At 70.2% G+C, this 55,087-nt stretch carries 52 protein-coding genes and 4 tRNA genes (2 of these 56 running past the window's edge); 23 read left to right on the forward strand and 33 right to left on the reverse strand.

All coding sequences use genetic code 11. The annotated features are described in order from the left end of the window. From J8J14_RS04085 to J8J14_RS04110, 6 genes are all read left to right on the forward strand, one after another. Positions 1–443: the final stretch of an FAD-binding and (Fe-S)-binding domain-containing protein gene (locus J8J14_RS04085; protein ID WP_209378180.1), read on the forward strand. It extends 2,479 nt beyond the left edge of the window; only the last 443 of its 2,922 coding nucleotides appear in the window; the start codon falls outside the window, past its left edge; the stop codon is at positions 441–443. After that, positions 440–1,006, forward strand: a complete 567-nt coding sequence (locus J8J14_RS04090) for a DUF924 family protein (RefSeq protein ID WP_209378181.1) — start codon at positions 440–442, stop codon at positions 1,004–1,006. Before J8J14_RS04085 ends, J8J14_RS04090 begins: the two co-directional genes overlap by 4 nt. Positions 1,007–1,154: 148 nt before the next feature. Beyond that, positions 1,155–2,288, forward strand: a complete 1,134-nt coding sequence (locus J8J14_RS04095) for an OmpA family protein (RefSeq protein WP_209378182.1) — start codon at positions 1,155–1,157, stop codon at positions 2,286–2,288. A 214-nt stretch (positions 2,289–2,502) separates the two neighbouring features. Continuing rightward, positions 2,503–3,651, forward strand: a complete 1,149-nt coding sequence (locus tag J8J14_RS04100; protein WP_209378183.1) for an OmpA family protein — start codon at positions 2,503–2,505, stop codon at positions 3,649–3,651. Positions 3,652–3,769: 118 nt separating this feature from the next. Further along, complete coding sequence (locus tag J8J14_RS04105; RefSeq protein WP_209378184.1) at positions 3,770–4,042, forward strand: DUF3253 domain-containing protein; 273 nt, start codon at positions 3,770–3,772, stop codon at positions 4,040–4,042. A gap of 59 nt (positions 4,043–4,101) precedes the next feature. Further along, entirely contained in the window at positions 4,102–5,832 is a 1,731-nt protein-coding gene (locus tag J8J14_RS04110) for an ABC transporter ATP-binding protein/permease (RefSeq protein WP_209378185.1), read from the forward strand. Positions 5,833–5,904: 72 nt separating this feature from the next. Here J8J14_RS04110 and bfr read toward each other — a convergent pair whose 3' ends face one another. Then, positions 5,905–6,393 (reverse strand): bacterioferritin, encoded by a 489-nt coding sequence (gene bfr, locus J8J14_RS04115; protein WP_209378186.1) that lies wholly within the window; start codon positions 6,391–6,393, stop codon positions 5,905–5,907. 85 nt (positions 6,394–6,478) lie between these two features. Then, positions 6,479–6,682: a (2Fe-2S)-binding protein gene (locus tag J8J14_RS04120; protein ID WP_209378187.1), complete on the reverse strand. Its 204-nt coding sequence runs from the start codon at positions 6,680–6,682 to the stop codon at positions 6,479–6,481. A gap of 285 nt (positions 6,683–6,967) precedes the next feature. Between J8J14_RS04120 and J8J14_RS04125 the strand changes: the two genes are divergently transcribed. Then, positions 6,968–8,275 carry a cytochrome P450 gene (locus J8J14_RS04125; protein ID WP_209378188.1) on the forward strand — a complete coding sequence of 436 codons (1,308 nt, stop codon included), beginning with the start codon at positions 6,968–6,970 and terminating at the stop codon, positions 8,273–8,275. A gap of 9 nt (positions 8,276–8,284) precedes the next feature. Here J8J14_RS04125 and J8J14_RS25365 read toward each other — a convergent pair whose 3' ends face one another. Next, the gene (locus J8J14_RS25365; protein WP_209378189.1) at positions 8,285–8,698 is read right to left on the reverse strand and encodes a PaaI family thioesterase; all 414 of its coding nucleotides are present in this window, start codon (positions 8,696–8,698) and stop codon (positions 8,285–8,287) included. Positions 8,699–8,773: 75 nt separating this feature from the next. Between J8J14_RS25365 and J8J14_RS04135 the strand changes: the two genes are divergently transcribed. Next, positions 8,774–9,892 (forward strand): S-(hydroxymethyl)glutathione dehydrogenase/class III alcohol dehydrogenase, encoded by a 1,119-nt coding sequence (locus tag J8J14_RS04135; protein ID WP_209378190.1) that lies wholly within the window; start codon positions 8,774–8,776, stop codon positions 9,890–9,892. Between the two features lie 35 nt (positions 9,893–9,927). Here J8J14_RS04135 and J8J14_RS04140 read toward each other — a convergent pair whose 3' ends face one another. After that, on the reverse strand, positions 9,928–10,821 hold the full coding sequence (locus J8J14_RS04140) for a polysaccharide deacetylase family protein (RefSeq protein WP_209378191.1): 894 nt from the start codon (positions 10,819–10,821) through the stop codon (positions 9,928–9,930). A gap of 90 nt (positions 10,822–10,911) precedes the next feature. Here J8J14_RS04140 and cydD point away from each other — a divergent pair, with 90 nt between their 5' ends. The 3 genes from cydD (at position 10,912) to recQ (ending at position 16,231) form a co-directional block, all read left to right on the forward strand. Then, positions 10,912–12,594: a thiol reductant ABC exporter subunit CydD gene (cydD, locus tag J8J14_RS04145; protein ID WP_209378192.1), complete on the forward strand. Its 1,683-nt coding sequence runs from the start codon at positions 10,912–10,914 to the stop codon at positions 12,592–12,594. Beyond that, complete coding sequence (gene cydC / locus J8J14_RS04150) at positions 12,591–14,258, forward strand: thiol reductant ABC exporter subunit CydC (RefSeq protein ID WP_209378193.1); 1,668 nt, start codon at positions 12,591–12,593, stop codon at positions 14,256–14,258. Before cydD ends, cydC begins: the two co-directional genes overlap by 4 nt. 131 nt (positions 14,259–14,389) lie before the next feature. Beyond that, positions 14,390–16,231: a DNA helicase RecQ gene (gene recQ, locus J8J14_RS04155; RefSeq protein WP_209378194.1), complete on the forward strand. Its 1,842-nt coding sequence runs from the start codon at positions 14,390–14,392 to the stop codon at positions 16,229–16,231. A gap of 24 nt (positions 16,232–16,255) precedes the next feature. Here recQ and J8J14_RS04160 read toward each other — a convergent pair. From J8J14_RS04160 to J8J14_RS04220, 13 genes are all read right to left on the reverse strand, one after another. Next, positions 16,256–16,332, reverse strand: a tRNA-Arg gene (locus J8J14_RS04160). A gap of 16 nt (positions 16,333–16,348) precedes the next feature. Continuing rightward, positions 16,349–16,660, reverse strand: coding sequence for an NADH dehydrogenase ubiquinone Fe-S protein 4 (locus J8J14_RS04165; RefSeq protein WP_209378195.1), 312 nt, complete (start codon positions 16,658–16,660; stop codon positions 16,349–16,351). 33 nt (positions 16,661–16,693) lie between these two features. Further along, positions 16,694–16,767: transfer RNA gene (locus J8J14_RS04170), tRNA-Pro, on the reverse strand. Between the two features lie 64 nt (positions 16,768–16,831). Further along, a complete protein-coding gene (serS, locus tag J8J14_RS04175) occupies positions 16,832–18,106 on the reverse strand; it encodes a serine--tRNA ligase (RefSeq protein ID WP_209378196.1) in 1,275 nt (424 codons plus the stop codon). Between the two features lie 10 nt (positions 18,107–18,116). Then, positions 18,117–18,905, reverse strand: coding sequence for a twin-arginine translocase subunit TatC (gene tatC, locus J8J14_RS04180; RefSeq protein WP_209378197.1), 789 nt, complete (start codon positions 18,903–18,905; stop codon positions 18,117–18,119). A 20-nt stretch (positions 18,906–18,925) separates the two neighbouring features. After that, on the reverse strand, positions 18,926–19,498 hold the full coding sequence (gene tatB / locus J8J14_RS04185; RefSeq protein WP_209378198.1) for a Sec-independent protein translocase protein TatB: 573 nt from the start codon (positions 19,496–19,498) through the stop codon (positions 18,926–18,928). 170 nt (positions 19,499–19,668) lie between these two features. After that, positions 19,669–20,436: an SMC-Scp complex subunit ScpB gene (gene scpB, locus J8J14_RS04190; RefSeq protein WP_209378199.1), complete on the reverse strand. Its 768-nt coding sequence runs from the start codon at positions 20,434–20,436 to the stop codon at positions 19,669–19,671. Then, positions 20,426–21,217, reverse strand: a complete 792-nt coding sequence (locus J8J14_RS04195; protein WP_209378200.1) for a segregation and condensation protein A — start codon at positions 21,215–21,217, stop codon at positions 20,426–20,428. Before J8J14_RS04195 ends, scpB begins: the two co-directional genes overlap by 11 nt. Next, positions 21,214–21,903, reverse strand: a complete 690-nt coding sequence (locus tag J8J14_RS04200; RefSeq protein WP_209378201.1) for a site-2 protease family protein — start codon at positions 21,901–21,903, stop codon at positions 21,214–21,216. Before J8J14_RS04200 ends, J8J14_RS04195 begins: the two co-directional genes overlap by 4 nt. A gap of 5 nt (positions 21,904–21,908) precedes the next feature. Continuing rightward, positions 21,909–22,922, reverse strand: coding sequence for a beta-N-acetylhexosaminidase (gene nagZ, locus J8J14_RS04205; protein ID WP_209378202.1), 1,014 nt, complete (start codon positions 22,920–22,922; stop codon positions 21,909–21,911). Continuing rightward, entirely contained in the window at positions 22,919–23,809 is an 891-nt protein-coding gene (locus J8J14_RS04210; RefSeq protein WP_209378203.1) for an SPOR domain-containing protein, read from the reverse strand. Before J8J14_RS04210 ends, nagZ begins: the two co-directional genes overlap by 4 nt. Continuing rightward, the gene (gene argS / locus J8J14_RS04215) at positions 23,806–25,575 is read right to left on the reverse strand and encodes an arginine--tRNA ligase (RefSeq protein WP_209378204.1); all 1,770 of its coding nucleotides are present in this window, start codon (positions 25,573–25,575) and stop codon (positions 23,806–23,808) included. Before argS ends, J8J14_RS04210 begins: the two co-directional genes overlap by 4 nt. A gap of 7 nt (positions 25,576–25,582) precedes the next feature. Beyond that, on the reverse strand, positions 25,583–26,788 hold the full coding sequence (locus tag J8J14_RS04220; protein WP_209378205.1) for a deoxyguanosinetriphosphate triphosphohydrolase: 1,206 nt from the start codon (positions 26,786–26,788) through the stop codon (positions 25,583–25,585). 117 nt (positions 26,789–26,905) lie between these two features. Between J8J14_RS04220 and J8J14_RS04225 the strand changes: the two genes are divergently transcribed. Beyond that, positions 26,906–27,247, forward strand: a complete 342-nt coding sequence (locus tag J8J14_RS04225) for a HesB/IscA family protein (RefSeq protein ID WP_209378206.1) — start codon at positions 26,906–26,908, stop codon at positions 27,245–27,247. A gap of 7 nt (positions 27,248–27,254) precedes the next feature. Then, on the forward strand, positions 27,255–28,025 hold the full coding sequence (locus tag J8J14_RS04230) for an exodeoxyribonuclease III (protein ID WP_209378207.1): 771 nt from the start codon (positions 27,255–27,257) through the stop codon (positions 28,023–28,025). Positions 28,026–28,029: 4 nt separating this feature from the next. On the opposite strand, the gene J8J14_RS04235 is transcribed toward J8J14_RS04230, so the two are convergent. From J8J14_RS04235 to J8J14_RS04280, 10 genes are all read right to left on the reverse strand, one after another. Beyond that, the gene (locus J8J14_RS04235; protein ID WP_209378208.1) at positions 28,030–28,740 is read right to left on the reverse strand and encodes a 2OG-Fe dioxygenase family protein; all 711 of its coding nucleotides are present in this window, start codon (positions 28,738–28,740) and stop codon (positions 28,030–28,032) included. After that, entirely contained in the window at positions 28,737–29,468 is a 732-nt protein-coding gene (locus J8J14_RS04240) for a pyridoxine 5'-phosphate synthase (protein WP_209378209.1), read from the reverse strand. The genes J8J14_RS04235 and J8J14_RS04240 overlap by 4 nt, the downstream gene beginning before the upstream one ends. Beyond that, positions 29,465–30,481 (reverse strand): 4-hydroxythreonine-4-phosphate dehydrogenase PdxA, encoded by a 1,017-nt coding sequence (gene pdxA, locus J8J14_RS04245; protein ID WP_209378210.1) that lies wholly within the window; start codon positions 30,479–30,481, stop codon positions 29,465–29,467. Before pdxA ends, J8J14_RS04240 begins: the two co-directional genes overlap by 4 nt. Before the next feature lie 83 nt (positions 30,482–30,564). After that, on the reverse strand, positions 30,565–32,289 hold the full coding sequence (gene ilvD / locus J8J14_RS04250) for a dihydroxy-acid dehydratase (protein WP_209378211.1): 1,725 nt from the start codon (positions 32,287–32,289) through the stop codon (positions 30,565–30,567). 97 nt (positions 32,290–32,386) lie between these two features. After that, positions 32,387–32,944, reverse strand: coding sequence for a 3'-5' exonuclease (locus J8J14_RS04255; RefSeq protein WP_209378212.1), 558 nt, complete (start codon positions 32,942–32,944; stop codon positions 32,387–32,389). A gap of 58 nt (positions 32,945–33,002) precedes the next feature. Next, positions 33,003–33,188 (reverse strand): hypothetical protein, encoded by a 186-nt coding sequence (locus J8J14_RS04260; RefSeq protein WP_209378213.1) that lies wholly within the window; start codon positions 33,186–33,188, stop codon positions 33,003–33,005. Next, positions 33,185–35,881 (reverse strand): valine--tRNA ligase, encoded by a 2,697-nt coding sequence (locus J8J14_RS04265; RefSeq protein ID WP_209378332.1) that lies wholly within the window; start codon positions 35,879–35,881, stop codon positions 33,185–33,187. The genes J8J14_RS04260 and J8J14_RS04265 overlap by 4 nt, the downstream gene beginning before the upstream one ends. A 72-nt stretch (positions 35,882–35,953) precedes the next feature. Then, positions 35,954–36,511, reverse strand: a complete 558-nt coding sequence (locus tag J8J14_RS04270; RefSeq protein ID WP_245215363.1) for a DUF2497 domain-containing protein — start codon at positions 36,509–36,511, stop codon at positions 35,954–35,956. Between the two features lie 16 nt (positions 36,512–36,527). Then, positions 36,528–37,985 (reverse strand): TolC family outer membrane protein, encoded by a 1,458-nt coding sequence (locus J8J14_RS04275; RefSeq protein ID WP_209378214.1) that lies wholly within the window; start codon positions 37,983–37,985, stop codon positions 36,528–36,530. A 225-nt stretch (positions 37,986–38,210) separates the two neighbouring features. Then, complete coding sequence (locus tag J8J14_RS04280; protein ID WP_209378215.1) at positions 38,211–38,882, reverse strand: protein-L-isoaspartate O-methyltransferase family protein; 672 nt, start codon at positions 38,880–38,882, stop codon at positions 38,211–38,213. A gap of 137 nt (positions 38,883–39,019) precedes the next feature. On the opposite strand from J8J14_RS04280, the gene J8J14_RS04285 reads away from it, so the two are divergent. Continuing rightward, positions 39,020–39,093, forward strand: a tRNA-Cys gene (locus tag J8J14_RS04285). A 315-nt stretch (positions 39,094–39,408) separates the two neighbouring features. Then, a tRNA-Asn gene (locus tag J8J14_RS04290) sits at positions 39,409–39,484 on the forward strand. A 2-nt stretch (positions 39,485–39,486) separates the two neighbouring features. Here J8J14_RS04290 and phnF read toward each other — a convergent pair. Next, positions 39,487–40,290 carry a phosphonate metabolism transcriptional regulator PhnF gene (phnF, locus tag J8J14_RS04295; protein ID WP_209378216.1) on the reverse strand — a complete coding sequence of 268 codons (804 nt, stop codon included), beginning with the start codon at positions 40,288–40,290 and terminating at the stop codon, positions 39,487–39,489. Between the two features lie 98 nt (positions 40,291–40,388). On the opposite strand from phnF, the gene J8J14_RS04300 reads away from it, so the two are divergent. The 5 genes from J8J14_RS04300 (at position 40,389) to J8J14_RS04320 (ending at position 45,924) form a co-directional block, all read left to right on the forward strand. Beyond that, on the forward strand, positions 40,389–41,528 hold the full coding sequence (locus J8J14_RS04300; RefSeq protein WP_209378217.1) for an alpha-D-ribose 1-methylphosphonate 5-triphosphate diphosphatase: 1,140 nt from the start codon (positions 40,389–40,391) through the stop codon (positions 41,526–41,528). Continuing rightward, positions 41,525–42,217, forward strand: coding sequence for a DUF1045 domain-containing protein (locus tag J8J14_RS04305; RefSeq protein ID WP_245215364.1), 693 nt, complete (start codon positions 41,525–41,527; stop codon positions 42,215–42,217). Before J8J14_RS04300 ends, J8J14_RS04305 begins: the two co-directional genes overlap by 4 nt. 82 nt (positions 42,218–42,299) lie before the next feature. Beyond that, complete coding sequence (locus J8J14_RS04310) at positions 42,300–43,460, forward strand: acyl-CoA dehydrogenase family protein (RefSeq protein WP_209378218.1); 1,161 nt, start codon at positions 42,300–42,302, stop codon at positions 43,458–43,460. 11 nt (positions 43,461–43,471) lie between these two features. Continuing rightward, positions 43,472–44,260, forward strand: a complete 789-nt coding sequence (locus J8J14_RS04315) for an HpcH/HpaI aldolase/citrate lyase family protein (protein WP_245215365.1) — start codon at positions 43,472–43,474, stop codon at positions 44,258–44,260. Positions 44,261–44,343: 83 nt separating this feature from the next. Then, positions 44,344–45,924 carry an ABC transporter substrate-binding protein gene (locus tag J8J14_RS04320; RefSeq protein WP_209378220.1) on the forward strand — a complete coding sequence of 527 codons (1,581 nt, stop codon included), beginning with the start codon at positions 44,344–44,346 and terminating at the stop codon, positions 45,922–45,924. A gap of 55 nt (positions 45,925–45,979) precedes the next feature. Here the strand turns inward: J8J14_RS04320 and J8J14_RS04325 are convergent, their stop codons facing one another. From J8J14_RS04325 to J8J14_RS04335, 3 genes are all read right to left on the reverse strand, one after another. Beyond that, complete coding sequence (locus J8J14_RS04325; RefSeq protein WP_209378221.1) at positions 45,980–47,677, reverse strand: thiamine pyrophosphate-dependent enzyme; 1,698 nt, start codon at positions 47,675–47,677, stop codon at positions 45,980–45,982. 132 nt (positions 47,678–47,809) lie between these two features. Beyond that, positions 47,810–50,932, reverse strand: coding sequence for an efflux RND transporter permease subunit (locus tag J8J14_RS04330; RefSeq protein ID WP_209378222.1), 3,123 nt, complete (start codon positions 50,930–50,932; stop codon positions 47,810–47,812). Between the two features lie 16 nt (positions 50,933–50,948). Next, complete coding sequence (locus J8J14_RS04335; RefSeq protein ID WP_209378223.1) at positions 50,949–52,055, reverse strand: efflux RND transporter periplasmic adaptor subunit; 1,107 nt, start codon at positions 52,053–52,055, stop codon at positions 50,949–50,951. A 151-nt stretch (positions 52,056–52,206) separates the two neighbouring features. Here J8J14_RS04335 and J8J14_RS04340 point away from each other — a divergent pair, with 151 nt between their 5' ends. From J8J14_RS04340 to J8J14_RS04350, 3 genes are all read left to right on the forward strand, one after another. After that, entirely contained in the window at positions 52,207–52,461 is a 255-nt protein-coding gene (locus J8J14_RS04340; protein WP_209378224.1) for an Lrp/AsnC ligand binding domain-containing protein, read from the forward strand. Between the two features lie 130 nt (positions 52,462–52,591). After that, on the forward strand, positions 52,592–52,855 hold the full coding sequence (locus tag J8J14_RS04345; protein WP_209378225.1) for a hypothetical protein: 264 nt from the start codon (positions 52,592–52,594) through the stop codon (positions 52,853–52,855). Continuing rightward, positions 52,852–53,112, forward strand: a complete 261-nt coding sequence (locus J8J14_RS04350; protein WP_209378226.1) for a hypothetical protein — start codon at positions 52,852–52,854, stop codon at positions 53,110–53,112. Before J8J14_RS04345 ends, J8J14_RS04350 begins: the two co-directional genes overlap by 4 nt. Before the next feature lie 9 nt (positions 53,113–53,121). On the opposite strand, the gene J8J14_RS04355 is transcribed toward J8J14_RS04350, so the two are convergent. Both J8J14_RS04355 and J8J14_RS04360 read right to left on the reverse strand, forming a co-directional pair. Beyond that, positions 53,122–54,132, reverse strand: a complete 1,011-nt coding sequence (locus J8J14_RS04355; RefSeq protein WP_245215366.1) for an alpha/beta hydrolase — start codon at positions 54,130–54,132, stop codon at positions 53,122–53,124. Further along, positions 54,129–55,087, reverse strand: the 3' portion of a protein-coding gene (locus J8J14_RS04360) for an ABC transporter substrate-binding protein (protein WP_209378227.1). 655 nt of this gene lie beyond the right edge of the window; only the last 959 of its 1,614 coding nucleotides appear in the window; the start codon falls outside the window, past its right edge — the gene reads right to left on this strand; its stop codon occupies positions 54,129–54,131. Before J8J14_RS04360 ends, J8J14_RS04355 begins: the two co-directional genes overlap by 4 nt.

Below are 55,087 nucleotides of genomic sequence, written 5' to 3' on the forward strand. Positions count from 1 at the left end.
AGTCGCTGCTGCCGGGCGAAGCGGCGGACCGGCTCTCGGACAGGGCTGTGCTGCTCTCGGAGTTCCTGGTGCGGGAGAAGGCAGAGCTTCCGCTGCAGCCGGTGGCACCGGCCGCGCATATCCACGGCCACTGCCACCAGAAGGCCTTCGGCGCTTTCCCGGCGGCGGTGAAGGCGCTGCGCGGCGTGCCCGGGCTGGAGGTGAAGCCGATCACCTCCTCCTGCTGCGGCATGGCGGGCGCTTTTGGCTATGATGCGCGCCGGATCGAGGCATCCAGGGCCATGGGAGAACTCTCCCTTGCCCCTGCCGTCCGCGCCGCTCCGGCCGATGATGTGATTGTGGCCGACGGCACTTCCTGCCGCCACCAGATCGAGGACCTGACCGGCCGGAAGGCGCTGCACAGCGTACGACTGCTCGACATGGCTCTCGGAGGCGAGCGGTGAGGAACGAGATCCTCGATGCCTGGTTCGGCGGTGAGCCGGACCTGTTCCGGCAGTCCTGGTTCCAGTCCGATCCCGCCTTCGATGCGATGCTTCGGAACCGCTTCGCCGAGGCGGCGGACAGGGCCGCGGCCGGTGCCTTCGCGGACTGGATGGATGAACCCGAAGGTGCGGTCGCCCTGTGCCTCCTGCTCGACCAGGTGCCGCGCAACATCCATCGCGGCACCCCGCGCGCCTTCGCTTCGGACCCCGCCGCCCGTGCCGCTGCGGCCGAGGCTGTCCTGGCGCGCCGGCACGATCTTCGGCTGCCCATCATGCAGCGCGTCTTTCTCTACCTGCCCTTCGAGCATTCCGAGGAGATGGCGGACCAGGACCTGTCGGTCGCGCTCTTCGAAGGGCTTCGGGATGACACGCGCACGACGAAGCCGGGCGGCGTGATCGATTATGCGTGGCAGCACCATGCGGTGATTCGCCGATTCGGGCGCTTCCCACACCGGAACGCTTCCCTCGGCCGGCCGACTACCCCGGCGGAACGCGCTTTTTTGGAGACGAATGGCGGCTTCTGACGCGTTGGTACGCGTGTATGTTGCAGGGCAGCAACACGCGACTTCCCGATGACAGCGCAGGGGTGAAGCAGCCCGGTCGCTGCGGCATATTCGCGGCGACAAGATGCCCTGCCCGCAGGGATGCACCCCAGAAGGAAGATCAGCCCCGATGCCCCGCCTACGCGCAGCGCTCCTCGCCACGACCCTGCTCACCCTGCCGCTCGCCGCGCAGGCCCAGCCGGTGACCGGCCTCTATATCGGCGTGGGTGGCGGCTATAACTACCTGCAGGGCACGGAGCGCTCCCTCTCGGGCGCCACGGCGGCCAATGCCCGCGCGGCCGGCCTGCCCACCACGGTCGAGGTGAACTGGGATGCCGGCTGGGTCGGCGCCGCCGCCCTTGGCTGGGGCTTCGGCAATGGCCTTCGCGCGGAGATCGAGGGCTTCTACCGCCAGAACGACTTCCACGGGTCCACCGCGGCCGGCCTTTCCAGCCGTACCAATGCCGGCCATGTCTGGCAGGCCGGCGCCATGGCGAACCTGCTGTTCGACGTGGATCTGCGCCGCTTCGGCTGGGCGCAGCCCATCCTCTACCCCTATATCGGCGGCGGCATCGGCTGGTCCCACATCGAGCTGGACGGCGTGCGGGCCGATTTCCGCCCGACCCGCTCGCAGGTTGGCTTCGGTGACGGCGCGGACGACGTCTTCGCCTTCCAGGGCATCGCCGGCGCCTCCTTCCCGCTTGGCGTTCCCGGCCTGAGCCTGACGGCCGAGTACCGCTTCTTCGGCACCACCGAGCCGACCTTCCCCGTGCGCCGCACGCAGACCCTGGCCGGCGCGACGAGCTCCACCGTTCCGGGGATGGAGAACTACAACCACAGCGCCATGATCGGCCTGCGCTACGCGTTCAACACGCCGCGCCCGGCTCCGGTCGCCGCCGTCGCCCCGGCTCCCGCCGCTGCTGCCCCGGCTCCGGCCCGCACCTACCTGGTGTTCTTCGACTTCGACCGCGCCGACCTGACGGACCGCGCCCGCCAGATCATCGGCGAGGCCGCCCAGGCCGTGCAGAGCACCGGCACGACGCGCATCGAGGTGGCCGGCCACGCTGACCGCTCGGGCACGCCGCAGTACAACCAGCGCCTGTCCATGCGCCGCGCCGAGGCGGTTGCCGCCGAGCTGTCGCGCCGTGGCATCGCCCGCAACCAGATGTCGATCCAGGCCTTCGGCGAGAGCCGTCCGCTGGTCCCGACCGCCGATGGCGTGCGTGAGCCGCAGAACCGCCGCGTCGAGATCGTGCTGCGCTGATCCGCAGCACCTCTCGCGAGGGAAAAGAGGGGGCGGGGCCGAAAGGCTCTGCCCCTTTTTCATGCCAGTGCCGGAACGGATGCGTGGCATTCTTGCCACAGGGCAATTCTATGACCGCGGTTGATGTCGGGACCGCAAACCCCGGGGCTCGTTGGGCTTTCTCACCATGCCGCAACTGATAGCGGCCCGCCCCCCAACGAAGGATGAGTTCCTAATGTCGTTCCGTAAGGCCCTCCTCGCGGCCACCGTCATCGCGGTGCCCGCCTCCGCCATGGCCCAGACCTCTCCGGCCCCGGTGACCGGCCTCTATATCGCTGGCGGCGCCGGCGTGAACTGGCTGATGGACCGCGACATCGAGGCGCGTGGCGGGAACCGCACCTACTTCACCGACCGCAACACCAATGCCTATGGCGAGACCCGCCAGGACACGGGCTGGGGCGGTGCGGTCGCGCTCGGCTGGGGCTTCGGCAACGGCGTGCGAGCCGAAGTCGAGGGCAACTACCGCCAGAACGAGGTCGACAAGATCGGCGGCTTCGGCGGCCCGACGACCTCTCGCGCCTTCCGTAACAATGGCGGCGATATCCGCCAGTACGGCGTGATGGCCAACGCCTATTACGACTTCAACATCCCGAACTTCCCGGTGGTGCCCTATATCGGCGCCGGCGCGGGCTATATCTGGACCGAGTATGACGGTGTGCGCGGCACCCGCCAGGCCGCCGGCTCCAACTCGGTCGTGATCGACGGCACGGATGGCAGCTTCGCCTGGCAGGGCATCGCCGGCGCCGCCTACCCGATCCGCTCCGTCCCCGGCCTCGCCCTGACCCTTGAGTATCGCTACATGGGCACGCTGGAGCCGAACCTGAACGGCCGGGTGGTGAACCCGCAGGGCCAGACGGTTTCCTCGGGCAAGTACCGCGCCGACAACGCCGAGAACCACTCGATCTTCCTTGGCGTGCGCTATGCCTTCAACCAGCCGCGTCCGGCGCCGGTCGCCGCCTTCGCCCCGGCTCCCGCCGCCCAGGCTCCGGCCCCGGCCCGCACCTACCTGGTGTTCTTCGACTTCGACCGCGCTGACCTGACGGACCGCGCCCGCCAGATCATCGCGGATGCCGCCCAGGCCGTGCAGAGCACGGGCACGACGCGCATCGAGGTGGCCGGCCACGCCGACCGCTCGGGCACGCCGCAGTACAACCAGCGCCTGTCCATGCGCCGCGCCGAGGCGGTTGCCGCCGAGCTGTCGCGCCGTGGCATCACCCGCGATCAGATGTCGATCCAGGCCTTCGGCGAGAGCCGTCCGCTGGTCCCGACCGCCGATGGCGTGCGTGAGCCGCAGAACCGCCGCGTCGAGATCGTGCTGCGCTGATCCGCAGCACCTCTCGCGAGGGAAAAGAGGGGGCGGGGCCGAAAGGCCCCGCCCCTTTCTCATGCCGGGCGGCCGGAAGGCGGTTCCCCCCGCGCCAGATCGGGCGTAACGGAACCCCATGACAGCCCGGCCCGACCGCCCCGCCCTGCAGGCCGAGATCCTGCGCCAGGCCGAGGCCTGCCCACCCGGACGCAGCCTCAGCCCCAGTGACATCGCAAAGGCCCTTTATCCAGAGAACTGGCAGTCCATCCTCACGCCCGTCCGGCAGGCCGCAGTCGCGCTCCAGCGGGAGGGCAGGCTGGAGGTGCTGCGCAAGGGCAAGCCCGTTCCCCCCGCCGAAGTGCGCGGCGTGATCCGCCTTCGCCTGCCCGCCACACCGCCGACGGATTGACCGGCGCGGCCGGCAGGAGACACTCACCGGCTCGAATATCAGCCGGACACCTTCAGGCGATGCGCTACACCTCCGCCGCCCTGCGCGATGCATGGGCTCTCTCGCGGCCCTTCTGGAAAGGCGAGCAGCGATGGGCGGCCCGCGGGCTGCTCACCGTGGTCGTGCTGCTCAACCTCGCCCTCGTCGGGATGAACGTGCTGCTTACCTACTGGCAGCGCGGCTTCTACAACGCGCTGGAGACGAAGGACTGGGATGCCTTCATCAGCCTGCTGATCCTGGGCGGGCCGACCGAGCAGTTCGGCTTCATCCCGGGCTTTTGCATCATCGCGGCGATCTACATCCTCGTTGCCGTCTACGCGCTCTATCTCAAGCAGGCGTTGCAGATCCGCTGGCGGCGCTCGCTCACCGGCTCCCTTGCCAATCGGTGGCTGGACCACCGCGCCTACTACCGGATGGCGGTGCAGGACCGGGCGACGGACAACCCGGACCAGCGCATCTCGGAGGATGCGCGCCTCTTCGTGGACAGCACCCTCACGCTCGGGCTGGGGCTGATGCGGGCGGTGGTGACGCTGCTCTCCTTCATCTTCGTTCTCTGGGGCATCTCCGGAGAGATCACGGTGTTCGGCGTCACCATCCCCGGCTATCTCGTCTGGGTGGCACTGGCCTACTCGGCCCTGGGCACCTGGCTCACCCATCTCATCGGGCGCAAGCTCATCACCCTCAACTTCGTGCAGGAAAGGGTGGAGGCGGATTTTCGCTATGCCCTGGTCCGCGTGCGCGACAATGTGGAAGGCATCGCCCTCCATCGCGGTGAGGCCGAGGAGAAGGCTGCGCTGGAGGGACGCTTCGGCGCGGTGATCGGCAATTGGTGGGCCATCATGACCGCCACCAAGCAGCTCACCTTCTTCACGGCGGGCTTCTCTCAGGTGGCGACGATCTTTCCCTTCGTCGTGGTCGCGCCGAACTACTTCGCCGGCCGCATCCCGCTGGGCGGGCTGATCCAGACCTCCACCGCCTTCGGATCGGTCCAGGAGGCGATGTCCTGGCTGGTGAACAACTATTCCGAGGTCGCGGCCTGGCGCGCGACCGTCCAGCGCCTTTCGGGCTTCCACGAGGCGATTGCCGCCGCCGAGGCCCATTCCGGCGAAGGGCCGAGCCTGCGGCCCGAGCCGCGCGACGGGCTGAAAGCGAGCGGCCTGACCGTCACCCTGCCGGACCGGCGGCCTTTGCTGGAGGATGCGGCGCTCTCCGTCGCCCCTGGCGAGGCGGTGCTGGTTACCGGCGCCTCGGGTAGCGGCAAGTCCACCCTGTTCCGGGCGCTCGCCGGCATCTGGCCATTCGGGCAGGGCGAGGTTTCGGTGCCGGAGGGCAAGCGCATGCTCTTCCTGCCGCAGCGCCCCTATCTTCCCCTCGGCAGCCTGCGGCGAAACCTGGCCTATCCCTCGCCCGAGCGCAGCTTCGGCGACGCGGCGCTGCTGGCCGCGCTGGAGGATGTGGGCCTGGCGCATCTCGCCCCGCGGCTGGACATGGTCGAAAGCTGGGATCGCGTGCTGTCCGGCGGTGAACAGCAGCGGCTGGCCATCGCCCGCGCCCTTCTGCAGCGCCCCGACATCCTGTTCCTCGATGAGGCGACGGCCAGCCTGGATCCGGTGGCGGAGGAGCGACTCTACCGCCTCCTGCGGGAGCGGCTGGCGGAGAGCGCGGTTATTTCCATCGCCCACCGCCCGGCCGTGGCTGCCTTCCACGATCGGGGCCTGCGGCTTCAGGACCGCAAACTCGTCCCGGCATGAAAAAGGCCGGGGATGGCCCCGGCCTCATCATCCGAAGGTCTGGCCGGAGGATCCGTCCTCCGGCCGCGCGCGTCAGTGATCCTGGTCCGGCGCTGCGTCGGAGTTCAGCAGCGTGTAGCGCTCCTCCCCGATCTTCTCGATCAGGGTGAACTGCGCGTGCAGGAAGTCCTCATGCTTCTCCTCATCCGCAAGGATGCGGATCAGCAGGTCGCGCGAGACATAGTCCCGCACGGCCTCGCAATGGGCGATGCCGTCCTTGAGGTCCTGGATCGCCTTCTGCTCCAGCCTGGAGTCGCACTCCAGGACCTCCTTCACGGACTGGCCGATCAGGATCTGGTTCAGGCGCTGGACGTTGGGCAGGCCGTCCAGGAAGAGGATGCGCTTGATGAGATCGTCGGCGTGACGCATCTCCTCGATCGATTCCTCGTATTCGTGCTTGCCCAGCTTCGTCACGCCCCAATGGTTCAGCGTCCGGGCATGCAGGAAGTACTGGTTGATCGCCGTCAGCTCATTGGTGAGCTGGATGTTCAGATATTCGATGACCTTCGGGTCGCCGGCCATGGCTCACGCCTCCGTGCTTCTCGGATCCCGAGATGGAGCGGTGCGCCTCTCCGGTCAAGTCTTTGTTTTAAAACGGCCTGTGCGACTAATTCGCGACTGCCGCCATGGCGGCCTCGCCTTCGGCCTGGGCCGGGCGGCTGCGGAGCATGCAAAGGATGCTGGCCGTGCAGGAACCGCACTGCGCCCGGCAGTTGCACGCGGCGTAGACGTCATGCGTGCGACCGGCGCCGGACGCGATGGCCGACTGGATCTGGGTGTCGGTCAGCGCATTGCAGATGCAGACATACATGCGGAGCGGAACCTCACTCGCGCCTCCCCGGGCGCCCCGGGGTTCTAGCAGTTGCGAAGGAGGATGCAAGGCATTCTCATCTAAATACACATCCGTGCCGGTGCGGCGTTGCTGCCCCCCCGCTCGCGCTGCCATGATGCGGCGATGCAGCACAGGGCCGCCCCCTGCCCCTGCCCCATGCCCCATACCGGCGCGGCCGGGCCCATGCGGGCCAGGAGTCCAGCCCTGAATTCCCCCTCCTCTCTCCCACCCCGGCCGGAACCGCCGGCCCGCACGCCCGGGCTGTTGAAGGCGCTTACCGTGCTTCGCGGCGATGTGCTGGCCGCCCTGCCCCGCGTGGCCTATCGCCGCCAAGTGATGGCGGTCCGCATGGGACGCCGGCAGATCATCGCGGTGAATGATCCGGAGGTGGTGCGGGAGGTCTTCATCGCCCGCGCCGCCAATTACGGCCGCAAGAGCCATTTCAAGGAACAGGCGTTGCGCCCCGTGATCGGGGAGAGCCTTTTCGCCAACCATGGCGAGATCTGGTCCTCGCGGCGTCCCCCCATCGGCCGCCTGCTGCATCCATCCGGCATCGGCAAGCTCCAGCCCCTGTTCCAGAGCGTGGGCGGCCAGCTGGCGACACGCTGGGCCCGGCTTGCCGGGCCGGCGGGCGGGTTGGTGGACGTGGCGCCGGACCTGGCGACGGCGACGCTGGACGTGATGCTCCTTGCCATCTTCGGCCCCGGCGTTCCCGAGGGCGAGGCGCGGGCCATCGCGGAAGCCTTCACGCGGTTCCAATCCGGGGTTCAGGTCATCGACCTCCCCTATCTCCTGGGCCTGCCCAACTGGTTGGCCGGGCGGCACCGCCGCGCCACGCTGCGGGCCGCGACGGATATCCGGCACCGGGTTGCCGGCCTGATCGCCAGCATGCCCGGGGAGGAAGGCTATCTCGGCGGAATGCGCGCCCTTCGCGGGGAGGACGGCAAGCCCCTGCTGGACGAGATCGGCCTGCTGGAGGAAGTGGCCATGCTCCTCCTCGCCGGCAGCGAGACGGCGGCCAACGCCCTGGCCTGGACGCTCTATCTTCTGGCCACCCACCCCGAATGGCAGGACCGTGCGCGGGAGGAGACGACCACCCTGCTCGGCGACCGACCGCCGGAAGCGGCGGACCTGAACGCGCTGGTGGTGGCCAAGGCGGTGATCCAGGAGGCTATGCGCCTCTACCCGCCCGTCGCCGTGCTCGCGCGCCAGCCGGCTGCGACCGACCGCATCCGGCGCTGGACGATCCAGCCTGGCGACACGCTTCTCTGCATCCCCTGGCTGCTGCACCGTCATGAGTCGATCTGGGAACACCCGCACAGCTTCCGCCCCGAGCGCTTCCTGCCCGAGAACGCGAAGGCTATCCCCCGCTTCGCCTATCTTCCCTTCGGCCTCGGGCCGCGGGTCTGCGCTGGCGCGGCTTTCGGCATGGCCGAGATGACGACCTTCCTGGCCATTCTGCTGCAGCGCTTCGAGTTCGCGGCCGGCCCGGTGCCCGTCCCGCGCTTCCGCCTCACGCTGCGTCCGGAAGGCGGGATGCGGATCATGCTGCGGCCGCGTGCCAGCCGCTGAAGCGCTGCCTCAGCGCGGGCCAGCCGCGCGCAGCCATGTGGAGGTGGCATGCGCGCAGGGCTTCTCCTGGCCCTCGCCGCGCATCCACACCTCGGCATAGAGGCTCATCCGCCCCTGGCGGACGATGCGCACCTCGGCCAGCACGCCGGCATCGCCGGCGGGGCGGAGGAAGCTGATCTGCAGCTGGGCTGTGCGCGTCTCATCCGCCCCGCCCGTCGCGACCAGCAGCGGCACCCAGATCCCCACATCGGCAAGGGTCATGAGCGAAGGGCCGGAGGCCGTGCCGCCCGGGCGGAGCGAGAGGGTGGAGGGCGGCAGCCGCAGCAGCGCCGTGTCCTGCCCGGCGCGCAGCACCTCGATGCCCAGGGCGCCAGCGAGCGGAACCCCTTCCCTCACCCGCCTCGTCAACTCCTCCGGTGTCACGCGCATCCTCCCCTGGTCCGCCCCTCGCGCGACGGATAGAAACACCGCACCGACAACAAGGGGAGCCGCCTCGCCATGAAGACCCGTGCTGCTGTCGCCTGGGAGGCGAACAGGCCCCTCACCATCGAGATGGTCGATCTTGAAGGCCCGAAAGCTGGCGAGGTGCTGGTGGAGATCATGGCCACCGGCGTGTGCCACACGGATGCCTACACGCTCTCCGGCCTGGATTCCGAAGGCAAGTTCCCCTGCATCCTCGGGCATGAGGGCGCGGGCATCGTGCGCGAGGTAGGCGCGGGTGTCACCGCGGTGAAGCCGGGCGACCATGTGATCCCGCTCTACACGCCTGAATGCCGCCAGTGCAAAACCTGCCTCTCCCAGCGCAGCAACCTTTGCACAGCCATCCGCGGCACCCAGGGCCAGGGCCTGATGCCGGACGGAACCAGCCGCTTCTCCTGCGAGAATCCCAACAAGCCCGTCTGGCACTACATGGGCTGCAGCACCTTCTCGAACTTCACCGTGCTGCCGGAAATCGCCGTGGCGAAGGTCCGCGAGGACGCACCTTTCGACAAGATCTGCTACATCGGCTGCGGCGTCACCACCGGCCTGGGCGCGGTGATCTACACCGCCAAGGTGCGGGCTGGCTCGAATGTTGTTGTCTTCGGGCTGGGGGGAATCGGGCTGAACGTGATCCAGGGCGCTCGCATCGTGGGGGCGGACCGGATCATCGGCGTGGACCTCAACCCCGCGAAGGCCGAGATGGCGCGCAAATTCGGCATGACGCATTTCGTCAACCCGGACGAGGTCGGCCGCGACAAGGTGGTGCAGGCCATCCAGGACCTGACCGATGGCGGCGCCGACTACTCCTTCGAATGCGTCGGCAACGTGCATACCATGCGCCAGGCGCTGGAATGCTGCCATCGCGGCTGGGGTGAGAGCATCATCATCGGCGTCGCGCCCTCGGGGCAGGAAATCTCCACCCGTCCCTTCCAGCTCGTCACCGGGCGCGTGTGGAAGGGCTCCGCCTTTGGCGGCGCGCGCGGGCGCACGGACGTGCCGAAGATCGTGGAATGGTACATGGAGGGGAAGATCGACATCGACAGCCTGATCACCCACACCATGCCCCTCGATCAGATCAACACCGCCTTCGACCTGATGCATGAGGGCAAGTCGATCCGCAGCGTGGTCACCTTCTGATCCGCCGCGAGGGCGCCGGCGGCGCCCTCGCACGATCAGTCGCCGGGGATGCTTCCCTCCGGCAAGGTGCAGGCGTGCTCGAAGATCGCCCCGGCGGTCGTGATCCAGACATCCTCCCGCCGCACGGCGATATGGGACAGGGCGCGCCGCAGGGCCCGCATCCGGTAGGGCTGGCCGATGATGTAGGGATGGAGGGCAATGCCCATCACCTGCGCGACCCCGTCCCGCACCTGTCGCAGCCGCTCGTCGAAGTCCTCGATGATCATCGCCGCGAACTGCGCCGCCCCGTCCTTGCGCGCCACGATGGAGGGAATGTCGTTCACCTCCTGCGGGTAGGGAATGGCCATGAGCGGGCCGTGACCTGTCCGGTGCCAGACCGGCTGATCGTCGCTGCACCAGTTGAGGGTGTAGCGATAGCCCGCCTCCGCCAGCAGGTCGGGCGTGGCATGGCTTTCCGCGATCCAGGGCGAGAGCCATCCGCGGGGCGCCACCCCCTCCCGCGCGGCCATCTCGGCCGTCGCGGCGGCGATCAGGGCGCGCTCCTCCGGCTCGGGCAGGATGGATTGCCGCTCGGAATTCGTCCGGCCATGGCCGGCCATCTCGTCGCCCCGCGCGCGATGGGCGGCGGCGAGTTCCGGAGCGTGCGCGTAGATCGCGCTGTTCAGCAGCACCGTGCAGGGCAGCGCAAGCTCGTCCAGCGTCTCCAGCAGGCGCCAGGCGCCGACGCGGTTTCCATAGTCGCGCCAGGCGTGGTTCAGCACGTCCGGCTGTGGCCCGCCGGGCGCAAGCTCCGCGCCCAGCCCCTCGCCGAAGGCGAAATGCTCAAGGTTCACGCCCAGGTAGACGGCCAGCCGCGCTCCGCCGGGCCAGCGCCATTGCGGGCGGCCGCGCCAGGAGTGGTAGCCATGCCGGCCATGGGTCGGGAGCATCGGGCGCCTTCGGTGAAACAGGGACAGCATCGCATGCAGGCCGCGTGCCGCATTTCGCGCGGCGCCGCTTTGCCCTAGATACGGTGCGCAATGCCCCGACGCGCCGGACATGACCGCCCCCGTGACCCTGGCCGCGCCCTTCTCTCCGCCGCTGCGCGGGAGGGGCGCCCGGCCCTGATGCGGCCGATCCTGCTCGGTCTCGCGGCCACGGGCTGCGGGATCGCGCAGGCCTGGATCCTGGCCACGCTCCTCGCGGCCCTGCTCGGCCTGGGCGAGGCCGGCTGGACGGAGCTTGGAATGGCCGCGGCCCTGGCCCTGCTCCAGGTCGCGCTCGGCGTGGCGCAGGAAAGCGCCTCGGCCCAGGCCGGCGAAGCGGCGCGCTCGGGGCTGCGCCGGCGCATCTTCGCCCGCCTGCTCGCAGAGCCGCCGGCCTCCCGCCCCGCGGGCGAGGGCGCGACCCTCGCCGTCGATCGCGTGGAAGCCATGGACGGGTATTTCGCCCGCTGGATCCCTGCCGCCGCCCTGGCCGTGACCGCCCCGCTGGCCGTCGCGGCCTCGGCCGCCGCCGCGGACATGGTCAGCGGCATGATCCTGATGGCCGCCGGCCTGCTCGTGCCAGTCGGCATGGCGGTGTCCGGCATCGGCGCCGCCATGGCCAGCCGGCGGCAGTTCGACGCGCTGCAGCAGCTCTCGGGCCGATTCCTGGATCGCATGCGCGGGCTGCCCACGCTCGTGATCTTCCGCCGCCAGGAGGATGAGGCGCGGGCGCTGGACGCGGCCGCGCAGGAGCTGCGCAGCCGCACGATGCGCGTGCTACGGTTGGCCTTCCTCTCCACCGGCACGCTGGAACTGGTCGCGGCCGCTGTGCTGGGCTGCCTTGCCTGGCGCCATGGAAACCTCGCGGCCGAAGGGCACCCGGCACCGGTCGCCGCCCTCTTCTGCCTGCTGCTGGTGCCGGCCTTCTTCGCCCCCTTTCGTGCCTTCTCGGTGGCCTATCACGAACGTATGTCCGCCCAGGGCGCCGCCGCCGCCCTCGCTCCCGTCCTTGCAGCGTCAACCCCGGCCGGGTTGCTGCTGGAGGAGGTGCCGCCAAGCGTGACGCTGGTGGTGGACCACCTCACCCACCGCCCAGATCCAGGGCGCCCCCTGGCGCTGGAGGATGTCTCCTTCCGGGTGCTCCCGGGCGAGACGCTGGTGCTCTCCGGTCCCAGCGGCTCGGGTAAGTCCACCTTGCTGAAGCTGCTGATGGGGTTCTCCGCCCCGGATTCGGGTCGCATCGCCCTGAACGGGCGCGACGCGCTGGCCCTCGCCCCGGCAGAGCGCCGGCGGCTCATCGCCTATCTGCCCCAGCGGCCCGTGCTGCTGCGGGCCAGCATCCGCGAGAATATCCGCCTTTCCCGCCCCGAGGCCGATGACGCGGCGGTCGAGGCGGCGGCGCGCGCGGCCCAGGTCGCCGCCTTCACGGATGACCTGCCGGCCGGGCTGGACACGATCGTCGGAGAAGGTGGACACGGGCTGTCCGGCGGCCAGCGCCTGCGGGTCGCCCTTGCCCGTGCTTTCCTGCGGGATGCGCCGCTTGTGCTGCTGGACGAGCCAACGGCCCATCTGGACCCCGGGACGGAGGCGCTGGTGATCGAAAGCCTCCGCCGCCTCTGCACCGGGCGTACGGCGATCATCGCCAGCCATTCCGCCGCGCTTCGGGCCCGCTTCTCCCGCGTGCTGGAGCTGCGTGACGGCCGCGTTGTGGCCCCGCGGCGGGTGGCCACGCCATGACCGCCGCGCGGGACCTTGCCCGTATCCTCGGCCTCTGGCGCTCGCGCCGGGGCTGGCTGCTGCTGGGCGCCCTGGTGGCGTGCGGCTCCGCCCTGGCGGGCCTGGCGCTGCTGGCCCTGGCGGGCAGCGGGGTGGCCCGCGGCCTGGCAACCGGCACCCTGGCGGCCGGCGCGGCCACCCTTGTCCTGATGCGCCCCCTCATCCTGCTGCGTCCCCTGCTGCGCTGGGGGGAGCGGATGGCCACGCACGAGGCCACCTTCCGCGCACTCGCGGATACACGCGTCTGGTTCTTCCGCCGGCTGGCGGAGCGGCTTTCCGCCGGCCCGGGCCTAAACCGCTCCGGGGACCTGCTCGGGCGCATGGTCGGGGATGTCGAGGCGCTGGACGGGTTCTATCTCCGCGCCCTCGTGCCCGTGGCCGCAGCGGCCGCCGTGGTGGTGGCGATCGCCGCCATCCTCGGTGCCTTGTCGCTGGCCCTGGCCGCGATCGTGACCCTGCCCATCGCGCTGGCGCTGCTCCTTCCGCTGCTCGTCGCACCCTTCGCGGCCCGCGCCGCCGCCCGCAACGCCGCCGCCACAGGCGCCCTGCGCGCCGAGGCCGTGGAGCCGCTGGTCGCGATGGAGGACATCCTGGCCGCCAATGCGGAACCCCGCGCCCTGGCACGGGTCGAGGCCGCGGCCCAGCGGATGGACCGGGAGCGGCGGCGCCTTTCCCGTGCCGGTTCCCTCGGCGCGGCCAGCGGGGCGCTGCTGATCCAGGCGGCGCTGCTCGGCGCCCTCGCCTGGGGCATTTCCGGGGGTGCTGGCGGGGGCAGCACCGGGGCCGGGGCGGTCGTTGTGGCGCTTTTCCTCGTGCTGGCGGCCGCGGATGCGCTGGGCGCGCTTCCGCGTGCTGGCGCGGCGCTTGCCCTTGCCTCGGCCGGAGCCCGCCGCCTGTTGGAGGCAGCGGACCAGCCTGTTCCCGTGCCGGACCCGCCCGCCTCTGCCACGCCGGCGGGCCACGCGATTTCCATGCGCGGGGTGCGCTTCGCCTGGGCACCGGACCGCGCGCCAGTTTTCGAGGGGCTGGATCTCGACCTTCCGGAGGGTGCCCGCATCGCCCTGCTCGGCCCCTCTGGCGCGGGGAAATCCACACTGGCGGCCCTGCTGCTGAAGCTTGCCGCGCCGCAGGAGGGCAGCATCGCCGTGGGCGGCGTGGATTACGCCTCGCTCTCGGCCGATGCGGTGCGGACGCGGATCGCCTGCCTCACCCAGGAAGCCGTGCTGTTCGACGACAGCATCGCCGCCAATCTTCGCCTCGCGGCTCCGGACGCGCCCGACGCCGCGCTGTGGGACGCGCTGGAACGCGCCCGGATCGCGGAGCTGATCCGCGCCCTGCCGGAGGGGCTGGAGACACGCTGCGGCGAGGCGGGCGCCCGCTTCTCCGGCGGCCAGGCAAGGCGCATCGCCCTGGCGCGCGCCCTGCTCTCCCCCGCCTCCGTCCTGATCCTGGACGAGCCCACGGCCGGGCTGGACGCGGCGACGGAGCGCGCCTTCCTGGAAACCCTCGACTCCGCGCTGGGCGGGCGGAGCGCAATCCTGATCACGCATCGCCTCATCGGGGTGGAAAGGCCCACCCGCATCCTGCGCCTGGCCGGCGGCCAGGCCCTGCCCGCCATGTCCTGAGCCCTTGTTGCGCCACCGTGCCCTGTCGCCCGGCACCGCCCTGCCCTATCTGATCGCCACACCATGCCCGCTCCTGACCTGAACGCCCTGCCCCGCCCCGCGCGGGCCGCTAGGCCCTGGCCGCTCCCCCGATGAGCGGCAGCACCGATCCGCGCGCCGTCCTGCACGACGTCTTCGGCTTCACCGATTTCCGCGGCCGCCAGGCCGAGATCGTGGAGCATGTGACGGGGGGTGGTTCCGGCCTCGTCCTGATGCCTACCGGCGGCGGGAAGTCCCTCTGCTATCAGGTGCCGGCGCTGTGCCGCCCGGGGCTGGGCGTGGTCGTCTCCCCGTTGATCGCGCTGATGGAGGACCAGGTCGCCGCGCTGCGCCAGCAGGGCGTGGCAGCCGCCGCGCTGCATTCCGGCCTGGACGAGGAGGAGCGCCGCCGGATCTCGCTCGACCTGGCGAACGGCAAGCTGAAGCTCCTCTATGTCTCGCCCGAGCGCCTGGCGCTTGAAGGCACCGCGGAACGCTTAGCGCGGCGCGACATCGCGCTCTTCGCGGTGGACGAGGCGCATTGCATCTCGGCCTGGGGCCACAACTTCCGGCCGGAATACCGCATGCTCACCATGCTGGCGGAGCGCTTCCCCGATGTGCCGCGCGTGGCCCTCACGGCCACAGCCGATGCGCGTACGGTGGACGACATCCGCGAGCGCCTCTCCCTCACGGATGCGCCGGTGTTCCGCGGCAGCTTCGACCGCCCCAACATCCGGATCGAGGTCGCGGCGCGGGACAGCGCCATCGCCCAGCTCGCCGCCTTCATGGAGGAGGCCGATGACGGGCGCGGCGCCGGCATCATCTACTGCCCCAGCCGTGCGGAAACCGAGCGCACTGCCGCCCGGCTGCGCAAGGAAGGCTACGACGCCCTCCACTACCATGCCGGCATGGATGCGGCGGACCGCCGCGCCGCCGAGCGCCGCTTCTCCTCCGGCGACCCCGTGGTGATGGCCGCCACCATCGCCTTCGGCATGGGAATCGACCGCCCGGATGTGCGCTGGGTGGCCCATCTCGCCCTGCCCGGCGGGCCGGAGGCCTGGTACCAGGAGATCGGCCGCGCCGGGCGCGACGGCACCGCGGCCCGCGCATTGCTCCTCTACGGCGCCGAGGACATCGCCGTTGCCCGCCGCCGCATCGCCGAGAGTCCGGCCGCCGAGAACCAGAAGCGGCTCGACCATGAGCGCCTCGACCGTCTTGTCGCGATCGTGGAGAGCGCGACCTGCCGGCGCCGCCTGCTGCTGCGCTGCTTCGGGGACGACCTGCCCGGGGATTGCGGGAATTGCGACGCCTGCCTCAACCCGCCCCGGCTGGTGGACGCGACCGAGGCCGCCCGCAAGCTCTTATCCGCCGTGCATCGCACCGGTGGACGCTTCGGGCTGGGCCATGTGGTGGACGTGCTGCGGGGCAAGGAGACGGAGAAGGTCTCCTCCTTCGGGCATGACAAGCTGTCGGTCTTCGGCATCGGGCGTGACGTGGTGGAGGGTGCCTGGCGGAACATCGCCCGGCATCTCCTGGCGCGCGGCGCACTCGAGATGGCCAGCGACACCAGCCTCCCGATCTACCAGGCGACCGAGGCCGCCCGCCCCATCCTGCGGGGTGAGCAACCCGTGATGCTGCAGGAGGCCGCGCTGCGCGAGGCGGCCCGGGCGGCGCGACGCCCGCGCCAGGGCCGCGCGGCCTCGGTGCGGGCGGCGGGTTTCACGGACATGTCGCCCGAGGCGGGCGTCTTCGAAGCGCTCCGGAGCTGGCGCAAGGACGAGGCGACCCGGCAATCCGTGCCGGCCTATGTCATCTTCCCCGACCGCACCCTCGCCGATATCGCGGCGCAGCGGCCCCGCACGATCGACGACCTCGCCGATGTGCATGGAGTCGGCGCGTCCAAGCTGGACCGCTACGGGCTGGATGTTCTTCGCGTGCTCCGCGAGGCAGGCTGAGCCCGCACCGCGGCGGCTGGAGGATGGCGCACCCTGAGGGACTTGAACCCCCAACCAACCGGGTAGAAGCCGGTTGCTCTATCCAGTTGAGCTAAGGGTGCCCGGGATCGCCCGACTTCAGTGGGTCCAGTTGTCCAGGCGGTCCGTGCGGAAATTGTCGGCATAGGCCTTTGGGCGGATCGCGGGGCGCTGCCGCCGGGGCTCGACCTCATACGCGATGCCCTCGGCCTTGGCATAGGCCTCGGCCGCCTCCCGCGTCTCGAAATGGAGCCGCACCTGGCGATTCATGTCACCCGAGCCGTACCAGCCCGTCAGCGGGTCGATCCGCTTCGGCTCGCCCTGGGCGTATTCCAGAACCCAGCCTTCCGTACGGGCCAGCCCGGACTGCATGGCGCTCTTCGGCGGCGAATAGATGCGGGCGATGCTCATGCGCGGCACTCCGGTGGTCTGGTCTCGTTAGAATCGGGGCGGCGGGATTCGAACCCACGGCCTCCTGTACCCAAAACAGGCGCGCTACCAGGCTGCGCCACACCCCGCGAGACGGGCCGAACCTATGGGGGCCGCGCCTTCGGCGCAATGCCCCCTGCCATCATCACTGCGTCACGCCGCGGGGATAGCCTCAAGCCCGCCCATGAAGGGGCGCAGCACGGCCGGAATGGCGATGGATCCATCCGCCTGCTGGTGCGTCTCCATCACCGCGATCAGGGCGCGGCCGACGGCCACGCCGGAGCCGTTGAGGGTGTGGAGGAACTGGTTCCCCTTCCCCTCCTTCGGCTTGAACCGCGCATTCATCCGGCGGGCCTGGAAGTCCCGGCAATTGGAGCAGGAGGAGATTTCCCGCCAGGCGCCCTGGCCGGGCAGCCAGACCTCGAGGTCATAGGTCTTGGCCGCGCCGAAGCCGGTATCGCCGGAGCAGAGCAGGATGCGACGCCAGGTCAGGCCAAGTTCGGTCAGCACCCGCTCGGCGCAGCGGGTCATCCGCTCATGCTCCTCGGCGGATTGCTCGGGGGCGGTGATGGAAACCATCTCCACCTTGGTGAACTGGTGCTGGCGGATCATGCCCCGCGTGTCCCGTCCGGCCGAGCCTGCCTCGGAGCGGAAGCAGGGGGAGAGCGCGGCGAGGCGGAGCGGGAGGGCCGCCTCCGGCAGGATCTCGTCCCGAACCGTGTTGGTGAGGGGCACCTCCGCCGTGGGGATCAGCCAGCGGTCATCGGTGGTGCGGAACAGGTCCTCGGCGAATTTCGGAAGCTGCCCCGTGCCGTACATCGTGGCGTCGTTCACCAGCAGAGGCACCACTGTTTCCGTGTAGCCGTGCTCGTCCACATGCAGGTTGAGCATGTACTGGCCGATTGCCCGCTCCAGCCGGGCCAGATGGCCCCGGAGCACCGTGAAGCGGCTGCCGGCGAGCTTGGCGGCGGTGGCGAAGTCCATGCCCCCGAGCGCCTCGCCCAACTCGAAATGCTGCTTCGGGGTGAAGGCGACGCTCGGTATCTCGCCGTGCTGGTGGAGCACGACATTGCCGCTCTCGTCCGCGCCTTCCGGCACATCCGGGTCCAGCAGGTTCGGCAGAGCCTCGAGAATCCGGGTCTGCGCTTCCTCGGCCGCCTTCGCCTCGGCATCCAGCCCTTCCATCCGGGCGCGCAGCCCGGTCGCCTCGGCCTCCAGCGCCGTGGTGTCCGCGCCGTTTCTCTTGCCCTGGCCGATCTCCTTGGCCAGCGCGTTCCGGCGTGCCTGGGCTTCCTGCGCCGTGGTCTGGGCCGCGCGGCGGGAGGAATCGAGGGTCAGCAGCTCGGCGGAGACGGGCGGCAGGCCGCGGCGGGCAAGCGCCGCGTCGAACGCGGCCGGATCGGCGCGAACGGCCCGGATATCATGCATCGGATGCGCCTCAGGTGGTCGGGGGCTTGGGCTTCGGTGCCATCCAGGTCGCTGCCAGGATGGAGAGCTCGTAGAGAATGATCAGCGGCAGGGCGAGGCCCACCTGGCTGATGATGTCCGGCGGCGTGATGACCGCGGCCACGACGAACATGCCGACGATGGCATAGCGCCGGCCGCGCTTCAGCTGATCCACGCTGACGATCCCCACCCGCGCCATCAGGGTCAGCGCCACCGGCAGCTGGAAGGCGACGCCGAAGGCAAGGATCATGTGCATGACCAGGGAGAGATATTCGGACACCTTCGCCTCGAGCTGCACGGGCAGCCCGCCGGCGCCGGTCGGCGTTTCGAAGGAGATGAAGAAGCGCCAGGCCAGCGGGAAGATGAAGTAGTAGGCCAGGGCCGCGCCGAGCACGAAGAGCACGGGCGAGGCGACGAGGAAGGGGGTGATGACCTTCTTCTCGGATTTGTAGAGACCGGGGGCGATGAACAGCCAGAGCTGCGTCGCCCACATCGGGAAGCTGAAGAAGATGGCGCCGAACAGGGCGACCTTCAGATAGGTGAAGAAGGCCTCGTAGAGCGCGGTGAAGATCATCCGCCGCTCGCCGCCACCTTGTTCGACCAGGATCTCCGCCAGGGGGCGCGCCAGGAAGCCGTAGATCGAAGTGGAGAAGTAGTAGCAGAGCGCGAAGGCGATCCCGAAGGCGCCGATCGACCACAGGAGCCGCGTGCGCAGCTCCAGCAGGTGCTCGATCAACGGCATGGGCTTGTCGTCGATGATATCGTCCGGGTCGCGAGGCACGGGGCTTGCGGCTCTTTATGTCAGGCGGTGTGGGTCGCGGGGCGCGTGGGCGACTCCGCAGGGGTGTCCACGCCAGCAGGGGGCGAGGGATTCGCGACGGGGTCAGGGCCGCTGGCCACAGTCTCTGGCCCGGCGCCGGGGCCGAAGGCTTCCGGGGCCGTGGGGGCGGGATCCGGCGCGCCGGCGCTGGCCGTCACCTCGGCGCCGGGGGTGGTCGCATCCATCGGGGGCGGCGAGTCAGGCAGCGCGGCTTCCGTCCCGGCGGCCGGGGCAGCGTCGGATGTCGGCGGCGGCGGGGCGCGGAAGGGATCGTCGCGGAAGGTGCGGGTGATCGAGCCGTCCTCGTCCACTGCCTTCTCGATGGTGGATTTCAGGTCGAAGCTGCGGATGTCGCGGATCTGGTCGCGCACGTCCTCCAGCTTCGCCTCGCGCACCACCTCGTCCAGGTGTCCCTGGAACTCGCCGGCCATGCGGCGCAGCTTCTGGATGCCGCGGGCGACGCCGCGTACGGCGTCCGGAAGGTCCTTCGGGCCGATCACCACCACCGCCACCACGGCGATCAGCGCGATCTCGGTCCAGGCGAGGTCGAACATGTCTCTCCGATCACCCGGGACGGGTTGCCGGCCCCCTGGATGGGATGCGGCCGGTCCCTTGCGGGGTCGTCTCCGTTAGCAGAACTCGCCCGCACCACAAATGGGGCGGGCCTTTAAGATGGGCGCATGAAGCGCCGGATGGAAGCCGCGCGGCGGCGTCTTGCAGGAGGTTAACCAGGCGGCGCCGGCTGTTCGGGCAGGGGCAGGCCGGGTTCCGGCAACAATTCCTCACGCTTGGGCAGGTCGCGCAGCGATGCCAGGCCGAACTGTTCCAGGAAGCGGGGGGTGGTGGCCCAGAGGGTCGGGCGCCCCGGAGCCTCTTTCTTGCCGCGCGGGGCCACCAGCCCATTCTCCAGCAGCAGCTCAAGCGTGGTCTGGGACAGGGCCGTGCCGCGAATCTCCTCGATCTCGGCCCTGGTCACCGGCTGGTGCCAGGCGATGATCGCCAGTGCCTCCATCGCGACGCGCGGCAGCCGGCGTGGCATCTCGACCACCCTGGTCAGGGCTGGGGCAAGGTCCTCCGCCGTGCGGAACGCGTATCCCCCGGCGACATGCGACAGGGTGACGCCCCGTCCCGCATATTCGGCGCCCAGTGCGGCGAGCACGGCGGTGGCGCTGATGCCCTGGGGCAGCAGCGGCGCGAGGCGGGCGGCGGTGACCGGCGTGGCCGAGGCGAAGACCAGGGCTTCGGCGATGCGGATGGCTTCGCGTGAAGGCGGAAGTTCCGCCTCCGCCTCTCCGCGCTCGGCGGGGCCGGCCGAGTCGCCTTCCTCCGTTTCCGCGTCGCGGGGGTCCGGCGGGGTCTCCCCGGAGAGGGCGGCGCCTTCGGAGGAAGGCACTTCCGGCGCGGCCGGAGCCGCATCGCCGGGCAGGCCAGGCGTGCCGGTTTCGTCCCGGGCCTCGGCGGCGGCAGGTTGCTCTTCGGGCTCAGGCTGCATCGGCGCTCTGGCTCTCCTCAACCGGGGTCGAGGTCTGCGCGGCGCCGGGCTGGGGGCGCAGCAGGATGGGGGCGAAAGGCGCGTCCTGGCGGAGCTCAGCCAGGCCGGTCTTGGCCATTTCGAGCCCGGCGACGAGGGTGCTGGCCAGGGCCGCGCGACGCTCGGTGAGGTCCATCTCGGCTTCCGGCAGGAAACCCGAAAGCTCCGCCCAACCGGGGCTGTGCCCGACGAGGCGGCGCAGCCGGGCCAGCGCGTCCTGCACGGTCCAGATCTTCCGCGGCTTCGGGCGATAGGGCCGGCGCGCCGCGGCCCGCCGGAGCACGTCGGCATAGGCGCGGAGCAGGCCGGGAAGGTCCGCCGCCAGGGCGGAGCGGTCCTCCAGTACCAGGTTCTCCGGCGCACCGCGCGCGAGCATGTCCCGCCCGAGGAAGGGCCGCTGCCCGAGCCAGGCGGCGGCCTCCCGCATCCGCTCCAGTTCCCGCAGCCGGTCCGCGAGGGCCTCGGCCAGGGCCTCCGCGTCCTGCTCGGCCTCCAGGTCCTCCGGCAGGAGCAGGCGTGACTTCAGCCAGGCGAGCCATGCGGCCATCACCAGCCAGTCCGCCGCGATCTCCAGCCGCACGCGCCGCGCGCCCTCGATCACAGCCAGGTACTGGTCCACCAGGGAAAGGATGGAGATCCGGGCGATATCCACCTTCTGCGCCCGGGCGAGGTCGAGGAGCAGGTCCAGCGGCCCCTCGAACCCCTCCAGCGTGACGACCAGGGAGGGCTCGGCCGTGCTCATCCGCCATGCCCCGTCACGGCCAGGATGAAGCGCGCCCCGGGCAGCACCACCGCGCTCACCAGGGATCGCAGCGGGTCGAAGCCGGGCACGGCCATCGGCACCAGGAAGAGCACGCCCAGCACGATGAACAGCCCGGCCCGCTCCAGCCGCAGGAAGGGAATGCCGATGACCGGAGGAAGCAGCCCGCCGAGGATGCGCCCCCCGTCCAGGGGCGGAATGGGCAGGAGGTTGAAGGCCGCCAGGACGAGGTTGCCGATCAGCGAGAGGATCAGGAATCCCTCGATCCAGTCGAGGAAGTTGTCCCCGCCTGGCCCCTGGAGCGGGTGCAGCAGGATGGCGGCGGCAACGGCCAGGGCGACATTGATCGCCGGGCCGGCCGCGGCCACGAGCACCATGCCGAAGCGCGGGTTCCGCAGCGCCATGATGTTCACGGGCACCGGCTTCGCCCAGCCGAACATCACGTCCACCCGCCCGGAGACGAGAAGCTGCGAGATCAGCAGGAGCCCCGGAACCAGCAGGGTTCCCACAGGATCCACATGGCGAAGCGGGTTGAGGGAGAGGCGCCCCATGCGGGCGGCCGTGTCGTCGCCCAGGGCACGGGCGGCATAGCCATGCGCCGCCTCGTGCAGGGTGATCGCGAGAATGGCGGCGAGCGCCGCCGCCGCGAAGTCGGGAAGCCAGTCCATGCGCGTCAGGCGTCAGTCAGCGCGTGCGGCAGGGCGGGGCTGGGCGTGGTGGCTGCCGCGGCGCGGGCGGGCGGGCGGGCCGCCAGCGCGGCCTGCCGGGCGGCGGCCGTCCGCGCCTGCGCGGCCTCGGTCAGGACCGGGCAGTCCCGCAGCAGGGCCGCCGTTTCCTCCAGCACGCCGTTGCAGTGGAGGACGAGGTCGCAGCCCGCAGCGAGCGAGGCTTCCGCGAGGCGAGCGCCGAATCCGTTCAGAGCTCCCATCACCAGATCGTCGGATACCAGCACGCCGTCAAACCCGATCTCTCCCCGGATGATCTCCCCGATCAGGCTCGGGGAAAGGGTGGCGGGGCGGTCCGGATCGATAGCGGTATAGGTCACATGCGCCGTCATGGCCCAGAGATGCCGCCCGGCATCCCGGGCGCAGACCTCGCGGAAAGGCGCGATATCGGCCGCGAGCGTCGCCCGGTCGGCCTCCACGCGTGGCAGATCGATATGGCTGTCGGCATTCGCGCGGCCATGGCCGGGGATGTGCTTGATGACAGGCACGCAGCCCGCCGCCATCAGCCCCTCGATCCAGGCCTCGCCAAGCCGCGCCACTTCGGCCGGATCCGTGGAGAAGGCACGGTCCCCGATCACTTCATGGGCGCCGGGCACGCGCAGGTCCAGGCAGGGGGCGCAGACCACGTCGAGCCCCATGGCGGCGCAATGCGCGCCGAGCAGCGCAGCATTCGCACCTGCCCGGGCCGCCGGCTCGCCTTCGAACCGCGCCGGCGGGGGGAAGGAGGGCCAGTAGGGCGGGCGCAGCCGAGCGACGCGGCCGCCCTCCTGGTCCACCAGAACCGGTGCGTCCTGCCCCAGGATCTCCCGGATGTCAGAGGTAAGGTTCGAGAGCTGTGCCGGGTTGTCCACGTTGCGGCGGAACAGGATCACCCCGGCCGGCGGGGTGGCGCGCAACAGGGCGGCCTCCTCCCCGGTGAGGGAAAGCCCGGAAAGGCCGGTGATGGCCGCGCGGGGCCTCATCCGCCGATCACCGCGCAGGGCGCGCCCTTCGCCTTGGCTGCGGTGCAGAGCGCCTGCGCCGCGCGTGCGTCGGGGAGGCCGCCGGTGCGGATCCGCCACATCGGCGGCAGGTCGCCCCGGTCAACCCGGGTGATGACGGGCTGGCGCCCGGCGAGCTCGGGGATGCGGCCCTGCAAACGGTTCCATTCCCCCTGCGCCGCCTCTTCGGAGGTGACGGCGCCGAGCTGGACGACGAAGCGGCCGCCCCGCGCGGGAGCATTGGCCGGAAGCGGCGGCGGCGTGATGGCGGGTGGCTGGGCCGGCTGCGCCGTGGCCGCAGGGCTGGCCGGCGGGGGAGCATCCGGCTGCGCCGACGCGGCGGGAGCCGGAGGACGGGCCTGTCCCTGGGTCCCAAGGCTTGGGTTCACCAGGCCGGGCCGGGCCGGCACGGCGTCCGGCTGCGCAGCCGGAGGGGTTGCGGGCGGCGCCGGCGCGGCTGCCGCGGAAGCCTGAAGCTGGGCCTGGGCTTGCGCCTGCTGGGCGCGGGCCGCGGCCTGGCGGAGGGCGTTGATGTCAGGCCTCTCAGCCTCGGGCGTCAGCCGGGCCGTACCGTTCGGCTGGGCGGCCCCGTGGCGGCGCGCGCTTTCGAAAATGCGCTCATCCTGGTTGGCGACGCGCATCCCTCCGGGATCATCCGGCTTCACGCGGATCGGGCGGGAATCGGCCTCGATCGTCGGCACGCCCTGGTTCACGGCGCGTGACACGCCCCAGACCACGCCGCCGCCGATGGCCGCTGCCCCCAGAACGGCGCCCGCCACGGCGATCATGCGCCAGGGCACCTGGAAGCCCGCCCCCAAACCCCTCCGGGGCGGGCGGACCCGATAGCTTGGAACCGAGAAATCGCTCACCGCATCTCCTCGACGGGCGTCACCCCCATGACCGCCAGGCCCGAGCGGATAACCATGGCCGTGGCCGCGACGAGGGCAAGCCTCGCGCGGGTGGCCTCCGGTTCCCCCTCCCGGATGAAACGCAACGTCGCGTCGTCGCGCCCCCGGTTCCACAGTAGATGAAAATCGGCGGCCAAGTCATGGAGAAAGAACGCGATCCGGTGCGGCTCGCGCGCCAGGGCGGCGCCTTCCACGGTGCGCGGCCAGGCCGTGAGGCGGCGGATCAGCGCCATTTCCGCGGGATCGGAAAGCGCTTCCAGCGGCGCGGCAGCCAGTTCCGCCGCGGCGGGGTCGCCGGCCTGGCGCAGAACGCTGCGGCAGCGTGCATGGGCGTACTGGACATAGAAGACCGGATTGTCGCGCGACTGCTGGACAACCGCGTCCAGGTCGAACTCCATCTGCGCATCGGCCTTGCGCGTGAGCATGGTGAAGCGCACGGCGTCGCGGCCCACCTCGTCGATCAGGTCGCGCAGGGTGACGTAGGTGCCGGCGCGCTTGGACATGCGCACGGGCTGGCCGCCCTTCACCACCTTCACGATCTGCGCCAGCACCACGTCGAAGGCGACGGGCTTCTCCGAGGAGAGTGCCGCCACCGCCGCCTTCATGCGCGGGACATACCCGCCATGATCGGCGCCCCATACCTGCACCAGCTCGTCGAAGCCGCGCGCGATCTTGTCGGCATGGTTGCCGATATCATTGGCGAAGTAGGTGTTGGTGCCGTCGCTCTTGCGCAGCGGGCGGTCCACGTCGTCGCCGAACTCGGTGGAGCGGAACAGGGTCTGCTCGCGCGGCTCCCAGTCATCCGGCAGCTTGCCCTTCGGCGGCTCCAGCACGCCCTCATACACCAGCCCGCGCGCGGCGAGATCGGCGATGGCGCAATCCGCGGCGCCGCTTTGCACGAGCGCGGCCTCGCTGATGAAGATGTCGTGCTGCACGCCCAGCGCGGCGAGATCCTCGCGGATTTCGGCCATCATCGCATCCACGGTGAACCCGCGCACGGTGTCGAGCCAGAGCGCCGCATCGGCCGGGGCCGCCCCCGGGGCCAGGCTGTCGCCGAACTTCGCCTTCAGCGCCTCGCCCACCGGGATGAGGTATTCGCCGCGATATTGCAGCCCGCCGGGGATGCCGGCCGCGAACTCATCCTCGGTCAGCGCCGTGCCCAGCGCCTGGAGGTATCGCCAATAGGCCGCCCAGGCGAGCGCCTGCACCTGTGCCCCGGCATCGTTGATGTAGTATTCCTTGGTGACCTGCCAGCCCGCCTTGAAGAGCAGGTTGGAGAGCGCATCGCCCACCACGGCGCCGCGGCAATGGCCCACATGCATGGGGCCGGTCGGGTTCGCGGAGACATACTCCACATCCACCTTGCGGCCGCCCCCGGTGGTTCCGTCGCCATAGGCCTCGCCCGCCTTCAGCACGATGGGCAGCTGCGCGCGCAGCAGCGACTCCTCCAGCCGCAGGTTCACGAAGCCTGGGCCGGCCGGCGCCGCGCTGACGATGCCCTCCCGCGCGGAAAGCCGGGCCGAAAGGTCCTGCGCCACCTTCTGCGGCGGCATGCGCGCGGGCTTGGCGACCACCAGCGCGGCATTGGTCGCCATATCCCCATGGCTGGGGTCGCGCGGCGGCTCCACCAGCACGCGGGCGAGCAATTCCTCCGGCAGGTCGGGCAGCAGCGCGCGAAGCTCGGTCACGACCGCATCGCGGATCGTGCGGAAAATATCGTGGGTCATGTCGTGTTCAGCCGGGGATGTTGGGGTCCGTCAGGCGACGGTGTTCTTCGAGCGCGAATTTGTCGGTCATGCCGGCCAGCCAGTCGCAGACGGCGCGGGCAGCGCTGGGCGATCCCGCCTCCCCTGCCCGCTTGGCCCAGATGGGCGGCAGCATGTCGGGCTGCCCGTGCAGCAGGGAGAACATCACCTGCAGCACGCGCTTCGACTTCAGCGAGGTGCGGTTGACGCGCCAGTGGCGGTACATCCGGCCGAAGAGAAAGTCGCGCGTCTCCTGGTTCAGCGCGCGCATCCGGTCGGAAAAGAAGATTACGGGCTGCGAGGCCTTCCGGATGTCCTCCACGCTCCTGGGCCGCAGGGCGGCGATGCGGCGGCGCGACTCCTCCACCACGTCCATGATCATCGCGTTGATCACGCGCCGGATGATCTCGCTCGCCACCCGGTCGGGCGGCGCATCGGCGGGGATGGAGGCCATGGCCTGGTCCCGTGCCATGGCGATCAGGGGCAGGCTGCAGACCTCATCCAGCGTGAACAGGCCGGCACGGAGCCCGTCATCCAGGTCGTGGTTGTTGTAGGCGATGTCGTCCGCGATGGCGGCCGCCTGGGCCTCGGCGCTGGCATGGCAATGCAGCTCCAGATCGTGCCGGGCCGAGTATTCCGCGATATAGGGCGGCGGGCGGCGCAGCGGGCCATTGTGCTTGGCCAGCCCTTCCAGCGTCTCCCAGGTGAGGTTCAGCCCGTCGAAGCCGGCATAGCGATGCTCCAGCAGCGTCACGGCCTTCAGGGACTGGGCATTGTGGTCATAGCCACCCCAGGCGCGCATCACGCCGTTCAGCGCCTCCTCCCCGGCATGGCCGAAGGGCGGGTGGCCCAGGTCATGCGCCAGGGCCAGGGCCTCGGCCAGGTCCTCGTCCAGATGAAGCTGCCGCGCCAGGGACCGGGCGATCTGCGCCACCTCGATCGAATGGGTCAGCCGGGTCCGGAAGGCGTCGCCTTCGTGGAAGATGAAGACCTGGGTCTTGTACTGCAGGCGCCGGAAGGCGGTGGAGTGGATGATCCGGTCCCGGTCCCGCTGGTAAGGCGAGCGCCCGCCCCCGGAATCCTCCGGATAGAGGCGGCCGCGCGTCGCCCCGGGCTGCACGGCCCAGGGCGCCAGGTCATGCGGGCTGCGCGCGGGGCTGGCGGCCGGCGCGGCTTGGGGGTCGGGGGCATCCATGGCTCGCGGGGGCCGTAGCACCCGGTGCGCGCGGGCGGCAAGGCTGGCGCGCGTTGGAGATGCGGGGGGCAGCCCCTATGTTCACCTCAGATTCGCACGACAGCCGAGGTTCCCCCGATGCCGGATGGCAGCCCCGCCCCCGCCCCTTTCTCCGTCACGCCCTCCGCGCTCGCGCAGGTGTCCGAGATCGCGGCCTCCCAGGGCCGCCCGGATGCCGGGCTGCGCCTGGCCGTGGAAGCCGGCGGCTGCTCGGGGTTCCAGTACAAGTTCGACCTGGCCGATGCGCCGGAGCCGGACGACCTGGTGGTGGAGGGGAAGGTGTTCATCGACCCCGTCTCCCTCGACCTGCTCCGGGGCGCGACCCTGGACTGGGCGGATGAGCTGATCGGGGCGCATTTCACGGTGAAGAATCCGATCGCCGCCTCCGGCTGCGGCTGCGGCACCTCTTTCGCGATCTGATCCGCCCTTGCGCCTCTGCACCTTTAATGTGAACTCGGTTCGCAAGCGCGAACCGCATCTGCGGCGCCTGCTTGAGAGGCACGTGCCGGATCTCGTCTTCCTCCAGGAGCTGAAGTGCAAGACGGAGGAGTTCCCCGGCGGGGAACTGGCCGGGCTCGGGTACAGCTACCATGCCGTCGGGCAGCCGGGCGGGCGGAACGGCGTGGCCGTGATCGCCCGGATCCCCTTCGAGGTGGTGGACGAGGCCCTGCCCGGCGGGCTGGACGACAGCCATGCCCGTTTCATCGAGGTGCGGACGGCGGGGATCAACATCGCCGGCATCTACCTGCCCAATGGCAATTCGGGCGGCGAGGAAGGCTTCGCCTACAAGATTTCCTGGATGGAGCGGCTGCGCGCGCGGGTGGCGGAGCGCCTGGCCTCCTTCACGCCCTACGCGGTCCTCGGTGACTTCAATGTCTGCCCGACCGACGAGGATTTCGCCCCGGGCGCCCTGCCCCGCACGGATGCGCTGGTGCGGCCGGAGAGCCGCGCGGCCTTTCGCGCCATCACCCATCTCGGGATGACGGACGCGCTGCGGGCGCTTCACCCGAAGGACGCCCCCTGGACATACTGGGACTACGGGCCATCCTTCGAGGCGAACCGCGGGCTGCGGATCGACCACGCGCTGCTGAGCGCCGAGCTGGCGGAGCGGCTCACCGGGGCGAGCGTGGATCTCGCCGCCCGGTCCGAGGAAAGCCCTTCCGACCATGCGCCGGTCCTTTTCGACCTGGCGGAATGAACGCTCAGTTCCAGCGGAAGGTCAGCACCAGCACGTCCCGGTGGCCGGGCTGGTGAGGATCGATCGGCCGGATGGGGGTGACCCCATGCATCACGCGCCGGTCGTCCAGCAGCACGGCGTCGCAGGGCGCGGAGAGGGTGAAGCTGGCCTTCTCCTGCCCATCGATCTGGATGCCGGTCACGCCGCCCTCGACATTCTCCCGCCCGATCATCATGACCATCACGTAGTCCACGCCGTCCGAATGCATCCCCTCGGGGGTGGGCTTCCCGGCCTCGTCGGGCCGGGCCTCGATGCGGAACTGGTGCACCTCGACATGCCAGGCGGCGCCGGGGGCGAGCTGGTCGAACACGCCCCTTGCACCGGCGAGCAGCGCCTGAAGGGCGGGCCCCTCCCCGACTTCGGCTGCCACCGGTTCGAACCAGCGGTCGATCCCGCCATTCAGGTTGTTGTAGCGGGTGGCCTGGAAATGCGGTCCGTGCGGGGCCCGCATCAGCGGGGCACCCGGGGCAGCGCCATAGATGGCGTGGCGGCGCAGGCGATAGCGCCCGCCATCGGCCATGTAGGTGTCGGGCCGAAGATCATCCCAGCTCGCGGCGAAGCGGGCCCAGGCCTCGCCCGAAAGCGCCAGCCCTGGCGGGTCGAAACGGGAACGGACCTCGTCGGCGGAAAGGGGGACAAAGCCCGCCTCGGCGATCGGCCCAGCCAGATCGGTCATGTCCGCCTTGCCTCCTCCATCACGCGGCGCATCCGCGCCACGGCGGCGGGCAGCCCCTCGAAAAGGGCCTGCCCCATCAGGAAGTGGCCGATGTTCAGCTCCACCACTTCCGGGATAGCGGCGAGGAGCGGTGCCGTCTCGTAGTCCAGCCCATGGCCGGCATGGCATTCCATGCCGAGCGAGGCGACGAGGCGCGCCGCTTCCCTAAGCCGCGCCAACTCCGCCTCCCGCGCCGGGCCGGAAGCCTCGCAGAAGGTGCCGGTGTGCAGTTCCACGGCCTTCGCGCCGAGCCGCGCCGCCGCCTCCACCTGTCGCGCGTCCGGGTCGAGGAAGAGGGAAACGCGGATGCCGGCCCCGACCAGCGCGGCGATCACGGGCGCCAGCGCCGCCTGGTTGCCCTCCGCGTCCAGCCCGCCCTCGGTCGTCAGCTCCGCGCGCCGCTCGGGAACGATGCAGCAGGCATGGGGGCGCAGCCGGGTCGCGATGGCCTGCATCTCGGCGGTCGCGGCCATTTCGAGGTTGATCGGGGCCGACAGCGCGGCCCGCATTGCCTCGCAATCGGCATCCCGGATGTGGCGCCGGTCCTCGCGCAGATGAATGGTGATGCTGTCCGCCCCATGCTCCAGCACCAGCTTCGCGGCGGCCAGCGGATCGGGATGCGTGCCGCCGCGCGCGTTGCGCAGGGTGGCGACGTGATCGACATTCACGCCCAGTCGGATCGGGGTCATGCGGCGGCCTTCGAGGAACGGCGTGCGGCCATGTCGGCCGCGAGGCGAATGGCGGCGACGAGGCTACCCGGATCGGCGATGCCCTGGCCGGCGATCGCGAAGGCGGTGCCATGGTCCGGAGAGGTGCGGATGATGGGCAGGCCGAGGGTGACGTTCACCCCGCCGTCCATGTCCAGCGTCTTGATCGGGATCAGCGCCTGATCGTGATAGAGGCAGAGCGCGGCGTCATAGGTCGGGCGCGCGCGGGCGGTGAACATGGTGTCGGGCGGAAGCGGCCCGAAGGCGTCCACGCCCTGCGCCCTCAAGGCCTCGATCGCGGGCACGACGAGGCGGGGTTCCTCATCGCCCATGGCGCCCTCCTCCCCCGCATGGGGATTCAGCCCGGCCACCGCGATGCGCGGGCTGGCGATGCCGAAGCCATCCCGCAGACCACGGGACAGGGCGAGCCCGGTTCGGATGATCTCCTCGGTGCGCAGCGTATCGAGCGCCTGCCGGAGCGAGACATGGATGGTGACCGGCACCACCCGCAGCATGGGCGAGGCGAGCAGCATCACGGGCGGCTCGCGCACTCCCGTCAGCGCGCCCAGGAACTCCGTATGACCCGGGAAGGCAAAACCGGTGCGGTAGAGCGTGGCCTTGCTGATCGGGTTAGTGACCACGCCCCCTGCCCTGCCCGCCTGGGCGAGCGCCACCGCCCGCTCGATCGAACCGAGCACGGCGGGCGCGTTGGCCGGGTCCGGCGAGCCGGGAACCGGCGGGACCGGGCAGCGGATGGTCATGACCGGAAGATGGTCCCGGAAGACGGAACCCGCTTCCTCCGGCCCCGAAACCGCCGCGATCGGGATGTCCCATCCCAGTTGCGCCGCGATCTGGGAAAGCCGCGCCGGGTCGTCGAGCGCGACGAAAGCCGGCCCCCCCTCGGCCCGCAGCCGCGCCCAGGCGGCTAGGGTGAGCTCCCCGCCGATGCCGGCAGGGTCGCCCATTGTCAGCGCGAGGGGCGGCGTGGCGTCCATGCCGGTCAGACTGGCACGGTGCCGATCCGCGCCGCATCACGCACGCGGGTCATGGCTGCCCCGCCGCGTTCATATGGCCAGGGTCAGATATCGGCGTAGACATGGGTCTCGGCCTCGCCACCGGGATGGGTGACGGCGCCGAGATGGGCCGGGCCGACGAGCTGGGCGTATTTCCACAGCGCGCCGGAGTTGTAGTCGGTCCGCCGCGGCTGCCACTCGGCCCGACGGCGGGCCAGCTCCTCCTCCGGAAGGTCCGCGTCGATCGTGCCCTTCCCGGCATCGATGATGATGCGGTCGCCGTCCTTCAGCAGGGCAATGGGGCCGCCGACAGCCGCCTCGGGCCCGACATGGCCGATGCAGAAGCCGCGCGTCGCGCCGGAGAAGCGGCCATCGGTGATGAGCGCCACGTCTCCGCCCATGCCCTGGCCGTAGAGGGCCGCGGTGGTGGAGAGCATCTCGCGCATGCCGGGGCCGCCCTTCGGCCCCTCATAGCGGATGACGATCACGTCGCCCTTCTTGTAGGCGCGGCTCTCCACGGCGGCGAAGGCATCCTCCTCGCAGTCGAAGCAGAGCGCGGTGCCCTCGAAGCGCAGCTCCTTCATGCCCGCGATCTTCACGATCGCGCCGTCCGGGGCCAGGTTGCCCTTCAGCCCGACCACGCCGCCCGTCTCGCTGATCGGGTTCGACACGGGGCGGATGACGTCCTGGTCCTTGGGGAAGATCACCTCGCGGTGGTTTTCCGCCAGCGTCTTGCCGGTGACCGTGATGCAGTCGCCATGCAGCAGCCCGGCATCGAGCAGCGCCTTCACGATCACGGGGATGCCGCCGATCTTGTACACGTCGAAGGCGACGTAGCGGCCGCCGGGCTTGAGGTCGCCGATATAGGGCGCCTTGCGCATGATCTCGGCCACGTCCTGCAGCGTGAACTTGATCCCGGCCTCATGGGCCATGGCAGGCAGGTGCAGGCCCGCATTGGTCGAGCCGCCCGTGGCGCCGACGATCAGGGCCGCGTTGTACAGGCTTTCCTTCGTGACGATGTCGCGCGGGCGGATGTTGTTCCGCAGCAGGTCCATGACCGCGCGGCCCGACTCGACCGCCCACTTGTCGCGATCTTCATAGGGGGCGGGGGCGCCGGCGGAGCCCGGAAGCGCGAGGCCGATCGCCTCTGAAACGGTCGCCATGGTGTTGGCGGTGAACTGGCCGCCGCAGGCGCCCGCGCTCGGGCAGGCCACGCATTCCAGCTCATGCAGCTCGTCGTCGGACATGCGGCCGGCGGCGTGCATGCCCACCGCCTCGAACACGTCCACGACCGTCACGTCCTTGCCCTTGTAGGTGCCGGGCAGGATCGATCCGCCATACATGAACACGCTGGGCACGTTCAGGCGCAGCATCGCCATCATCATGCCGGGCAGCGACTTGTCGCATCCGGCAAGGCCGACCATCGCGTCGTAGCAATGGCCGCGCATGGTCAGTTCCACCGTGTCCGCGATCGCGTCGCGGCTGGCCAGGGAGGACTTCATGCCCTGGTGGCCCATGGCGATACCATCGGTCACCGTGATGGTGGTGAACTCGCGCGGGGAGCCATGCGCCTGCTTCACCCCGGTCTTCACGCTCTGCGCCTGGCGGTTCAGCGCGATGTTGCAGGGCGCGGCCTCGTTCCAGCAGGTGGCGACGCCTACCAGCGGCTGGGCGATCTCCTCCTCGGTCATGCCCATCGCATAGTAGTAGGACCGGTGCGGCGCGCGCTCCGGCCCCACGGTCACATGGCGGCTGGGCAGGCGGGACTTGTCCCAGGTGTTGTCCGGCATGGCATTTTCCCTCTCGCCAGGCTGTATCCCGCAACAAACCGGCTGTCGCAACCGTCCCGCACGCAATTCAGCTACGCGGAGGCACCGTGTCGGGCTGTCAGCGCGCCTCGCCCAAGGCCTTCCGCACCCGGTCAGCCATCCCGCGCCACAGTGCCATCTCGCGCTTCGCATCGGCCAGGGCCCGGTGATCGGGCGAGGCCTCCCTCGCCTCCTCGGCCACCTGGCGCAGCACGGCATCCAAAAGATCGGACTGCCGCGCCGGGTCTATCCCCTCGGACAGCAGGGCGGCCAAGGCAGCATCCCGCCGGGCTTCCTCCGTGTCCTTCAGGCGGAGCGCATGGCGGGGCAGGCCGGCGGCCCGCAGGAGGCGGCTCAGCCATTGTCCATCCCAGGAGGGGGCCGAGGCGTAGAGGGAATGGGGCGTGAGGACCTCCACCATCCTCCGGGCCACGGCATCGTGCGGCCTACCCTCCCGCTCAAGCCTCTGGCGGGTCAGGCCATGGATGCGCTCCGCTTCCGCATCCCATTCATCCCAGTCCGGTGCCGGGCGGATGAGGTGTTCCTCCTCATGCCCATCCTCCCCGACCCAGCCGACTTCGACGGGAAAGCCACGCTTGCCGAGGCTGCTGGCCTCGAAGTCCAGGAAGATGATCATGGCCGCCTCGTCACAACCTGCCGGGGAGACGCGGCGGCCCCGGCGCGGGTTGCCCGCCTCAGCGATAGACGATGTAGCGGTAGATATAGATCGCGCAGAGAATGGCTGAGATCAGCGCGCCGATCGTGACCGCCTGGCGGTCGGTGATCGGCGGCTCCCGGTTCAGCATCGGCAGGCGCGACCGGCACCACAGGATGGGCACGGTCGCGAGCAGCGTCAGGGCGATGAAGTCGAAGAACCTCATGCGGCGATGCGCGACAGCGCCGCTGCCAGGCGCGCCGCCTCGGCCTCGGCGGCGGAAAGCCGCTCGCGGGTTTCCTCCACCACTTCCTCCTTCGCACGGCTGGTGAAATCCGGGTTGGCGAGCTTCTGGGCGATCTTGCGCGCCTCGGCCTCGACCTTGGCGTGCTCCTTAGCCAGGCGCGCGCGCTCCGCCGCGAGATCGACGACCCCGGCGAGCGGCAGCATCACCGTTGCCTCGCCGACCACCGCCTGGGCAACGCCCTCGGGGATCGCCCCTTCCAGCGCACGAACCTCCGTGGCGCGGGCCATCCGGCGGATCGGCTCAATCCAGCGCTCAGCACGGGCCATGGTCTCGCCGGAGGCGCCCTGGACCAGCAGGGGCACGGTGGTCGAGGGGGGGACATTCACCTCGGCGCGCACCGCTCGCACCTCGGAGATGAAGCCGACCAGCCAGTTCAGCTCCGCGCGGGCTGCCTCGGCGCCCATCACGGCCACCGGCTCCGGCCAGGGCGTGCGGATCAGGCTGCCCTCGGGACCGTAGCCGAAGCGGCTCCACAGCTCCTCCGTGACATAGGGCATCACCGGATGGGCGAGGCGCAGGATCAACCCGAGCACATGCTGGGCCGCGCCCCTGGCCTCGTCCTTCTCCGCGCCGTCCGGCCCGGTCAGGGCGGGCTTCGCCAGTTCCAGGAACCAGTCGCAGAAGCTGCCCCAAGTGAAGCGGTAGAGTGCCGCCGCATAATCATCGAGGCGGAAGGCCTCCAGCGCCGCCGTGGCCTCCGCGATGGCGGCATTGCCGGCATCGATGATCCAGCGGGCAAGAGGGGTCCTGGCCTCCATCGGGTTGAAGGCCGGATCCGGCGCGATGCCGTTCATCTCGCAGAACCGGGCGGCGTTCCACAGCTTCGTCACGAAGGCGCGGTTGCTCTCCACCTTCTGGCGGCCGAGCCGGACGTCCCGGCCCGGGCCGGCGAATGAGGCCAGGGTGAAGCGCAGGGCGTCGGCGCCATAGGCATCCGCCAGCTCCAGCGGGTCCATGACATTGCCCTTGGACTTGGACATCTTCTGCCCGCGCTCGTCCCGCACCAGGCCGTGGATGTTCACCACCTTGAAGGGCACGTCGCCCATGAAGTGGATGCCCAGCATCATCATCCGGGCGACCCAGAAGAAGATGATGTCGAAGCCCGTCACCAGCACGTCGCCGGGGTAGTAGCGGGCCAGTTCCGGCGTCTGCTTCGGCCAGCCGAGCGTCGAGAAGGGCCAGAGTCCGGAGGAGAACCAGGTATCCAGCACGTCCGGGTCGCGGGTCAGTGCCCGGTCCTCGCCATAATGGGCGCGGGCGGCGGCGACGGCCTCCGCCTCGGTGCGCTCGACAAAGATGTGTCCGTCCGGCCCGTACCAGGCCGGGATCTGGTGGCCCCACCAGAGCTGGCGGGAGACGCACCAGGGCTGGATGTCGCGCATCCAGGCGAAGAAAGTGTTCTCCCATTGCTTCGGGACAAAGACCGTCCTGCCCGTCTCCACCGCTTCGATGGCGGGCCTAGCGAGGGTCGCGGCGTCCACATACCATTGCCAGGTCAGGCGTGGCTCGATCGGCACGCCGGAGCGGTCGCCATGCGGCACGGCGTGGGTATGGGGCTCGGTCTTCTCGATCAGCTCCAGCCGCTCCAGCTCGGCCAGGATGGCCTTGCGCGCCTCGAACCGCTCCTGGCCCGCCAGACCGCCGAGGAAGCCGGGATCGGCGACGCCGGGCTCGGCGCGGACCTCGCCCTCGATCTCGGTCAGCATCACCCGGCCCTCGGCATCCAGCACGCTGGGCGAGGGCAGGTCGTGGCGGCGGCCGACCTCGAAATCGTTGAAGTCATGCGCCGGGGTGATCTTCACCGCCCCTGAGCCCTTCTCCGGGTCGGAATAGGCATCGGCCACCACAGGGATCCGGCGTCCGACCAGCGGCAGGATCACATGCTTCCCGACCAGGTCGCGGAAGCGCTCATCCTCGGGGTTCACGGCCACGGCCGTATCGCCCAGCATCGTCTCCGGCCGCGTGGTCGCGACGACAAGGAAGCGGCCGGGCTGCCCCTCCACGGGGTAGCGCAGGTGCCAGAGGCTGCCCTTGACCTCCTTGCTCTCCACCTCAAGGTCGGAGATGGCGGTCTGGAACTTCACGTCCCAGTTCACCAGCCGGCGGTCGCGATACATCAGCCCCTGGCGATGGAGGGTCACGAAGACCTCGCGCACCGCCTCGGACAGGCCCTCATCCATGGTGAAGCGCTCGCGGGACCAGTCCAGGCTGGCGCCCATGCGGCGGAGCTGGCGGGTAATGGTGCCGCCGCTCTCTCCCTTCCACTGCCAGACGCGTTCAAGGAAGGCTTCCCGGCCCATCTCGCGCCGGCCCTTGCCCTCGGCGGCCAGCAGGCGCTCCACCACCATCTGGGTGGCAATGCCCGCATGGTCCGTGCCCGGCTGCCACAGCGCGTCACGGCCCTGCATCCGGCGGAAGCGGATCAGCGTGTCCTGGATGGTGACATCCAGCGCATGGCCGACATGCAGGCTGCCCGTGACATTGGGCGGCGGGATCATGATGGCGAAGGGCTTGGCGTTCGAGGCCGGGTTGGCCGTGAAGGCCCCTGACCCCTCCCAGCCTTCATAGAGGCGCGGCTCGAAGCCGGCGGGCGAAAGCGTCTTGTCGAGCATGGCGGAGGCTTGGCGGAGCGGCAGCCCCGCCGTCAAGGCCCGATCAGCGTCCCCCTGCCCTGCCCGGCGGGCTTAGCCGACGGAGCGGCTGACCACCCGCTCGATCTCGGCCCGCACCAGCCGCTCCATCAGCGCGGGCAGATGCGCGTCCATCCAATCCTTCAGCAAGGGGCGGATCTCCTCCCGCACCACATCCTCGATCGAGGGCCCAGCGCGATACACGGGGGCGGAGCGCTCGGCCGCGACCGTGCGGGCGAGCTGGCCGAGCAGGGCCGCCGCCGCCGCCGCGGTGGCCGGCGCGATCAGGCCCTCCGCCAGCGCCGAAGCGCCCGGCTCCGAGCCCTTTTCTTCCGGTGGAGACCGTTCCGCGGCGGGTGGGACAGGTTCCGGTCGCGCCGGCTCGGCTGGATCGGCCGGCACAGCACTCACAGGTGCTGGCGCCGTGATCGGTTCTGGCTCCGGCTCGGCCGGGGCGGCGACCAGCATGTCCTCGGTGAGTTCCAGCGGCTCCGCCGAGCTGGAGTCGCCCGCCGTGCCCGGAGCCTCCTCCTCGTTCAGGATCTTGCGGATGGAGGCCAGGATGTCCTCCATCGAAGGGTCCTGACCGGGCGGGGTGTGGGAGCCGGACATGCGGAATTCCTGACGATCAGTCGCGGACAGGCTGCGGTGCGGAGTAATCGCCGAGGCCGGCCCAGCGGTCGCGCACCGCACGGTAATAGGCTTCCTGGTCATAGAGCGGCACGGGCAGGGCGAGGTCCCGCGCGGTCAGCCGCCCCACCGCCTGGGCAAGGGAGTGGCTGGCCGTCACCACATTGGCCAGGGCCCGCACCAGCGACACGCGGGCATTCAGCAGTTCCTGCTCGGCATTCAGCACGTCGAGCGTGGTGCGGCTGCCGACCACGGCCTCGCGCTGCACGCCGTCCAGCGCGATCTCGGCCGCGCGGATCTGGGATCGCACGCTGTCCACCGTGGCGCGGGCGCTCTGCAGCGTCTCCCAGGCCTGGATGGCCTGCGAGGAGGCCTGGCGGCGCTGGTCGTCCACCACCTGGCGAAGCCGCGTCGCGTCCTGCCGGGCCTGCCGAACCGCCGAATACTCGGCGCCGCCCTGGTAGAGAGGGACGGTCAGCGTGGCGGTCACGCTCTCGCCGATGGTGCGCTGGCCGATGCTCTGCTGGTTGTCGTTGCGGAAAGCCTGGGCCTGCAGGCTGGCCTGGGGCAGCAGGGAGGAGAGCTGGACATCGATGAAGTCGCGCCCCGCCGATTCGTCGAACAGGGCCGCGACGACGGCCGGGTTGTTCAACGCGGCGATCTGGGCCGCGTCCTGGCCACTGCGCGCGGCGGGCCGCAGGGGCTGCGGTGCGGTCAGGCGGGTGGGGGCGAGGCCGATCACGCGAAGAAAGGCCGCGCGGGCGTTCTGGAGCGATCCTTCCGAATCCGCGCGCGATGCGCGGGCACCGGCCAGGCGCGATTCGGCCTGCGCCACGTCGGTGCGGGTGATCTCGCCCACGCGGAAGCGCTCATTGGTGGCGTCCAGCTGGCGCTGCAGCACCTGGGCGTTGTTCAGGTTGAGGCGAACCTCTTCCTGGAAGCGGATCACGTTCACATAGGCGGTGACCGCGTCCTGGAAGACCTGCTGCTCGGTCGCGAGCAGGCGGGCGCGCTGGGCCAGCACCTGGTTCTCGGCGCGGCGGGTGGCGGCCGTGGTCCGGCCGCCGCGGTAGAGGGGCTGGGTGACGGTGGCCGCGACGGTGCCGATCGCACGCTCCTGGTCGGTCGTGACGCCGACCCGCTCGCCCCGCGCATTGGTGGCGCGTGAGCGCAGCGTGCCCTCGGCATAGCCGGCGCTGCCGGAAAGCGTCACGGTCGGGCGCCAGCCGGCCAGCGCCTGCGGCACGTTCTCGTCCACCACGCGAAGCTGGGCGCGCGCGGTGGCCAGGGTGGGGTTGTTCACATAGGTCTGCGCCAGCGCCTCCGTAAGCGTCTGGGCGCCGGCCGGCGTGGCCAGGACCAGTGCGAGGAAGCTGGCGGGAACGGCGTTCCGGAGGAACCCCCCCGAGCGCGGGCCATGATGTCGGCGATGGCGCGGGGCGTGGCTGCGGGTCATGGGCTGCAATCCCTCATCGGCCGGCCTCGCGCCGTGGCGCGGGAGCCGCCTTTGGTCTGTTGCCGTTGATGTTAGCCGTCTCCACCGTCCGGCGGCCAGGATGATGGGGAAACTGTTTCCACATCCTTGCCCGGGGGCGTTTCCGGTGTGCGTTCCTGGCCACGCCGCCCGTCCGGACCGGCGGCCGGGCCGCCTCCGTGTTGCGTCCGGGCGGCCGGGCCTGGATCAGCGCAGCGCGAATCCGGGCTTGGGCGTGAAGTCCGGCAGCAGCGGAAGCTGGGTGCCGGGGATGTCGAAGGCCTTGGCCGTGCTGAAAACGCCGGCGACCCGCCGGCCGAGGACGGCCGAGCCGACCTCATGCGGCTGCCGCATGATGGCGACCAGCCGCCCGCCTTCCGAGAGCTGGCCAGAAAGGGCCGGCGGCACCGCGGGCACGGCACCCTCGATGAAGATAAGGTCGTAGGGCGCGCCTTCGGGCAGGCCGGCGGCGGAAGAGCCGTGCTGGCGGCGAAGACCGCCGGCCGGCAGCCCGGAGGCGGCGATCCCGGCATCACCCATGGCGGCGAGGCCCGGCTCATCCTCGACCGCGACGACCTGCGCCCCGACATGGGCCATGATCGCGGCGCCATAGCCCGGGCCGGACGCGACCACGAGTACCCTCTCGCCCGGCCGGGGCAATGCCAGCTGGATCATGCGGGCGATGATCATGGGCTGCAGCAGCACGCGGCCGCCGCCAAGCGCCAGATCCTCATCCGCCAGGGCGCGCACGCGGAGCGCCTGCGGCACGAAAAGCTCGCGCGGGACATCCCGCAACGCCTCCAGGATCCGCGGATCCGTCACCCGGTTGGGCCTGATCTGCCCGTCCACCATGCGCCTGCGCGCCTCGGCGTAGTCCATGCCGCCCGCTGCCCCATTCACTGAACCGGGCGGTTTATAGGCGCGGCGACCGCCCCATGGAAGGACGGGGCCAAAAGCGGCGTGGCGGATCCGGGTTGACCCGCGGCGCGATGGGCGCGATACGCTCCCCTTCTGCCGGCCCGATGGCAGAGTGGTGATGCAACGGACTGCAAATCCGTGAATGTGGGTTCGATTCCCGCTCGGGCCTCCAGACCTTCCCCAGTGATCTGAATTTCCTCGCGCCGCGGCCCCGTGCTGCCTCGCTTCCAGCCCGGCCCGCGGCAGGATGCGCGAGGGTCCGTGGTGGCTCCCCAAAAATTCCGCCTTTCGCTCCGCGTGGCCCGGTGACGCCGGAAGCATTCGCCATGCTCTCACGCCCCGGGAAGCCTCCGCGCGGCAATCGAACTGGCCCTGCATCCCCTTCCCGCGGCGTCACCCGGGACCTGCCGGAATATTCGCCCACCCCCCTTGCAGGGGATCGGCGACCGCGATATTGGGCGCCTCCCGCCAGATGGTGGGCCGCTGATCCCCGATAGCTCAGCTGGTAGAGCACGCGACTGTTAATCGCTAGGTCGTTGGTTCGAGTCCAACTCGGGGAGCCACTTCAGAAGGGGGATGCGCCGGAAGGTGCGTCCCCCTTCGCCGTTCCAGGCCAGCCCTCAGGCATCTCCTCCTCCACAAGAACCTGCACCCGCCCTGCCGCATAGCAGGCCAGGGTGAAGTCCACCGGCCTGCCCTCCGCATCCAGGTTCAACGCCTCGCTCGCAAGTACGGGGCGTGTCCGGGGCTGCCGGAGACGCTGGGCTTCCTCCCCCGTGGGGAGGCGGGCCGTGATCCGGGTGCGGGCGCGCCGGTAATCTGCCACGCCGCAGGCTGCGAGCGCGGCGGTGATCGAGGGCATGGCCCGCAACGCGGTTTCGGCTGCGGCGAATCGCGGGAGAGGCAGGTGGTGCACGCCGATCACCACGGGCGCGCCATCGGCCATGCCCAGCCGCTCAGCGCGCAGGACTGGGCTGCGATGTGCAATGCCCAGGGCCTCCGCCACAGCGCGCGGCGCGGGCACGGCACCCAGGCGGAGGATTCGTCCGCCCGGCTCCCGCCGCTGCGCCCGGATCGTATCGAAGAAGCGGGTTCGCCCATGCAGCGGGTAATCCAACACCTCCCCCGCCACGAAGCTGCCCCTGCCCTGCTCCGTCCGGATCAGGCCGCGTCGCTCCAGTTCCTCAAGCGCGCGGCGCACCGTGTGGCGGTTCACGCCAAAGCGCACGGAAAGATTGCCCTCGCTGGGCAGGCGCTCCTCGGGCGGATGCTGCCCGGCGGCGATATCCTTTTCGAGCATCGCGGCAATCTGCCGCCAGAGGGCCGTGCCGCTCTCCCGCCGGAGGAGGGGCGGCGAAGCGAACGTCATGGTTTCGTAACCCCGACATGTCTAGACAAGCATGGCATGGAGGAGGAAGGAGCGCCACGGACTTGCCCACCGGCCTGACTCGGGCAGAAGGGGTGCGCATGAGCGACGAAACCATCCTGACCAATGCCCGCCTGGTCCTGCCCAGCCGCGTCGAGACCGGCACCGTGCTGCTGCGGGGCGGATCGATCGCCGAGCTTTCCTCCCGCCGCAGCACCGCCCCGGGCGCGATCGACCTGGAGGGCGACTACCTCATCCCCGGCGTGGTGGATGTGCACACCGACAATCTTGAGCGTCAGGTGATGCCCCGGGCCCATGCGCGCTGGCCCTCCGTCTCCGCCTTCCTCTCCCATGACAGCCAGACGGCCGTGGCGGGCGTGACCACGGTGCTGGACGCGCTCTGCCTCGGTGATCTCGGCTTCGACGAGAGCCGGCTGCGGACCGCCCGGGAGGGCGTACGGGACATGATGGCGCTGACCGAGGCCGGGGTGCTGAAATCCGAGCACCTGCTGCATCTGCGCTGCGAACTGCCCGCGACAGACATGCTGCCGATGCTGGAGGAGTTCCACGACCATCCGCTGCTACGCATGGTCAGCCTCATGGACCACACACCCGGCGTGGGCCAGTACGCCGATGCCGATCGCTACCGTGCAATGCGGGTGAAGGGTGGCGCCAGCCGCGAGGAGGTGGAGCGGCGTATGGCCGAGCTGACCGCGCAGCGGGAGGTGCAGGCCGAACCGAACCGCCGGGCCCTGCTGGGCCTGCTGGAGGGCCGCGAGGTTCCACTGGCCACCCATGATGACTGGGATCCGGAGATCGTGGCCCGCAATGCCGCTGATGGCATCGGGATCAGCGAGTTCCCGGTCAACCTGCCTGCTGCGCGCGCGGCGCGGGCGCATGGGATGGCCGTGATCGCGGGCGCGCCGAACCTCGTCCGCGGCGGCAGCCATTCCGGCAATGTCTCGGCCGCCGAGCTGGCGCGGGAAGGGCTCGTGGACATCATCGCCTCGGACTACGTGCCGCCCGCCATGATCGAGGCCGCGTGGCGCCTGATGGATGAGGCGGGGATGGAGCTGCCCGCGGCGGTGGCCACCATCACCGCCAACCCGGCCCGCTCCCTCGGGCTGCATGATCGCGGCCGGATCGAGCCTGGGCTGCGGGCCGATCTGGTCCGCATCCGGGAATTCGGCCGTATGCCCGTGGTCCAGGCCGTGTGGCGCGGCGGGGCGCGGATCGCATGATGGGCGTTGCGCAGCTTGCCCGCGCCGCCCTCTACTGGGCGCCGGCACTGGACGATCCGCTGCACGCACTGGGCAGCACCTGGCTGGGGCGGGATGCCGAGACGGGCGCCACGCTTCCCCAGCCCGCCCAGCAGGGTTTCGAGCTTTGGCCGCTCACCGCCGATCCGCGCGGCTACGGGCTGCATGCCACGTTGAAGCCGCCCTTCCGGCTCTCTGGCAGCTACGCGGCCCTGCGGGACGATGCCGCGCGGCTCGCCGCCGCCACCCGGCCCTTCGAGCTGCCCCCGCTGGAGGTCGCCTCGCTCAGCGGCTTCCTCGCCCTGCGGGAGGCCCAGCCCTGCCCTGCCCTTCAGGCCCTGGCCGATGCCTGCGTCGCGGCACTGGACCCGCATCGCGCGCCGCTGACCGAAGCCGAGATCGCGCGGCGGCGGCCGGAGCGCCTCTCCGATGCAGGCCGCTACAACCTGCATCACTGGGGCTACCCGCATGTGTTCGGCGAATGGCGCTTCCATGTCACCCTCACCCAGCGGCTGGCCCCGGAGCAGGAGGCCGTCATCCGCCCCGCCGCCCAGGCTTTCCTCGGCACGGCCGCCGCACGGCCGCGCCGCGTGACGGAGCTGTGCCTGTTCACGCAGGCCGCGCCGGGCGAGCCCTTCCTGATCGCCGAGCGTCTCCCGCTGGGGGGCTGACCCCTTTCCCCCGGCGACATCAGGCGGCAGGCTGCAGTGCAGCAAGGCCGGCGTGAAGCCGGCCGGGAGGGAGAGAGAAGCGATGCAGGGCACGAGCGACGAGCACCAGGAGCTGCGCGACGCCGTGCGCGCCCTCTGCGCCGAGTTCCCCGCCGAGTACCACCGCAAGATCGATGCCGAACGGGGCTATCCGGAAGCCTTCATCGACGCTCTGACCAAGGCGGGCTGGCTGGCCGCCCTCATCCCCGAGGAATATGGCGGTTCCGGCCTTGGCCTGACCGAGGCCTCCATCATCATGGAGGAGATCAACCGCTCCGGCGGCAATTCCGGCGCCTGCCATGGGCAGATGTACAACATGGGCACGCTTCTCCGGCATGGCTCGGATGAGCAGAAGCGGCGCTACCTGCCCAAGATCGCCACGGGCGAGCTGCGCCTGCAATCCATGGGCGTGACGGAGCCGACGACCGGCACGGATACGACGAAGATCAAGACGACGGCGGAGCGGAAGGGCGACCGCTATGTAGTCAATGGGCAGAAGGTCTGGATATCGCGCGTCCAGCATTCCGAGCTGATGATCCTCCTCGCCCGGACCACGCCGCTCGCCGAGGTGAAGAAGAAGTCCGAGGGCATGTCGATCTTCCTCGTCGATCTGCGCGACGCGATCGGCAAGGGCATGACCGTGCGTCCCATCGAGAACATGGTGAACCACGAGACCAACGAGCTGTTCTTCGACAATCTGGAGATCCCCGCGGAGAACCTGATCGGAGAGGAGGGGCGCGGGTTCAAATACATCCTGGACGGGCTGAACGCCGAGCGGACCCTGATCGCGGCGGAGTGCATCGGGGATGGCTACTGGTTCATCGACAAGGTCGTCCCCTATGTGAAGGAGCGCGTCGTCTTCGGGCGGCCCATCGGGCAGAACCAGGGCGTGCAGTTCCCGATCGCGGAAAGCTATATCGAGATCGAGGCGGCGAACCTGATGCGCTTCGAGGCCTGCCGGCTCTTCGACGCGCACCAGCCCTGCGGTGCCCAGGCGAACATGGCGAAATACCTGGCCGCCAAGGCTTCCTGGGAGGCCGCCAATGCATGCCTGCAATTCCATGGCGGCTTCGGCTTCGCGCATGAATACGACGTGGAGCGGAAGTTCCGGGAGACGCGCCTCTACCAGGTGGCCCCGATCAGCACGAACCTCATTCTTTCCTATGTCGCCGAGCACGTGCTCGGCCTGCCGCGCAGCTTCTGAGGATGGACGGCATGGGCATTCCGGTCACCCCCCTCTTCGTTCCGGGCGACCGCCCCGAGCGCTTCGCGAAGGCTGCCGCCTCCGGTGCCGATGCGGTGATCATCGATCTGGAGGATGCGGTCGCCCCGGAAAAGAAGCCGGAGGCACGCCGCGCGGCCGCCCAGGCCCGGCCGGAGGGCGTTCCGCTCTTCATCCGGATCAACGCGGACCAATCGGCATGGCATGCCGAGGACATGGCGGCTGTGAGGGAATCCCCCGCAGGCATCATCCTGCCCAAGGCGGAGGAGGCCGCGAGCCTGGCCTCGATCCGCGCCGCGATCGGGCCGGGGCGGCCCATCATCGCTCTCATCGAATCCGTGCGCGGGCTGGGGGCGGCGCGCGAGCTCGCGCGCCATGCCTCGGCCCTGGCCTTCGGCTCCATCGACTACGCGGCCGATCTCGGCATCGCCCATACGCGCGAAGCCCTGCTCTGGGCCCGTTCCGAGCTGGCCTTCGCCTCGCGGCTCGCGGGCATCGCCGCCCCGATCGACGGCGTGACCGCGACGATCGGCGATGACGCGCTGACGGAGGCCGATGCACGGCATGCGATGGAGATGGGATTCGGGGGAAAGCTCCTCATCCATCCCCGCCAGGTTCCGGCGGCACGCCGCGGCTTCGCCCCTTCGGAGGCGGAAATCACCTGGGCGCGGGAGGTCCTCTCCGCGGAAGGTGATGGCGCGGTGCAGGTCGGCGGGATGATGATCGACGCGCCGGTACGAATCCGAGCGGAAAGGATCCTCGCCCGCGCGCCCAAAGGGTGAGCCCTCTGGCCCCGGGCACGCGCGCCGTGCTGATCTGGACGTGAGGAAACGCGTCGCCGGCTGATCCGCGAAGGAGACTGCCGATGCATCGCCGTACGCTGATGGGAGCCAGCGCCGCAGGGCTGCTGGCCCCTGCCCTGGTTCGGGCGCAAGCCGCCACCACGCTGCGCTTCACCCCGCAGCAGGATGTCGTGACGCTCGATCCCGTCACCACCACCGCCTATGCGACGCGCAACCATGGCTACATGGTGTTCGACACGCTCTACGGCATGGACGGGAACTTTCAGGCCACGCCGCAGATGGTTGAAGGCCATCGGGTGGAGGATGAGGGGCGGCGCTGGGACCTGACCCTGCGCGACGGGCTGCGCTGGCATGATGGCGAAAGGGTGCTGGCGCGGGACTGCGTCGCCAGCATCGAGCGATGGGCGAAGCGCGACCCCTTCGGCGGTGTTCTCATGGCGGCCACGGACGAGCTCTCCGCCCCGGATGACCGCACCATTCGCTTCCGGCTCAAGCGCCCCTTCCCGCTCCTGCCGATCGCGCTCGGCAAGGCATCGGTGCCGGTCTGCGCCATGATGCCGGAGCGGCTGGCGCGAACCGATCCCTTCCGGCAGGTGCCGGAGCTGGTCGGCAGCGGTCCCTTCCGCTTCAAGGCCGATGAGCGCGTGCCGGGCTCGCTGAGCGTCTACACGAAGTTCGAGGGCTATGTGCCGCGCCAGGGCGGCACGCCGTCCTGGACCTCCGGTCCCAAGGTCGTGCATTTCGATCGCGTGGAGTGGCGCGTGATGCCCGACCCCTCGACCGCGACCTCCGCCCTGATCGCCGGCGAGGCCGACTGGCAGGAATATGCCTATCACGATCAGCTTCCGCTGATGCGGCGCTCCCGCAACGTGAAGGTGCAGGTGCTCGACCCCACGGGTTTCGTCGGCATGATGCAGGTGAACCACCTGCAGCCGCCCTTCAACAACCCGGCCATCCGCCGGGCGCTATGGGGCGCGATCGACCAGGAAGGAGCCGTCCAGGCGCTGGTCGGCGCGGGGGAGACGAGCCTTTACAACCTGCCCCTTGGCTTCTTCTGCCCGAATACGCCGATGGCGTCCGATGTGGGGCTGGCTCCCCTCACCGCTCCGCGCGACATGGCCAAGGTCCGGACCGCGCTGCGGGAGGCCGGGTATAATGGCGAGCCCGTGCTTCTGATGATCCCGTCCACAGCGACGGCATCCTCCACCATGGGCGCCGTCGCGGCCGATATGCTCAAGCAGGCCGGGATGAATGTCGAAGTCTATTCGGTCGAGTTCAACGCCATGCTGCAGCGGCGCAACCGGAAGGGCCCCGTGGCGGAGGGCGGCTGGAGCGCCTTCATCACAAACTGGGCGGGCACGGACTGGCTGAACCCGGCCGTCCACATCGCGCTGCGTGGCGCGGGGGAGGCCGGCTATGCCGGATGGGCCACCATCCCGCGGATCGAGGAGCTTCGGCAGGCCTGGTTCGCCGCACCGGACCTGGCAGCGCAGCAGGCCATCTGCCGGGACATCCAGGCCGAGGCGATGCGCGAGGTGCCCTACTATCCGCTTGGCCAGTATCTCCAGCCCACGGCCTTCCGGACCAACATCACCGGCGTGCTGGACGGCTTCGCGACATTCTGGAACGTGCGGCGCGCCTGACGGGCGGGCAGGACCAGGGGGAAGGCCGGCAGGCCTCCCCCCTGGCTTGGACGGATCAGGCCTTCGCGGCCGCCGCGCGGATCTGCGTCACCGTCTGGCGGTTCGTGATCTGCTCGGGGCTCATCCGCACCTCGATCACCGCGGGCTTGCCGCTCTCGCGCGCACGGCGGAAGGCGGGGACGAGCTCATCGGTCGTCGTCACCACCTCGCCATGCCCGCCGAAGGCCTCGATGAACTTGGCGAAGTCGGGGTTGGTGAGCTGGGTGCCGGAGACGCGGCCAGGATAGTGCCGCTCCTGATACATGCGGATGGTACCGTACTGGCCGTTGTTCACCACCATCACGATGGGTGCGACGCCGGACTGGAAGGCCGTGGCGATTTCCTGCCCCGTCATCAGGAAGCCGCCATCGCCGACGAAGCTGAGCACGCAGCGGCCGCGATAGGTAATGGACGCGCCGAGCCCGGCTGGGACGGAATAACCCATGGCACCATTGGTCGGGCCAAGGAATTCCTGCTTCTCGCGCACGGACATGAAGCGCTGCGGCCAGGTGGCGAAGTTTCCGGCATCCACGGTGAAGATCGTGTCCTCCGGCAGCTCGGCCTCAAGCGCCTGGAGTGCAAGTGCGAAGTTCAGCGGCCCCTCGTAATCCGGCGCCTTCACGCTTGCCTCGCGCCCGGCGCGGAGCTTGCGGGTCCAGTCGCCCCAGGGCCGCTCCTTCTTCGGGGCGGCGTCGCGCAAGGCCAGGGCGAAGGCGTTCACATCCGCCGTGATGCCAAGGAGCGGGCGGAACACGCGGCCGATTTCGGACTGGTCCGGGTGGACCTGCACGATGGGGCTGGTCTGCCCGGCCGGGAAAAGGGTGTAGCCCTGGCTCGTCGCCTCGCCGAGGCGGGTGCCGATGGCAAGGACGAGGTCCGATTCCTTCACCCGCGCCACGAGGCCGGGATCGGAGCCCACGCCAAGATCGCCCACGAAGTTCGGCGAGGTGCCGTCAAACAGCCCCAGCCGGCGGAAGCCCACCGCCACAGGAAGGTCGTGAGCCAGGGCGAATGCCTTGATCGCCGCCTTGCCCTCATCCGACCAGCCGGTGCCGCCCAGGACCATCACGGGCCGCTGGGCGCCGTCCAGCAGTTCCAACAGGCGCGGGATCGAACCGGGCGCGGGATGCGCCGGAAGCGTCGGGGCCGGTCCGATATCCGGCACCTCGACGATGGATTTCTGCATCTCCTCGCTGATCGCCACCACCACCGGGCCGGGGCGGCCGCTGCGGGCCACGTCGAAGGCGCGGGCCATCAGCTCGGGGATGCGGGCGGCGTCGTCGATCTGGGTGACCCACTTGGCCAGCGGGGAGAACATCCGGCGGTAATCCACCTCCTGGAAGGTGTCCCGGTCCGTCTCGGCGAAGGGAATCTGGCCGACCAGCAGCACCAGCGGCGTGCTGTCCTGCATCGCGATATGCACGCCGATGCTGGCATGGCAGGCGCCGGGGCCGCGGGTGACGATGGCGACGCCGGGCTTGCCCGTGAGCTTGCCATGCGCCTCGGCCATGTTGATCGCCCCGGCCTCGAAGCGGCAGGTCACGAGCTCGATCTTGTCGCTGACGTTGTAGAGGCCGTCGAGCAGGTCCAGGAAGGACTCGCCGGGAACCGAGAAGGCGTGCGTCACGCCCTGCGCGACCAGCGCATCCGCGAGCAACTGCCCGCCCGTGCGCCCCTTGGTCATGCCCTGCCGCGCCGCTGCACCATCATCCATGATTCCGTTCCCTCAAGCCCTGGCCCGCCGCGGGGCAGGCGAAACCCGGCGGAGACTAGGGCGGGAACGGGCCGGGCGCCAACCGGCCCGGGCGGTCTTTTCCGCCGAGGCCGGTTGGCGCCCGCCCATGAACTACTCGGCCGGCGCGGGGTGGTGCGGCACCGCGCCGCGCGCCTCCAGTTCCCGCAGCTTGGCGGCGATGGAGCCGACGGGACGCGTATAGGGCGCGAGCAGCAGGTAGAGCGCGGGCACGGCATAGAGGGTGACAAAGGTCGAAAGGCTGATCCCGCCCACGATGACGATGCCCAGGGCCTGGCGGCTCTCGGCCCCTGCGCCCGTCGCCGCGGCCAGCGGCACCGCGCCCAGCACCGTGGCGATGGAGGTCATCAGGATGGGCCGCAGGCGCACCACCGATGCCTCCAGCACGGCATCGTGCACGTTCCGTCCCTCGTCCCGGAGCTGATTGGCGAACTCCACCACCAGGATGCCGTTTTTGGCCATCAACCCGATCAGCATCACCATGCCGATCTGGCTGAATATGTTGAGTGATTGGCCCGTGAGATGCAGCGCCAGCAAGCCGCCCGTCACTGCCAGCGGCGTGGAGAGCAGGATGACGAAGGGGTGGATGAAGCTTTCGAACTGCGCCGCCAGCACCAGGAAGACGACCAGCAGCGCCATGGCGAAGGTGATGGCGAGGCTGCCCGAGGACTCCCGGAACTCCAGGCTCTGCCCGCGATAGGAGATGCGGGCGTCCGGCGGCAGCACCTCGCGGGCCAGCGCGTCCAGGTAGTCCAGCGCCTCGCCGAGCGAGTAGCCCGGGGCGGGGGTGGCGCTGATGGTGATGGCCCGCACCCGGTCCTCGCGCGACAGGGATTGCGGCCGGGCACGCTCGCTCAGCATGACGACATTGGACAGCGGCACCAGCCCGCCCGCCGAGGTCCGGACGAAGATGTTCTCCAGGTCATAGGGGGTACCGCGGTCCCCATCCCGGGCCTGGAGCATGATCTTGTACTCCTCCCCGCCCTCGACATAGGTGCCGACCTCGCGGGAGCCGAGCATGGTTTCGATCGTGCGGCCCACCGCCTGGATCGAGACCCCGAGATCGGCCGCCTTGCGGCGATCGATGGAGACGCGCAGTTCCGGCTTCGTCTCCTTGAAGTTGTTATCCAGGTTCAGGAGGTTCCGGTTCTGCAGCGCCCGCTCGAGGAACCGGTCACGCCACTGCACCAGCGTGTCGTAATCCGGCCCGCCGATGACAAACTGGATCGGCGGCTGGATACCGCGCTGGCCCAGGCTGGGCGGGTTCAACGGAAAGATGCGGGCCCCCGGGATGCCGGCCAGGCGCGGCATCAGCTCTTGCACGATGGCCTGCTGCTTCCGGTCGCGGCTTTGCCAGGGGCTGAGGCGGATGAACATGGTCGCCTGGTTGCCCTGGGCCGGGCGCTGGAAGCCCCCGACCGTCGCGAAGGCCACCGTGATCTCGCCGCGGCGGACATATTCCTCCGCGATCCGCTCCACCCGCTGCACCTGCTCCACCGTATAGGGAAAGGAGGCGCCTTCGGGCGCGGTGACCGGGATCAGGATACTGGCCCGGTCCTCGACCGGAGCGAATTCCTTCGGAAGGGCCTGGAACAGCGCGACGGCGAGAAGGCAGAGCAGCCCGACCCCCGCCAGCACGATCAGCGGCGCCCGCAGCGCATGGGCGAGCGACCAGCGCAGCGCACCGTTCATCGCGAGGAAGAACGGCTCCGTCCACCGCACCAGCCATGTCTCGCCTTGGTGCTCCTTGAGCAGCTTGGAGCACATCATGGGGGTCAAGGTGAGCGCGATGAGGCCGGAGAAGAGCACCGAGGCCGCCAGGGCGAAGCCGAACTCGCTGAAGAGCCGGCCGGTATTTCCCCCCATGAAGGAGAGCGGAAGGAACACGGCCACCAGCACGAGGGTGGTCGCGATCACGGCGAAGGCGATCTCCCGCGAGCCGCGGATGGAGGCCAGCAGCACCGGCTCCCCCTCCTCCACCCGGCGATGGATGTTCTCCAGCACCACGATGGCGTCGTCCACAACGAGGCCGATCGCCAGCACGAGCCCGAGCAGCGTCAGCACATTGAGCGAGAAGCCCATTGCCGACATAGCGATGAAGGAGGCGATGATCGAGACGGGAATGGCGACCGCGGGAATGATGGTGGCGCGGAAGGAGCGGAGGAAGAGGAAGATCACGATCACCACGAGGACGAGCGCCACCAGCAGGGCATGCTCCACCTCGTAGATCGACTGGGCGATGAAGATGCTCTCGTCATAGCCGATCAGCGTCTCGATCCCCTCCGGCAGGGTCGCCTGGATCCTCTCCACCTCGGCCTTCACGCCATTGGCGACCGAAAGGGTGTTGGCGGTGGATTGCCGCTGGATGCCGAGACCCACCCCGGCGACGCCGTTGATGCGGTACTCGCCCCGCGTGGTCTCCGGCGCGACCTCCACCTGTGCCACGTCGCCCAGCAGGACCTGCGCCGTGCCGGTGCGGCTCAGCACCACCTCCCGGAACTGCTCGGGCCGGGACATCCGCGTGTCGGTCCGCACCGTCAGCTCGCGCTGGCTGCTCTCGATCCGCCCGCCCGGCAGCTCCAGGTTCTCGCGCCGGATCGCGTCCTCGACGTCCTGAACCGTCAGGCCGCGCGCGGCCAGGGCCTGGCGGTCGAGCCAGATGCGCATGGCGTATTTGCGCTCACCCTGGATGAGGACATCGGCCACGCCATCGACGATGGCCAGCCGGTCCTTGAAACGGTTGGCGGCAATGTCGGTCAGCTCCATCCCATTGTAGAGATTGGAGGTGAGCGCGATCCACAGGATCGGGCGGCTGTCGCCATCCACCTTCGCCACGATCGGAGTGTCCGCCTGCTCCGGCAGCCGGGCCAGGGCGCGTGCGACGCGGTCACGCACATCGTTCGCGGCCGCGTCCACGTTGCGGGTGAGCCGGAACTCCAGGGTGACGACGCTCCGCTCGTCGCGCGAGAAGGAGGTGAGGGTCTTGATGCCTTCGATGCCGGCGACGGCCGACTCGATCAGTTCCGTGATCTGGGTGTCCACCACGCCTGCCGAAGCCCCGGTATAGGTGGTGGTCACCGAGACGACGGGCGGGTCGATCGCCGGGTATTCGCGGATGGGCAGGCGGAGGAGCGCGGCAAGGCCGAGCACGATCAGGAGAAGGCTGATCACCGTCGCGAAGACCGGCCGCTTGATCGAGATATCGCTGAGAACCATGGACCTGGCTTCCTTCTCAGCTTGTCGGGCGGGTCATGGTTTCGGTGACGCGGACCTGCGCGTTGTTGCGCAGGCGCTGGATGCCCCGCACCACCACCATGTCATTGGCCGAGACGCCGCGCAGCACCTCAACCTCCCCGGACAGGCGCTGGCCGAGCGTGACCTCCACCCGCTGGGCCCGGTTGTCCCGGACCACGAAGACAAAGGCGCGCTCGCCCACCGGGTCCAGCGCCTCCTCGGGCACCAGCAGGGCGTCGTTGCGCGTGGCGAGGTCCAGCTCGATGGTGAGGAAGAGGCCGGGGCGCAGGGCCTCGTCCGCATTGTCGAACTCACTCACCAGCCGGACGGTGCGTGTGCCAGGGTCGATCCGGGTATCCGCCACGGTTACGGTTCCCTGGAAGCGCCGCTCCCCATAGGCGTTGCTGCGGGCCTTCACGATGCTGCCGGCCTGCACGCGCGCCACATGCACCTCGGGGATCGAGAACTCCACGCGCACGCGGGAAATGTCGTCCAGGGTCGTGACCGCGGTCCCGGGCTGCACAAGCGCGCCGGCGCTGACCGAGCGGAGCCCCACGCGACCCGCGAAGGGGGCGGTGAGCCGCGCCTCGTCCAGCCGCGCCTGCATCTGGCGGACCCGGCCCTCCGCCGCGCGGGCGGCGGCCTGGAGCGTGTCCACGCGCTGCTCGGCCACGACCCCGGCCGTGAGGCGCTGCACCCGCTGCAACTGGCTCCGCGCATCGTCGAGCTGCGCCCGAGCCTGGTCCAGCTCGGCGCGCAGGGCCGCATCATCCATTACCAGCAGCACATCGCCCGCCGCCACGCGCTGGCCTTCCTGGAAGCGAATGGCCGTGACGATGCCGGTGTTCTTGGCGGTGATCGTCACCGCCTCGCGGGCGCGGACGGTGCCCACGCTCTCCGCCCTTTCAATCACACGGCCCTGGCGCACCGGGGCGACCGCCACGTTCACCGGCCCCGCAGCGCCGGCCGTTGCGGCGACATCCCGCCGCTCGAGCCCGAGAAGGGCCAGGGGGCGAGGCAGCCCGGCCTGCTCGCCATAGAAATGCCAAGCCGCACCGCCGCCCGCCAGGACGGCCAGAACCAGGAGCTGAGTCCGCGTTCGCATCTAACTGTCCGAGAAACTGCTCGCATTGTTGCGAGCAGAGCCCCCGGGCGCAACATGGAATCCAAGCGGATACGCGCTGTTACGCGCTGGGCGGGGTTGGAAGCCGGGCGTTGCGGCGCCATCCTGGGTCGATGGCAGCATCGGGTGCGGCATGAAAGCGATCTTCGTGATGATCAAATGCGAGATGGGGGCCGCCTACCGCGTCGCGCGGGAGATGGCCGACACCATCCCGGAGCTCTCCGAGATGCATTCCACCAGCGGGCAATACGACCTGCTGGGCAAGTTCTACCTGGAACCCGACCAGGATATCGGCCTCTTCGTCGTGGAGCGGGTGCAGGGCGTGGCCGGGGTGAAGGACACCTACACCCTGCAAACCTTCAACGCCTTCTCGGGCCCGCGAGGCTGACAGGGCTGGCGGGCGCGGCACCCGGCCGCGCCGCCATGAAATAACCTCCATCCTGCCTCCGGGTGCCTTGGCGGCGCCCCGCCCCTGCCATGGCCGATGCCCATTCTGACAGGCATCGGAGGTTCACCCCATGAAAGTGCGGCTTCTTCCTGCCCTTGCGCTCGGCGCCGCCCTGGCCACGGCGGGCTGCCAGCATCCCGACGGCTCCACGGACTGGGGGAGCACCCTGGCCCTGGGTGCTGGCCTCGGTCTTGCCGCCGGGGCCCTGGCTGCCTCGGCCAGCGACAGCGGCCATCGCTACCGGCAACCACCCCGGTACGACCGAGGTTCCTACGGCTATGGTCGTCCCTACGCCCAGGGCTACGGCCGTGGTTACGGGAGAGGCTGGCGATGAGAACGCGATATGCCCTGCTCGCGGCCGCCGCGGTGACGCTCGGCGGCTGCTACGGCCCGTATGGCGAGCCGAATGTGGCCGGGTCGGCCCTTGTGGGTGCGGGGCTCGGCGCGGCCGCCGGCGCGGCCATCGCCTCCGGCCCCACTTATTACTACGCGCCGCCGGCCTATTACGCCCCCCCGCCCCGCTACTACGGCTATGGGTATGGCTACGGTTACGGCTACGGGCCCCGGTATCACCGCTGGCGCCACTGGTAGGCGGGGCGGCTAAAGCGCCCCCTGCCCCTTCCGGCCCCATTCGGCCAGCAGCGGCTCGGGCGGCAGCTGGCCCTCGAACCAAAGGCTGGCGGCAGCGCGCGACATGGCCGCGCCATCATGCCCGATATGGGGCACTGTCACGCGCTTCCAGTTGAAAGGAAGACCCCGCCGCGCAGCCTCGGCACGGCCAGCCTCATAGTAATGCAGCGCGCGCGCAAAGCGGTGCGGCCCCTGGGCCAGCGCCTCGGGCTGGGATGGCAGGCTCGGGCCGCTCGTCTCGATGTCCTGCTCGCCCGAGAGGATGGTCATCGGGAAGGCGAGAAGACGGGCGAGATCGGCCTCGGTCACGCCGATGCCGCCGAGACCCTCCGGGAAGGGCCGCTCCAGATCCGGCAGGCTGAACCAGCCGGGATTGCCCACCATCGCAGCTTCGAAGATGGAGGAAGGCTCGGTGGAGAGCAGGCGGTGCAGGAACTGGCCACCTGCGGAATGCCCGAAGATCAATGCCTTGGGGCGCGTGATAATCTCCGCATCTCGCATCGCGGTCACCACGCGCGCCGGGATCCGGTAGCCCCGCCATTCCGCCGGCCGCAGCGCCCCATCCCCGCCCAGCACGGAGCCGTTGTTGTAGGTTTCCGGCGTGGGAAAGAGATGGGCCGGGAAGGTCGGCGCCACGATGAAGAGGTTGTGGCGCTCCGCCGCCTCGATCCAGAAGTCCCGGTATTCGTCCCCGTTCCGGCCCATGCCGTGCATCACCAGCACCAGCTGGCCATCCGCATGCCAGCTGGCCGGCCGGTAGGCGTGGAGCGTCACCGGGCGGCTCGGATCCCCGGCCGGATCCTCGAACTCAATGGCGCTGCGCCCGGGGCGGGAAAAGGCCTCGGCGAGCTGTGGTGCGAAAGGCATGCTGGGGTCCGCTCTGAAGGGCTCCGGCGCGGCCTGGCGCCGGCGGGGCGCGGCCTGCGCGGAAAGGGGAAGCAACGCGCCGAAGGCCAGAAGCCGGCGGCGCGCCGGGTTCATTCCGGCACCACGTCCATGGCCAGGGTGGTCTGGTCCACGCGGCCGGGATAGCGGAAGCCCTTGCGGCTGGCCCAGACGGCGCTCTCGAAATGGATCGGCGCAACCGGCATCTGCTCCAGCGCATGGCGGCCGGATCGCTGCAGCAGGGCGGCGCGTGCAGCGGGGTCCATAGTCACGCTCGCCTCGCGCAGCACCGTGTCGAACTGCGGGTCCGACCAGCCGCCGTAGTTGCTGCTGCCCTGCCCTTTCGACGCATCCGTCGTCATGAGCCAGAGCTGCTGGAAAAGCAGCGTCTCCGCCGCATCCGCGGACCAGCCGCCCATCGCGACGGAGAATTCACGCCGCGCCCGGCGGGTGAAGTAGGTGGCGCTGGGCATGGTGTCCAACTCCACCTTCACCCCGATGCGTTGCCAGTACTGGGCGATGGCCTGGGCCAGCCGTCCATCATTGACGTAGCGGTTGTTGGTGGCGTGGAAGGTGAGCGCGAAGCCCTGGGGATAGCCGGCCTCTGCCAGCAGCGCGCGGGCGCGGGCGGGGTCGTGGGGCAGCACTGGCAGGCCCGGGATGGTCCCCGCCATGCCTTCCGGCAGGAACTGTGCGGCAGGCAGCGCAACGCCGTCCATCACCCGCTCCGCCAGCGCCTTGCGGTCGATGGCCAGGGAGAGGGCCTGCCGCACCCGGGCATCTTGCAGCGGGTTCGGGCCGGTTCCGCCCTGCACGAAGGGGCTGGGGCTACGGGCCGTGTCGAATTGCAGGAAAATCAGACGCGTGGTGGGCGAAGCGGAGACATGGACGGAAGGATTGGAGCGGAGCCTGGCGAGGTCGGCCGTGTTCGGCGCCTCGATCAGGTCATGATCGCCCGCCAGCAGCCCCGCCAGGCGAGGCGCGGCGGCGGTGACAGGGGTCAGGCGGACCGTGACCCAATGCGGCCGGGTTCCCCAGTAATTTTCGGCCC

Source organism: Pararoseomonas baculiformis, from assembly GCF_017813395.1.
Taxonomy (GTDB): Bacteria; Pseudomonadota; Alphaproteobacteria; order Acetobacterales; family Acetobacteraceae; genus Roseomonas; species Roseomonas baculiformis.

Excerpts from the sequence above, each read along its gene's own strand:
- J8J14_RS04095 (WP_209378182.1), top strand. The coding sequence starts at position 1,155 with ATGCCCCGCCTACGCGCAGCGCTCCTCGCCACGACCCTGCTCACCCTG.
- J8J14_RS04100 (WP_209378183.1), top strand. The coding sequence starts at position 2,503 with ATGTCGTTCCGTAAGGCCCTCCTCGCGGCCACCGTCATCGCGGTGCCC.
- J8J14_RS04105 (WP_209378184.1), top strand. The coding sequence starts at position 3,770 with ATGACAGCCCGGCCCGACCGCCCCGCCCTGCAGGCCGAGATCCTGCGC.
- J8J14_RS04110 (WP_209378185.1), top strand. The coding sequence starts at position 4,102 with ATGCGCTACACCTCCGCCGCCCTGCGCGATGCATGGGCTCTCTCGCGG.
- bfr (WP_209378186.1), bottom strand. The coding sequence starts at position 6,393 with ATGGCCGGCGACCCGAAGGTCATCGAATATCTGAACATCCAGCTCACC.
- J8J14_RS04120 (WP_209378187.1), bottom strand. The coding sequence starts at position 6,682 with ATGTATGTCTGCATCTGCAATGCGCTGACCGACACCCAGATCCAGTCG.
- J8J14_RS04135 (WP_209378190.1), top strand. The coding sequence starts at position 8,774 with ATGAAGACCCGTGCTGCTGTCGCCTGGGAGGCGAACAGGCCCCTCACC.
- J8J14_RS04140 (WP_209378191.1), bottom strand. The coding sequence starts at position 10,821 with ATGCTCCCGACCCATGGCCGGCATGGCTACCACTCCTGGCGCGGCCGC.
- cydD (WP_209378192.1), top strand. The coding sequence starts at position 10,912 with ATGCCCCGACGCGCCGGACATGACCGCCCCCGTGACCCTGGCCGCGCC.
- cydC (WP_209378193.1), top strand. The coding sequence starts at position 12,591 with ATGACCGCCGCGCGGGACCTTGCCCGTATCCTCGGCCTCTGGCGCTCG.
- recQ (WP_209378194.1), top strand. The coding sequence starts at position 14,390 with ATGAGCGGCAGCACCGATCCGCGCGCCGTCCTGCACGACGTCTTCGGC.
- J8J14_RS04165 (WP_209378195.1), bottom strand. The coding sequence starts at position 16,660 with ATGAGCATCGCCCGCATCTATTCGCCGCCGAAGAGCGCCATGCAGTCC.
- serS (WP_209378196.1), bottom strand. The coding sequence starts at position 18,106 with ATGCATGATATCCGGGCCGTTCGCGCCGATCCGGCCGCGTTCGACGCG.
- tatB (WP_209378198.1), bottom strand. The coding sequence starts at position 19,498 with ATGTTCGACCTCGCCTGGACCGAGATCGCGCTGATCGCCGTGGTGGCG.
- scpB (WP_209378199.1), bottom strand. The coding sequence starts at position 20,436 with ATGCAGCCTGAGCCCGAAGAGCAACCTGCCGCCGCCGAGGCCCGGGAC.
- J8J14_RS04195 (WP_209378200.1), bottom strand. The coding sequence starts at position 21,217 with ATGAGCACGGCCGAGCCCTCCCTGGTCGTCACGCTGGAGGGGTTCGAG.
- J8J14_RS04200 (WP_209378201.1), bottom strand. The coding sequence starts at position 21,903 with ATGGACTGGCTTCCCGACTTCGCGGCGGCGGCGCTCGCCGCCATTCTC.
- nagZ (WP_209378202.1), bottom strand. The coding sequence starts at position 22,922 with ATGAGGCCCCGCGCGGCCATCACCGGCCTTTCCGGGCTTTCCCTCACC.
- argS (WP_209378204.1), bottom strand. The coding sequence starts at position 25,575 with ATGACCCACGATATTTTCCGCACGATCCGCGATGCGGTCGTGACCGAG.
- J8J14_RS04220 (WP_209378205.1), bottom strand. The coding sequence starts at position 26,788 with ATGGATGCCCCCGACCCCCAAGCCGCGCCGGCCGCCAGCCCCGCGCGC.
- J8J14_RS04225 (WP_209378206.1), top strand. The coding sequence starts at position 26,906 with ATGCCGGATGGCAGCCCCGCCCCCGCCCCTTTCTCCGTCACGCCCTCC.
- J8J14_RS04235 (WP_209378208.1), bottom strand. The coding sequence starts at position 28,740 with ATGACCGATCTGGCTGGGCCGATCGCCGAGGCGGGCTTTGTCCCCCTT.
- J8J14_RS04240 (WP_209378209.1), bottom strand. The coding sequence starts at position 29,468 with ATGACCCCGATCCGACTGGGCGTGAATGTCGATCACGTCGCCACCCTG.
- pdxA (WP_209378210.1), bottom strand. The coding sequence starts at position 30,481 with ATGGACGCCACGCCGCCCCTCGCGCTGACAATGGGCGACCCTGCCGGC.
- ilvD (WP_209378211.1), bottom strand. The coding sequence starts at position 32,289 with ATGCCGGACAACACCTGGGACAAGTCCCGCCTGCCCAGCCGCCATGTG.
- J8J14_RS04255 (WP_209378212.1), bottom strand. The coding sequence starts at position 32,944 with ATGATCATCTTCCTGGACTTCGAGGCCAGCAGCCTCGGCAAGCGTGGC.
- J8J14_RS04260 (WP_209378213.1), bottom strand. The coding sequence starts at position 33,188 with ATGAGGTTCTTCGACTTCATCGCCCTGACGCTGCTCGCGACCGTGCCC.
- J8J14_RS04265 (WP_209378332.1), bottom strand. The coding sequence starts at position 35,881 with ATGCTCGACAAGACGCTTTCGCCCGCCGGCTTCGAGCCGCGCCTCTAT.
- J8J14_RS04270 (WP_245215363.1), bottom strand. The coding sequence starts at position 36,511 with ATGTCCGGCTCCCACACCCCGCCCGGTCAGGACCCTTCGATGGAGGAC.
- J8J14_RS04275 (WP_209378214.1), bottom strand. The coding sequence starts at position 37,985 with ATGACCCGCAGCCACGCCCCGCGCCATCGCCGACATCATGGCCCGCGC.
- J8J14_RS04280 (WP_209378215.1), bottom strand. The coding sequence starts at position 38,882 with ATGGACTACGCCGAGGCGCGCAGGCGCATGGTGGACGGGCAGATCAGG.
- phnF (WP_209378216.1), bottom strand. The coding sequence starts at position 40,290 with ATGACGTTCGCTTCGCCGCCCCTCCTCCGGCGGGAGAGCGGCACGGCC.
- J8J14_RS04300 (WP_209378217.1), top strand. The coding sequence starts at position 40,389 with ATGAGCGACGAAACCATCCTGACCAATGCCCGCCTGGTCCTGCCCAGC.
- J8J14_RS04305 (WP_245215364.1), top strand. The coding sequence starts at position 41,525 with ATGATGGGCGTTGCGCAGCTTGCCCGCGCCGCCCTCTACTGGGCGCCG.
- J8J14_RS04310 (WP_209378218.1), top strand. The coding sequence starts at position 42,300 with ATGCAGGGCACGAGCGACGAGCACCAGGAGCTGCGCGACGCCGTGCGC.
- J8J14_RS04315 (WP_245215365.1), top strand. The coding sequence starts at position 43,472 with ATGGGCATTCCGGTCACCCCCCTCTTCGTTCCGGGCGACCGCCCCGAG.
- J8J14_RS04320 (WP_209378220.1), top strand. The coding sequence starts at position 44,344 with ATGCATCGCCGTACGCTGATGGGAGCCAGCGCCGCAGGGCTGCTGGCC.
- J8J14_RS04325 (WP_209378221.1), bottom strand. The coding sequence starts at position 47,677 with ATGGATGATGGTGCAGCGGCGCGGCAGGGCATGACCAAGGGGCGCACG.
- J8J14_RS04330 (WP_209378222.1), bottom strand. The coding sequence starts at position 50,932 with ATGGTTCTCAGCGATATCTCGATCAAGCGGCCGGTCTTCGCGACGGTG.
- J8J14_RS04335 (WP_209378223.1), bottom strand. The coding sequence starts at position 52,055 with ATGCGAACGCGGACTCAGCTCCTGGTTCTGGCCGTCCTGGCGGGCGGC.
- J8J14_RS04340 (WP_209378224.1), top strand. The coding sequence starts at position 52,207 with ATGAAAGCGATCTTCGTGATGATCAAATGCGAGATGGGGGCCGCCTAC.
- J8J14_RS04345 (WP_209378225.1), top strand. The coding sequence starts at position 52,592 with ATGAAAGTGCGGCTTCTTCCTGCCCTTGCGCTCGGCGCCGCCCTGGCC.
- J8J14_RS04350 (WP_209378226.1), top strand. The coding sequence starts at position 52,852 with ATGAGAACGCGATATGCCCTGCTCGCGGCCGCCGCGGTGACGCTCGGC.
- J8J14_RS04355 (WP_245215366.1), bottom strand. The coding sequence starts at position 54,132 with ATGAACCCGGCGCGCCGCCGGCTTCTGGCCTTCGGCGCGTTGCTTCCC.